Source organism: Actinomycetota bacterium (assembly GCA_030684515.1).
GTDB lineage: Bacteria > Actinomycetota > Actinomycetes > S36-B12 > S36-B12 > UBA11398.
Genome location: JAUXVJ010000031.1, coordinates 115,344 through 171,671 on the forward strand (window position 1 = coordinate 115,344; position 56,328 = coordinate 171,671).

At 60.7% G+C, this 56,328-nt stretch carries 58 protein-coding genes and 1 tRNA gene (1 of these 59 cut by a window edge); 36 read left to right on the forward strand and 23 right to left on the reverse strand.

Translation table 11 applies throughout. The annotated features are described in order from the left end of the window. Positions 1 to 219, forward strand: the 3' end of a protein-coding gene (gene gabT / locus Q8M73_12970; protein MDP2289460.1) for a 4-aminobutyrate--2-oxoglutarate transaminase. The gene continues 1,122 nt to the left of window position 1, outside the view; 219 of the gene's 1,341 nt are visible here — the last part of the coding sequence; its start codon lies beyond the left edge, outside the window; the stop codon is at positions 217 to 219. On the opposite strand, the gene Q8M73_12975 is transcribed toward gabT, so the two are convergent. Beyond that, entirely contained in the window at positions 216 to 1,223 is a 1,008-nt protein-coding gene (locus tag Q8M73_12975) for an FUSC family protein (protein ID MDP2289461.1), read from the reverse strand. The two genes, gabT and Q8M73_12975, sit on opposite strands and share 4 nt — an antisense overlap. Before the next feature lie 85 nt (positions 1,224 to 1,308). Here Q8M73_12975 and Q8M73_12980 point away from each other — a divergent pair, with 85 nt between their 5' ends. Together Q8M73_12980 and leuS are read left to right on the forward strand one after the other, a co-directional pair. Further along, the gene (locus Q8M73_12980) at positions 1,309 to 1,818 is read left to right on the forward strand and encodes an SRPBCC domain-containing protein (protein ID MDP2289462.1); all 510 of its coding nucleotides are present in this window, start codon (positions 1,309 to 1,311) and stop codon (positions 1,816 to 1,818) included. Positions 1,819 to 1,862: 44 nt separating this feature from the next. Further along, complete coding sequence (gene leuS / locus Q8M73_12985) at positions 1,863 to 4,361, forward strand: leucine--tRNA ligase (protein MDP2289463.1); 2,499 nt, start codon at positions 1,863 to 1,865, stop codon at positions 4,359 to 4,361. Positions 4,362 to 4,408: 47 nt separating this feature from the next. Here the strand turns inward: leuS and Q8M73_12990 are convergent, their stop codons facing one another. Genes Q8M73_12990 through Q8M73_13000 form a run of 3 tightly spaced genes read right to left on the reverse strand, consistent with a single transcriptional unit; the run spans position 4,409 to position 6,311 of the window. Further along, positions 4,409 to 5,497: an HtaA domain-containing protein gene (locus Q8M73_12990; GenBank protein ID MDP2289464.1), complete on the reverse strand. Its 1,089-nt coding sequence runs from the start codon at positions 5,495 to 5,497 to the stop codon at positions 4,409 to 4,411. Next, positions 5,494 to 5,808, reverse strand: a complete 315-nt coding sequence (locus Q8M73_12995; protein MDP2289465.1) for a DUF2470 domain-containing protein — start codon at positions 5,806 to 5,808, stop codon at positions 5,494 to 5,496. The genes Q8M73_12990 and Q8M73_12995 overlap by 4 nt, the downstream gene beginning before the upstream one ends. Then, entirely contained in the window at positions 5,805 to 6,311 is a 507-nt protein-coding gene (locus Q8M73_13000) for a hypothetical protein (protein ID MDP2289466.1), read from the reverse strand. Before Q8M73_13000 ends, Q8M73_12995 begins: the two co-directional genes overlap by 4 nt. 110 nt (positions 6,312 to 6,421) lie before the next feature. Between Q8M73_13000 and Q8M73_13005 the strand changes: the two genes are divergently transcribed. The 4 genes from Q8M73_13005 to Q8M73_13020 are packed head-to-tail and all read left to right on the forward strand — an operon-like array spanning position 6,422 to position 9,859. After that, positions 6,422 to 7,045, forward strand: a complete 624-nt coding sequence (locus Q8M73_13005; GenBank protein MDP2289467.1) for a biliverdin-producing heme oxygenase — start codon at positions 6,422 to 6,424, stop codon at positions 7,043 to 7,045. Beyond that, on the forward strand, positions 7,042 to 8,034 hold the full coding sequence (locus Q8M73_13010; GenBank protein ID MDP2289468.1) for an ABC transporter substrate-binding protein: 993 nt from the start codon (positions 7,042 to 7,044) through the stop codon (positions 8,032 to 8,034). The genes Q8M73_13005 and Q8M73_13010 overlap by 4 nt, the downstream gene beginning before the upstream one ends. Continuing rightward, entirely contained in the window at positions 8,031 to 9,086 is a 1,056-nt protein-coding gene (locus Q8M73_13015; protein MDP2289469.1) for an iron ABC transporter permease, read from the forward strand. The genes Q8M73_13010 and Q8M73_13015 overlap by 4 nt, the downstream gene beginning before the upstream one ends. Beyond that, complete coding sequence (locus Q8M73_13020) at positions 9,083 to 9,859, forward strand: heme ABC transporter ATP-binding protein (protein MDP2289470.1); 777 nt, start codon at positions 9,083 to 9,085, stop codon at positions 9,857 to 9,859. The genes Q8M73_13015 and Q8M73_13020 overlap by 4 nt, the downstream gene beginning before the upstream one ends. Here Q8M73_13020 and Q8M73_13025 read toward each other — a convergent pair whose 3' ends face one another. Next, entirely contained in the window at positions 9,860 to 10,930 is a 1,071-nt protein-coding gene (locus Q8M73_13025; protein MDP2289471.1) for a CoA transferase, read from the reverse strand. Positions 10,931 to 11,075: 145 nt separating this feature from the next. Between Q8M73_13025 and Q8M73_13030 the strand changes: the two genes are divergently transcribed. After that, positions 11,076 to 11,765, forward strand: a complete 690-nt coding sequence (locus Q8M73_13030) for a ComEA family DNA-binding protein (GenBank protein ID MDP2289472.1) — start codon at positions 11,076 to 11,078, stop codon at positions 11,763 to 11,765. After that, positions 11,762 to 14,119, forward strand: coding sequence for a DNA internalization-related competence protein ComEC/Rec2 (locus Q8M73_13035; GenBank protein MDP2289473.1), 2,358 nt, complete (start codon positions 11,762 to 11,764; stop codon positions 14,117 to 14,119). The genes Q8M73_13030 and Q8M73_13035 overlap by 4 nt, the downstream gene beginning before the upstream one ends. Positions 14,120 to 14,129: 10 nt before the next feature. On the opposite strand, the gene Q8M73_13040 is transcribed toward Q8M73_13035, so the two are convergent. Both Q8M73_13040 and Q8M73_13045 read right to left on the reverse strand, forming a co-directional pair. Then, on the reverse strand, positions 14,130 to 15,332 hold the full coding sequence (locus tag Q8M73_13040; GenBank protein ID MDP2289474.1) for an acetate kinase: 1,203 nt from the start codon (positions 15,330 to 15,332) through the stop codon (positions 14,130 to 14,132). Then, complete coding sequence (locus Q8M73_13045; GenBank protein MDP2289475.1) at positions 15,325 to 17,742, reverse strand: phosphoketolase family protein; 2,418 nt, start codon at positions 17,740 to 17,742, stop codon at positions 15,325 to 15,327. Before Q8M73_13045 ends, Q8M73_13040 begins: the two co-directional genes overlap by 8 nt. A 196-nt stretch (positions 17,743 to 17,938) precedes the next feature. Between Q8M73_13045 and Q8M73_13050 the strand changes: the two genes are divergently transcribed. After that, complete coding sequence (locus Q8M73_13050; protein MDP2289476.1) at positions 17,939 to 18,940, forward strand: DNA polymerase III subunit delta; 1,002 nt, start codon at positions 17,939 to 17,941, stop codon at positions 18,938 to 18,940. Positions 18,941 to 19,017: 77 nt separating this feature from the next. Next, positions 19,018 to 19,773, forward strand: a complete 756-nt coding sequence (locus Q8M73_13055; GenBank protein ID MDP2289477.1) for an SDR family NAD(P)-dependent oxidoreductase — start codon at positions 19,018 to 19,020, stop codon at positions 19,771 to 19,773. A gap of 53 nt (positions 19,774 to 19,826) precedes the next feature. Here Q8M73_13055 and rpsT read toward each other — a convergent pair whose 3' ends face one another. Further along, a complete protein-coding gene (rpsT, locus tag Q8M73_13060; GenBank protein ID MDP2289478.1) occupies positions 19,827 to 20,084 on the reverse strand; it encodes a 30S ribosomal protein S20 in 258 nt (85 codons plus the stop codon). 137 nt (positions 20,085 to 20,221) lie between these two features. Here rpsT and lepA point away from each other — a divergent pair, with 137 nt between their 5' ends. Continuing rightward, positions 20,222 to 22,054 carry a translation elongation factor 4 gene (gene lepA, locus Q8M73_13065; GenBank protein ID MDP2289479.1) on the forward strand — a complete coding sequence of 611 codons (1,833 nt, stop codon included), beginning with the start codon at positions 20,222 to 20,224 and terminating at the stop codon, positions 22,052 to 22,054. A gap of 2 nt (positions 22,055 to 22,056) precedes the next feature. Further along, positions 22,057 to 23,199 carry a radical SAM family heme chaperone HemW gene (hemW, locus tag Q8M73_13070; protein ID MDP2289480.1) on the forward strand — a complete coding sequence of 381 codons (1,143 nt, stop codon included), beginning with the start codon at positions 22,057 to 22,059 and terminating at the stop codon, positions 23,197 to 23,199. On the opposite strand, the gene Q8M73_13075 is transcribed toward hemW, so the two are convergent. From Q8M73_13075 to Q8M73_13085, 3 genes are all read right to left on the reverse strand, one after another. Further along, the gene (locus tag Q8M73_13075) at positions 23,196 to 24,602 is read right to left on the reverse strand and encodes an FAD-dependent oxidoreductase (protein ID MDP2289481.1); all 1,407 of its coding nucleotides are present in this window, start codon (positions 24,600 to 24,602) and stop codon (positions 23,196 to 23,198) included. The two genes, hemW and Q8M73_13075, sit on opposite strands and share 4 nt — an antisense overlap. 113 nt (positions 24,603 to 24,715) lie before the next feature. Then, entirely contained in the window at positions 24,716 to 25,531 is an 816-nt protein-coding gene (locus Q8M73_13080; protein ID MDP2289482.1) for a hypothetical protein, read from the reverse strand. A gap of 47 nt (positions 25,532 to 25,578) precedes the next feature. After that, a complete protein-coding gene (locus Q8M73_13085; GenBank protein ID MDP2289483.1) occupies positions 25,579 to 26,310 on the reverse strand; it encodes an acetolactate decarboxylase in 732 nt (243 codons plus the stop codon). A gap of 114 nt (positions 26,311 to 26,424) precedes the next feature. Here Q8M73_13085 and hrcA point away from each other — a divergent pair, with 114 nt between their 5' ends. The 11 genes from hrcA (at position 26,425) to Q8M73_13140 (ending at position 35,270) form a co-directional block, all read left to right on the forward strand. Next, entirely contained in the window at positions 26,425 to 27,441 is a 1,017-nt protein-coding gene (hrcA, locus tag Q8M73_13090) for a heat-inducible transcriptional repressor HrcA (protein ID MDP2289484.1), read from the forward strand. Between the two features lie 7 nt (positions 27,442 to 27,448). Beyond that, positions 27,449 to 28,585, forward strand: a complete 1,137-nt coding sequence (gene dnaJ, locus Q8M73_13095; protein ID MDP2289485.1) for a molecular chaperone DnaJ — start codon at positions 27,449 to 27,451, stop codon at positions 28,583 to 28,585. Positions 28,586 to 28,587: 2 nt separating this feature from the next. Then, positions 28,588 to 29,343 (forward strand): 16S rRNA (uracil(1498)-N(3))-methyltransferase, encoded by a 756-nt coding sequence (locus tag Q8M73_13100; GenBank protein MDP2289486.1) that lies wholly within the window; start codon positions 28,588 to 28,590, stop codon positions 29,341 to 29,343. Between the two features lie 3 nt (positions 29,344 to 29,346). Continuing rightward, complete coding sequence (locus tag Q8M73_13105; protein MDP2289487.1) at positions 29,347 to 29,688, forward strand: HIT domain-containing protein; 342 nt, start codon at positions 29,347 to 29,349, stop codon at positions 29,686 to 29,688. A 4-nt stretch (positions 29,689 to 29,692) separates the two neighbouring features. Beyond that, on the forward strand, positions 29,693 to 30,673 hold the full coding sequence (locus Q8M73_13110) for a PhoH family protein (GenBank protein ID MDP2289488.1): 981 nt from the start codon (positions 29,693 to 29,695) through the stop codon (positions 30,671 to 30,673). Beyond that, entirely contained in the window at positions 30,670 to 31,137 is a 468-nt protein-coding gene (gene ybeY / locus Q8M73_13115; GenBank protein MDP2289489.1) for an rRNA maturation RNase YbeY, read from the forward strand. Before Q8M73_13110 ends, ybeY begins: the two co-directional genes overlap by 4 nt. Further along, the gene (locus tag Q8M73_13120) at positions 31,130 to 32,437 is read left to right on the forward strand and encodes a hemolysin family protein (GenBank protein ID MDP2289490.1); all 1,308 of its coding nucleotides are present in this window, start codon (positions 31,130 to 31,132) and stop codon (positions 32,435 to 32,437) included. Before ybeY ends, Q8M73_13120 begins: the two co-directional genes overlap by 8 nt. Then, on the forward strand, positions 32,430 to 32,759 hold the full coding sequence (locus Q8M73_13125) for a cytidine deaminase (protein MDP2289491.1): 330 nt from the start codon (positions 32,430 to 32,432) through the stop codon (positions 32,757 to 32,759). Before Q8M73_13120 ends, Q8M73_13125 begins: the two co-directional genes overlap by 8 nt. Beyond that, positions 32,759 to 33,673 (forward strand): GTPase Era, encoded by a 915-nt coding sequence (gene era, locus Q8M73_13130; protein ID MDP2289492.1) that lies wholly within the window; start codon positions 32,759 to 32,761, stop codon positions 33,671 to 33,673. Before Q8M73_13125 ends, era begins: the two co-directional genes overlap by 1 nt. A 65-nt stretch (positions 33,674 to 33,738) precedes the next feature. Continuing rightward, a complete protein-coding gene (gene recO / locus Q8M73_13135; protein ID MDP2289493.1) occupies positions 33,739 to 34,488 on the forward strand; it encodes a DNA repair protein RecO in 750 nt (249 codons plus the stop codon). Continuing rightward, on the forward strand, positions 34,485 to 35,270 hold the full coding sequence (locus Q8M73_13140) for an isoprenyl transferase (GenBank protein MDP2289494.1): 786 nt from the start codon (positions 34,485 to 34,487) through the stop codon (positions 35,268 to 35,270). Before recO ends, Q8M73_13140 begins: the two co-directional genes overlap by 4 nt. Here Q8M73_13140 and Q8M73_13145 read toward each other — a convergent pair. From Q8M73_13145 to Q8M73_13165, 5 genes are read right to left on the reverse strand one after another with little or no spacing between them, the layout of a single operon-like run. Further along, positions 35,255 to 35,644 (reverse strand): transcriptional repressor, encoded by a 390-nt coding sequence (locus Q8M73_13145; GenBank protein ID MDP2289495.1) that lies wholly within the window; start codon positions 35,642 to 35,644, stop codon positions 35,255 to 35,257. The genes Q8M73_13140 and Q8M73_13145 overlap by 16 nt on opposite strands. Before the next feature lies 1 nt (position 35,645). Next, positions 35,646 to 36,479, reverse strand: coding sequence for a metal ABC transporter ATP-binding protein (locus Q8M73_13150; protein ID MDP2289496.1), 834 nt, complete (start codon positions 36,477 to 36,479; stop codon positions 35,646 to 35,648). Further along, positions 36,472 to 37,326, reverse strand: coding sequence for a metal ABC transporter permease (locus Q8M73_13155; GenBank protein ID MDP2289497.1), 855 nt, complete (start codon positions 37,324 to 37,326; stop codon positions 36,472 to 36,474). Before Q8M73_13155 ends, Q8M73_13150 begins: the two co-directional genes overlap by 8 nt. A 1-nt stretch (position 37,327) precedes the next feature. Next, the gene (locus Q8M73_13160; protein MDP2289498.1) at positions 37,328 to 38,245 is read right to left on the reverse strand and encodes a metal ABC transporter substrate-binding protein; all 918 of its coding nucleotides are present in this window, start codon (positions 38,243 to 38,245) and stop codon (positions 37,328 to 37,330) included. A 45-nt stretch (positions 38,246 to 38,290) separates the two neighbouring features. Next, the gene (locus tag Q8M73_13165; protein ID MDP2289499.1) at positions 38,291 to 38,632 is read right to left on the reverse strand and encodes a hypothetical protein; all 342 of its coding nucleotides are present in this window, start codon (positions 38,630 to 38,632) and stop codon (positions 38,291 to 38,293) included. A gap of 30 nt (positions 38,633 to 38,662) precedes the next feature. On the opposite strand from Q8M73_13165, the gene Q8M73_13170 reads away from it, so the two are divergent. From Q8M73_13170 to Q8M73_13180, 3 genes are all read left to right on the forward strand, one after another. Beyond that, positions 38,663 to 39,085: an antibiotic biosynthesis monooxygenase gene (locus Q8M73_13170; protein MDP2289500.1), complete on the forward strand. Its 423-nt coding sequence runs from the start codon at positions 38,663 to 38,665 to the stop codon at positions 39,083 to 39,085. Beyond that, entirely contained in the window at positions 39,082 to 39,531 is a 450-nt protein-coding gene (locus Q8M73_13175; GenBank protein ID MDP2289501.1) for a phosphoribosyltransferase family protein, read from the forward strand. The genes Q8M73_13170 and Q8M73_13175 overlap by 4 nt, the downstream gene beginning before the upstream one ends. Before the next feature lie 67 nt (positions 39,532 to 39,598). Next, positions 39,599 to 40,981, forward strand: a complete 1,383-nt coding sequence (locus Q8M73_13180; protein MDP2289502.1) for a glycine--tRNA ligase — start codon at positions 39,599 to 39,601, stop codon at positions 40,979 to 40,981. 6 nt (positions 40,982 to 40,987) lie between these two features. Here the strand turns inward: Q8M73_13180 and Q8M73_13185 are convergent, their stop codons facing one another. Beyond that, entirely contained in the window at positions 40,988 to 42,613 is a 1,626-nt protein-coding gene (locus Q8M73_13185; GenBank protein ID MDP2289503.1) for an MFS transporter, read from the reverse strand. A gap of 65 nt (positions 42,614 to 42,678) precedes the next feature. Beyond that, complete coding sequence (locus Q8M73_13190; GenBank protein ID MDP2289504.1) at positions 42,679 to 43,638, reverse strand: alpha/beta fold hydrolase; 960 nt, start codon at positions 43,636 to 43,638, stop codon at positions 42,679 to 42,681. A 71-nt stretch (positions 43,639 to 43,709) separates the two neighbouring features. Between Q8M73_13190 and dusB the strand changes: the two genes are divergently transcribed. Together dusB and ppdK are read left to right on the forward strand one after the other, a co-directional pair. Further along, positions 43,710 to 44,828: a tRNA dihydrouridine synthase DusB gene (gene dusB, locus Q8M73_13195; protein MDP2289505.1), complete on the forward strand. Its 1,119-nt coding sequence runs from the start codon at positions 43,710 to 43,712 to the stop codon at positions 44,826 to 44,828. 73 nt (positions 44,829 to 44,901) lie between these two features. Further along, entirely contained in the window at positions 44,902 to 47,643 is a 2,742-nt protein-coding gene (gene ppdK / locus Q8M73_13200; protein MDP2289506.1) for a pyruvate, phosphate dikinase, read from the forward strand. On the opposite strand, the gene Q8M73_13205 is transcribed toward ppdK, so the two are convergent. Next, positions 47,640 to 48,296, reverse strand: coding sequence for a YdcF family protein (locus Q8M73_13205; protein MDP2289507.1), 657 nt, complete (start codon positions 48,294 to 48,296; stop codon positions 47,640 to 47,642). The genes ppdK and Q8M73_13205 overlap by 4 nt on opposite strands. 63 nt (positions 48,297 to 48,359) lie before the next feature. Here Q8M73_13205 and Q8M73_13210 point away from each other — a divergent pair, with 63 nt between their 5' ends. The 4 genes from Q8M73_13210 to Q8M73_13225 all read left to right on the forward strand — a co-directional run bounded on the left by Q8M73_13210 (position 48,360) and on the right by Q8M73_13225 (position 52,128). Further along, positions 48,360 to 49,589 carry a deoxyguanosinetriphosphate triphosphohydrolase gene (locus tag Q8M73_13210; protein ID MDP2289508.1) on the forward strand — a complete coding sequence of 410 codons (1,230 nt, stop codon included), beginning with the start codon at positions 48,360 to 48,362 and terminating at the stop codon, positions 49,587 to 49,589. 32 nt (positions 49,590 to 49,621) lie between these two features. Continuing rightward, positions 49,622 to 51,499, forward strand: a complete 1,878-nt coding sequence (gene dnaG, locus Q8M73_13215; GenBank protein MDP2289509.1) for a DNA primase — start codon at positions 49,622 to 49,624, stop codon at positions 51,497 to 51,499. Continuing rightward, positions 51,496 to 51,999 (forward strand): hypothetical protein, encoded by a 504-nt coding sequence (locus Q8M73_13220; GenBank protein ID MDP2289510.1) that lies wholly within the window; start codon positions 51,496 to 51,498, stop codon positions 51,997 to 51,999. The genes dnaG and Q8M73_13220 overlap by 4 nt, the downstream gene beginning before the upstream one ends. Before the next feature lie 53 nt (positions 52,000 to 52,052). Beyond that, positions 52,053 to 52,128 (forward strand) — tRNA-Asn (locus Q8M73_13225). Positions 52,129 to 52,183: 55 nt separating this feature from the next. On the opposite strand, the gene Q8M73_13230 is transcribed toward Q8M73_13225, so the two are convergent. Together Q8M73_13230 and Q8M73_13235 are read right to left on the reverse strand one after the other, a co-directional pair. Further along, the gene (locus Q8M73_13230; GenBank protein ID MDP2289511.1) at positions 52,184 to 52,489 is read right to left on the reverse strand and encodes an ion transporter; all 306 of its coding nucleotides are present in this window, start codon (positions 52,487 to 52,489) and stop codon (positions 52,184 to 52,186) included. After that, a complete protein-coding gene (locus tag Q8M73_13235; protein MDP2289512.1) occupies positions 52,483 to 53,022 on the reverse strand; it encodes an ion transporter in 540 nt (179 codons plus the stop codon). Before Q8M73_13235 ends, Q8M73_13230 begins: the two co-directional genes overlap by 7 nt. Positions 53,023 to 53,104: 82 nt before the next feature. On the opposite strand from Q8M73_13235, the gene Q8M73_13240 reads away from it, so the two are divergent. Then, the gene (locus Q8M73_13240) at positions 53,105 to 54,091 is read left to right on the forward strand and encodes an NAD(P)-dependent alcohol dehydrogenase (protein ID MDP2289513.1); all 987 of its coding nucleotides are present in this window, start codon (positions 53,105 to 53,107) and stop codon (positions 54,089 to 54,091) included. A 10-nt stretch (positions 54,092 to 54,101) separates the two neighbouring features. Here Q8M73_13240 and Q8M73_13245 read toward each other — a convergent pair whose 3' ends face one another. After that, positions 54,102 to 54,554: a hypothetical protein gene (locus Q8M73_13245; protein ID MDP2289514.1), complete on the reverse strand. Its 453-nt coding sequence runs from the start codon at positions 54,552 to 54,554 to the stop codon at positions 54,102 to 54,104. A 210-nt stretch (positions 54,555 to 54,764) separates the two neighbouring features. On the opposite strand from Q8M73_13245, the gene Q8M73_13250 reads away from it, so the two are divergent. Then, on the forward strand, positions 54,765 to 55,652 hold the full coding sequence (locus Q8M73_13250; GenBank protein ID MDP2289515.1) for an enoyl-CoA hydratase-related protein: 888 nt from the start codon (positions 54,765 to 54,767) through the stop codon (positions 55,650 to 55,652). Between the two features lie 9 nt (positions 55,653 to 55,661). After that, positions 55,662 to 56,009, forward strand: a complete 348-nt coding sequence (locus tag Q8M73_13255) for a zinc ribbon domain-containing protein YjdM (protein MDP2289516.1) — start codon at positions 55,662 to 55,664, stop codon at positions 56,007 to 56,009. Here Q8M73_13255 and Q8M73_13260 read toward each other — a convergent pair. Further along, a complete protein-coding gene (locus tag Q8M73_13260; GenBank protein MDP2289517.1) occupies positions 56,006 to 56,290 on the reverse strand; it encodes a DUF167 domain-containing protein in 285 nt (94 codons plus the stop codon). The genes Q8M73_13255 and Q8M73_13260 overlap by 4 nt on opposite strands. Positions 56,291 to 56,328: the final 38 nt, after the last annotated feature.

The window sequence follows — 56,328 nt, forward strand, 5'->3', positions numbered from 1 at the left end:
GGGGCAATGCAGGCGATCGAACTTGTCTACCCCGGTTCAAAGCAACCGAATGCTGAAGCGGTGACGTCGATCATTCAGTACTGCCAGAGTCAGGGCGTGCTGCTGTTGACTGCGGGCACACTCAACAACGTGATTCGCTTCCTGCCACCTCTCGTGATCACCGATGCCTTGCTGCGTGATGCGTTGAGCGTGCTGGAAGAAGCCTTCGCACGTCTTTAGGTCTTTGCATCCTTCAACGGCCACAGGAACAGCGAAGCCCAAGCCATGATGCCTGCCAAGACGGTGGCGGCCATGCGCAACTCCAGGGTTTCACCGCTGGGCTGACCGCTCAGAATGAGCAGCGGGACGATCAGAGAGGTCACGCCGACGACGGCTATCGCGTAGTTGGCATTCATGTATGCCACGCACAGAGCAGCCGCCAGCATGCAGATGACTGAGATCCACTGCCCGTGCACATGCAGAATCTCAATCAGGAATGCCAAGAGCAACAGGCCAACGAGCGTGCCAACGATGCGCTGCGCGATGCGAGTGGTTGTGCCGTCGTGATCGGGTCTGGTCATCCAGGCAACTGTCATGGGCAGCCAGTACTGATCGGGCAGCGATCCGATGTTCGAGAGCATCGTGGCGATGGTGACCGTGACTGACAGTCGCAGTGCATGGCGCGTGAAGCGGTCGTTCCAGACCAGATGCGGTCTGATCTGCGGCCACAGTGATGGCACCTTCTGAACGGTGATGCCCAGTTCGCGCGGATGACTGGCGACACCGACGATGATGGTCACGCACGCCTGGATGATTCCGCCAAGCCCAATGGCGAGTGCATTCTGGATCGCCCCATGTGGCGAGTCGGGAATCCCGAGAAAGACTGTGAATTGGACGAGCGCGAGCAGCCCACCTATCGCGGCACGCGGCCCAGCGGTTCCGCTGTAGCCGGCGATCAGCGCAACGATGGCGGTCGCGATGATCCCGAGCCACAGTGTCTCCGAGAGCATTCCCGCGACGCCGACACTGACCATCAGCCACAGGGTCGTCCACAGCATCGTGCGCCAACGCCGCCCGAATTCCTCTCCTGCCTCGGACAGTCCAGAAGCCAAAGCACCAAAAGCCAGGGGCAGGGCCAGAAATGGATTGTCGACGTGGATGCTGAATGCCACGAGCGCCCCGATGACCAGTCCGACGCGAATAGCGGCAGGGCGGCTGATCTTTGAAATATCAGTCCCGGGCATGTGCAGCACGCGAGAATTGTGTCGTGACTGTGCGCCCGGCAGTTCTCCGGACATGAATTGGAAGCAGCCAGTGGAAGGTGTGCAGATGCAAAGGGCAAATTTCCTGACGATCGATGGTCGTCCGGCTGTGCAGTTTGAATTGGACCTTGATTACTCCGCGCAGCGAGTCTGGGAAGCAGTGACCGATACGCAACAACTGCAGCAGTGGTTTCCCTCGACTCTGACCTTTGACCCGTTCGTGGGCGGAGTCGTCGACTTCAGCGGGGACCCAGAGATCAAGGATCTCAAGGGGATTGTCCTGAAGCTCGAAGCCCAGCGAGCCCTTGGCTTCACGTGGGGCGACAACGAATTGCGGTTCTCGGTAGAGATGCTGACCCTCTCGCGAACTCGCTTTCGACTGTCGAATCTGCTGGGCTCACGCAAAGAAGCTGCTCGCAATGCCGCTGGATGGCAGGTGTGCCTAGGCCAACTGGAGGTCCTGCTGAGTCAGGGCCACGCTGACGGTCCGCATGGCGATGCCGGAGCGCACTGGCAACAGATCTATGAGGCCTATGTTGCAGCTGGGTTCCCGCATGGGGTCCAGATTCCTGAATGAGGAGTTCTGAGGGCCCGCAAGGCCCGCAGTAGGCTTGCGCTCCCATGAATGAGCAGACCCCCGTGCCGAATTCCGCAACAGATCAAGCCTCTGAACCGGCTGGGTATGACTTCGAAACGATCCAGGAGCGGTGGCTGCCTGTCTGGGATGAGCTCGCGCCGTTCCGGTCAGGTCTCGCCGATGATCCGCGACCAAAGAAGTACGTGCTCGACATGTTTCCGTACCCATCCGGTGACCTCCATATGGGACATGCCGAGGCCTACGCGCTTGGCGATGTAGTTGCCCGCTACTGGGTGCAAAAGGGATTCAACGTCATGCACCCAATCGGCTGGGATGCCTTTGGGCTGCCTGCAGAAAATGCGGCGATCAAGCGCGGCTCGGATCCGGTGGACTGGACCTACGAGAACATCGAGCAGCAGAAAGTCTCGATGCGTCGATACGCCTGCTCCTTTGACTGGGATCGGGTGTTCAACACCTGCGATCCTGAGTACTACCACTGGAACCAGTGGTTCTTCCTGCAGATGTTTGAACGTGGCCTGGCCTACCGCAAGGACAGCGCCGTCAACTGGTGCCCGAACGACCAGACTGTGCTGGCCAATGAGCAGGTCGTCGGTGGGCTGTGCGAGCGTTGCGATGCGGTTGTCACGAAGAAGAAGCTGACGCAGTGGTACCTGCGCATTACTGACTACGCCGATCGCCTGCTTGATGACATGAGTCAGCTGGAAGCCGGTTGGCCCGAGAAAGTGCTGCTGATGCAGCGCAACTGGATCGGGAAGTCCACAGGTGCTGAAGTGGCCTTCGAAATCGAGGGTCGCGACGAGCCCGTCACGGTGTACACCACACGACCCGACACCTTGTTTGGCGCAACCTTCTTCGTGGTCGCGGCCGACTCTGATCTGGCAGCCGAGCTTGCGGCCGGAACCACAGCTGAACCGGCCTTTGCCACATACCTCGACGAGGTCAAGCAGAGCAGCGAGATGGATCGTCTTGACTCAAGTCGCGCAAAGACCGGCGTGTTTCTCGAGCGCTATGCAATAAACCCGGTCAACGGTGAGCGCATCCCGATCTGGGCTTCGGACTACGTGCTCGCTGACTACGGCACCGGCGCGATCATGGCCGTCCCTGCGCATGATCAACGAGACCTTGATTTCGCGAGAACCTTCAAGTTGCCTGTGCGCATGGTGGTGGATGCTGGTGAGGATCCTGCGGTCACCGGCCTTGCAACCGCAGACGATGGCCTGCATGTGAACTCTGGTCCGCTGGACGGGCTGGGCAAGCAGGAGGCGATCGACGCCATCATTGCCATCCTCGCCGAACGAGGCACTGGCAAGGAAGCGGTGAACTACCGCTTGCGTGACTGGCTGATCTCCCGTCAGCGCTACTGGGGCACGCCCATCCCGATCATTCACTGCCCGAGCTGTGGAGAAGTTCCGGTTCCACTGGATCAACTGCCGGTGAAACTGCCGTCCGCCGAGGGTCTTGATCTGAAGCCCAAGGGCACATCCCCACTTGGTGCTGCTACCGAGTGGTCGCATGTGCCGTGCCCCAAGTGTGGCGGGGAGGCGGTGCGCGACACCGACACGATGGACACCTTCTTTGATTCGTCCTGGTACTTCCTGCGCTATGTGAACCCGCACAACAACGCTGCGATGTTCGACCCCGAAGAGGTGCGCAAGTGGTTGCCGGTGGATCAATATGTCGGTGGCGTCACGCACGCAATCCTGCATCTGCTCTACAGCCGTTTCTTCACCAAGGTGCTGCACGATATGGAGCTGCTGGACTTCACTGAGCCCTTCACCCGCTTGCTGAATCAGGGCATGGTCGTCATGGACGGCTCAGCGATGAGCAAGAGCCGCGGCAATCTGGTCAAGCTCTCAGATGAGCTGAACGATCATGGTGTCGACGCGATCCGCCTCACGATGGTCTTTGCAGGTCCGCCTGAAGACGATGTCGACTGGGCCGATGTGTCCCCGGGTGGTTCCAAGAGATTCCTCGCGCGCGCTTGGCGTCTGTCCAGAGATGTCACAAGTGCGCCAGGAGTCGATGTGACCACGGGCGACCTTGCGCTGCGCAAGGCCACACACAAGGCAATCCACGATGCCGAGCACGCAGTCGAAAGCTTCCGCTTCAACGTTGCCATTGCGCGAGCGATGGAACTGGTGAACGTCACTCGCAAGGCAATCGACAGTGGTCCAGGTGCTGCTGACCCAGCAGTGCGTGAAGCCACTGAGGCCGTGGCCGTTATCTTGTCGCTCGTTGCGCCGTACACAGCTGAAGACATGTGGATGCGACTTGGCCATGAACCGGCCGTTGCTCTTGCCGGTTGGCCTGCAGTCGAACCGGCATTGCTTGTTGAGGATTCGGTCATCTGCGTCGTGCAGATCGCCGGCAAGGTGCGCGAACGTCTTGAGGTGTCGCCAGAGATCACCGAAGATGCCTTGCGTGAACTCGCCCTGGCTTCTGTTGCTGAGATCCTGCAGGGGCAAGAACTGCGCGCAGTCATCGTGCGTGCACCCAAGCTCGTCAATATCGTCCCCGCATAGGCAGAAGGGGCCACGTCTGCCGGCGTGACCCCTTCAACTTCCTTGCGCTACTTGGCGAACTTCACCTGCGTGAATGCATCCCAATTGGTAATCGCGTGAGTGTGCGCAGCCCATGAGTTCACGCCCACGACCTGCTTTGCGCCATTGACCACAGTGCCGGACTCTGTCTTGTACAGGCCTGTGACCTTCAGCGATGAGACGAAGCGACCCAGCGCGTCTGGCCCGGATGACACGTAATTGCTCGCGCCGTATCCACCGATGGCCTTGTAGCCGTTAGGCGTTGTGGCGGCATTGGGTCCGAAGGCAAGGTACAGACCCTGAACGGCCGGGTTCGCCTTGCTCGGATCAAATCCGACACCAACGACGTTCAACGTCGTCACGGTCTTGGCATTCTTCACAGCCATTGGTCGCACGATGAGTGTTGGCTTCCACACTCGCTCGTACTGCACAGTGACCGGGCTCGGGGCCTTGGTCAGGTTGGAACCGGTCGTGCCGGTGGCCCAGAAGAATCCCTTGAGCGCATCGGGCACCACGCTCATGAATGACGGGGCGAACTGCTTGCCGTCCACAGGCGCGGGCACGGCGGGCACGCCTACGCCATCCCATGGGGGAGTCACGATGAAGCTGGTCGATGGCGTGACCTTGGGCAAGCTCACCACGATGACGTCGTTGGCAGTCGTGGGAGTTGCGGTCGGTGAAGTCTTGAAGCTGGCATCTGCCGCCAACGATCCGGAACCTTGTGCATCAACGGTGATGACGGGATCCGTCAACGTCACTGAGAAGCCGCCTTGGTTGGTATTGCCGATCGTTGCACTGCCTGTGTAGGCGATGGAAAGAGCGCCGGTCAATTGATCGATAGTGCCGGTGCCGCCCGTGAACTTGAAGCCATCAGCGGCCTTGGTGACATTGCCCGACACCGATTGTGCTTGGGTCAGACTGCCGCAGGCAGTGAATGCGCAGTCGCTGATCTTCCAAGTAAGGGAGGCATTCGATACTGCAGCACTGTTGGCGGTTGCGGTCTTGGCGTCAACTGCCTGCGCCGCGGGCACGCTCAATGCAGCGAGCGGTGTCACTAGCGCGGTCGCCAGAAGTGCAGCGCCCATGGTTCGCTTGCTGTGTGTGATGGTGCTCTTCAATGTGCTTCTCCTTGGTTGATGTGTTCGCCGGTCGACGGATGTGCGAGGTCGTGATAGAGCTCAACGACTTGAAGGCGGATGTCCGCTCGGGCAGCGAGTGGTCGAATCCACGCGATGCGCAGTGAGACGTTGATGTCGTCACCTGTCACTGCTGAGATGCGCAGAGAATGCGCATCCAGTCCTGAGCAGTGGGCGGAGACGATGTTGTCGGCAACGGCCTGCGCCATCGCGAGAGTCTCGGCGGCATGGTCCTGATTCATGTGAGCGCAGACGGCCGCAACGACGTCGTCAGTGATCCAACCGTCGCTCATCCGAAAGTCACCGGGATGAAGACATCTTGAGATCGGTCTTGGCTGCGACGGTGGTCTGCGCGAGCAGCGATGCCGCACCTCGTGACTCGGCAGTCAATTTCACCGATCATCGAGGTGACAGTGATCGGCACGGCGAAAGTGCCGCCCTTGCCGAATGGTGTGGTCATGCTCTTTCCATATGAGGGTGGATTCGAGGAGATCCAGACCGCGCTCGACACGGATTCACTGCCCGGCGCTCCGCCGCAGGGGGTGGGGGCGAGGCCTGGCTTTGGTGCGACGCAGAAGGCGACGTAGATGCCTTTGCTCGTATCGAATCCGCTGCCGCGAACCTTGACCGCCTGACCGGATTTCACCTTCGTCGTGGCACTGACGGTCATTGACGGGCTCTTCCTGGGAGCCGCGGTGGCCGCGAGTGCAGGGAGGCTCGCGCTGGCGACCAAGGTCGCAGCCAGGAGCGTGGTCGTGACAACTGCGGCTGTTCGGGGGTGGCTACCGGCGCTCATTGCATCCCTTCTAAGGTAAGGCTTGCCTAATAAGTGATCATAAGGCTAGCCTCACCTAACCATCGCTTGTCAAGTCCTGACTTTCGAGCACCCAGCCAAGGAGAAGACGCATGACTCCCATTTCGACCCTCATTCGCGAGCAGTCACGTGAGGTCCACGAGGAGGCCGAAAGCAGTTCACTGATGACGGCAATTGCCACCGGTCAGGTCAGTATTGGCGAATATGCAGCGCTGCTTGGCCAGCTGCGCTGGGTATATGAAGCCCTTGATGCAGGTGCCGAACTTCGCCGTGAGATGCCCGAGTTCAGCACCGTGTTCGATGCTCGACTTGATCGTCGCGAGTCGATCGCACGTGACTTGTTGGCGCTCGGCGTGCAGGAGGATCCCCCAACTGCAGCCACCAGGGCGTATGCGAATCGAATAGCAGAAGTCGCGCAGTCATGGCCCCTTGGTCTGCTCGCACACCACTACACGCGCTACATGGGTGATCTCTCTGGCGGTCGCATCCTGGGTTCGGCACTGCGCGCGAATCTGGCTCTCACGCCAGAACAAGGCTTGGCCTTCTACGAATTCGACATCGACTCGATTCCGGCGTTCAAGAAGAGTTATCGATCTGCCATGGACGCTCTGCCGTTGACCTCTCAGCAAAAGGATGCGTTCGTGCAGGAGGTGATGCGGGCTTTCTCGTTCAACTCGGCGATGTTTGCCAGCATCGAATTCCGGCCCACGACATGAGAGCTCCCCGACAGTTGGTGATAGGCCTCGGTGCAGTGCTTCTGCTCGCTGGATGCACTGGTGCCAATGCTGCGATGCAGGCGCCGAGTCCTGGTCAGCCCATCGTCGCGACCGCCGGACCCATCCCCTACCTGGAAGTCGACACCAGCTCCGTGCTGCCTGTCACCGTCACAGATGCCACCGGCGCCAGGGTCACCGTCACAGATCTATCTCGCATTGTCTCGCTCAGCGGGGGAGTCACCGAACTTCTGTTCGCCATGGGTCTTCACGGCAACGTTGTCGGGCGCGATGTGACGTCGGACTTTGCCGGTACTGAAAATATCCCGCTTGTCTCTCAAGGACATGATGTGAGTGCGGAAGGTGTGCTCGCTTTGAATCCAACTCTCATCCTGGCCGACACTCAGTCAGGTCCGCCAGAAGCCATTGCCGCGCTGCGTGCAGTTGGCGTGCCGGTTGTCATCCTTCCTGAAGTCTGGTCAATCGCCGAGGCGATCCCGCGCGCCCAGTTGCTGACCACCGCTCTTGGCATGCCCAGTGCACTTCCTGTGCTCTCCCAAGCGCTCGGGGGCAGGACGTCCACTCTCGATCAGCCACTGACGGTTGCCTTCCTGTACCTGCGTGGTACGGCAGCTGTGTATCTGATGGGTGGCAAAGGCAGTGGTGCTGATTCACTCATCCAGGCCATCGGTGGCGTCGATGCCGGCACCAAGGCCGGCTTCGCAGCCTTCACGCCACTCACCCCCGAGGCACTTGTTGCCAGTGCACCAGATGTGATCCTGGTGATGGAGAAGGGCTTGACTTCGGTCGGCGGGATTGACGGGCTGCTCAAGTTGCCTGGAGTCGCGCAGACACCGGCCGGCAGGAACACACGAGTGGTGTCTGTTCCTGATGGTGAACTGCTGAGCTTTGGGCCGCGCACCACAGGGATGCTCGACGGAATCGTTGCCCAGCTCAACGCAATGGTGGCGGCATCACCGGCAGCATCATGACAACGACCGCGATTGCTGAACCGCAGATCCAGGTTCACCACAAAAGTCGCTGGGTGATTCCAATGCTTGCCGTTGCATTGGGGCTGGCAATTGTCACGTCGGGCCTGCTTGGGGCACTCCCGATTCCGCTGGCTGAATTCCTGCCTTCGCTGTTCGGCAAAGGAACCTCGACTTCGGGCCAGTTGCAGCATGAAGTCCTGTGGCAGATCAGATTGCCGCGGGTGGCCTTGGCCATCCTGATTGGTGCCTGCTTGGCGACCGCGGGGGTGATCATGCAGGGGGTGTTCGCCAATCCACTTGCCGAGCCTGGCCTGGTCGGTGTCTCCTCGGGTGCGGCAGTCGGTGCGGTGGCGGCGATTGTTCTTGGCGCAACGGCAATTGGCTTCTGGGTGCTGCCACTTGCGGCCTTTGTTGGCGGCTTGCTCGTTACCGCCGCTGTGTACTTTCTGGCGCGCTTCCAAGGGCGATCCGAGGTGCTGACCTTGTTGCTCACCGGTATTGCGGTGAACGCTATGGCCGGAGCGATCATCGGTCTGCTGATGAGTGTTTCGGACGATGCACAATTGCGCAGCATCACCTTCTGGAATCTTGGCAGTCTTTCGGCAGCCACCTGGACCGCAGTGCTGACGGTGTTGCCGGTCGCCGTCTTGGGCGCGTTGGCGATTCCCATTCTTGCTCGACCTTTGGATCTCCTGTCGCTTGGTGAGCGCAACGCTCAATTCCTTGGACTCAACGTCAATCGGAATCGGCAATTGGCCATCATCGTCACCGCTCTGCTGACTGCTGCCGCTGTTGCAGTGGCCGGCATCATCGCCTTTGTCGGGCTGGTGATTCCGCATGCAATGCGACTCGTGGTCGGCCCAAGTCACATGCGCTTGCTGATTTCATCCGCGTTGGCCGGCTCCTTGCTGATCGTGGTGGCAGATCTGATCTCGCGCACGGTCGCGGCGCCGCGCGAGATCCCACTCGGCGTGATCACCGGGCTGATCGGAGCGCCCGCGTTCTTCTACCTGCTGCGGCGTGAACATGGGCGCCGAGGTGCATGGGCATGACACCGCTGCTGGAAGTTCGCGATCTGGTCGTCAAACGGGGTCCACGCACAGTGATCAGCGAAGTGAGTCTCAGTGTTGCTGCACGAGAGGTGGTGGTCGTCATCGGTCCAAATGGGGCTGGCAAGTCATCACTCATCTCGGCCATCACTGGTGATCTGGAACCGACTGCCGGGTGCGTGTGCCTTGGCGACACCAGCATCCTGGAGCTGACTCTGCGCGAGCAGGCGCGACTGCGGGCAGTGCTCACCCAGCAATCAGCAGTGGCCTTCGGATTCACCGTGCGTGAAGTCGTGTCGATGGCACGCGAGCCCTGGCGCAATGCCGTCAGTCAGTCAGATGATGCCCGAGTCATCAGCGAGGCTTTGCACTCATCCGATGTCACGCATCTGGCTGTTCGCCCAGTTCAGGCGCTCTCGGGGGGTGAGCAGGCGCGGGTGGCCATTGCGCGCACGATGGCACAGACCACGCCCTTGCTGATCTTGGATGAGCCGACTGCAGCCTTGGATGTGAAGCACCAGCTCATGGTGATGCGAGGTCTTCGCGTGCACGCGGACGCGGGTGGCGGCGCACTCGTGGTGCTGCACGATCTCACCCTCGCAAGTCAGATCGCTGATCGCATTGTCATCCTCAAGGACGGGACGCTGGTTGCCGTTGGAGCCCCCAGTGAAGTGCTGACGACTGAGACTTTGGCCTGTGTGTACGAGGCCGATTTCCTCGTTCACGAGATTCCGGGGCGGGCCCTTGCCGTGATCCCTCGAATGGAACTGAGGTGATCAGGAGAATGGATTCTCGCCCAGCTCGGGCGGCGATCCTGGCGCCAGTGCAGGGTGCACCCGATATCTGATGGGGTGTCCTAGCGTCAGGTAGCCATCGGGGCCGATGGTGAGCGTGCCCCGCTCACGGAAATGCGGATGCTCAAGCATCTGCTGCCGAGTCAGCACAGGGGCGATGGGCACAGAAGCTCGACGAAGTTGATCCAGAAGTTCCAGGCAATTGTGTTGGGCAATGGTTTCAGCGATATTCGCAGCCAAGGTCTGGCTTTGGGCGCTGCGCTCAGCCATGGTCAAGCCGATGTGATCATCAAGGCCGAGCTCGCGACACAGCGCGTCCCAGAAATGGTCTTCGCTGTAGATGCCAAGAACAATCCACTGATCATCTGCCGTGCGGAAGGTTCCCATCCCGGGGCTGCCACCTTGTCCGTCGTGCGCTTGCAGGCCCGGACGTCGCGCATCCACGGCGCCTAGGGGCGCGACCCACGAGGCCATCAGATCTGTCATGGAGACATCAATGTGCTCTCCAACGCCTGTGCGCCGCGCGCAAAGAACAGCCGCGAGGATGGCGAATGCGGCTGCCATCCCGGAGCCTTGATCGCCGACGAGCACTCCCGGGGCAATCGGCGATTGGCCCGTCCGCACAGTCATCGCACCCGCGTACGCCTGATAGTTCTGCTCGTGGCCTGTTTCGGCGGCGAGCGGCCCGCTTTGACCAAAGCCAGAGATCGAGCACAGCACAATGGCGGGATTCACAGCCTGGAGTTGCTCGAAGCTCACCCCTAAGCGCGCCGCGACACCCGGTCGGTAGCCCTCAAGCACGACTTCGGCGCTGGCTACCAACTCCATCAGTCGCGCACGGTCCTCGTCCTTTTTCAGATTCAGCACCACGCTTGCCTTGCGGCCGTTGAAATTGATGTGGCGATCCAGTACCGCTCTTTCGCGTTCACCCCCTGGCGGCTCGATCTTGGTCACCTCAGCGCCCAGGTCCGCCATCAGCTGTGTCGCATAGTGACCGGGCTGCCAAAGCGAAAGATCCAGGACGCGCAAGCCTTCCAAAAGCTGATCGGTCACTGCTCCTCCTTGAGGTTGGGGCCAAGGTATCTCGTCCATCACTGAACACTGCCGCGCTATGCACCATCACTGCATTCGCCTGACTTCGTCCACATCGAGCCTGGTGCAGTGGTCCGCATTCGCCAGCGCTTCCTAGTTTTCCGTTGTGCCTTCCGTTCCACCTGCCATCCATGAGCGTCTTGAGCGACTTGCTCAGCAATGGCAGCCAGCGCGCACCTCCGAAGCCCCACTGCAACTCCCGTCCAGCTCGGCCGAGGATCCACGCCTGCCAGGCTTGGATCGGCGTTCTTGGCGCGTTCTGCTGCTGCTTGCCTCAATGGCATTTCTGCTTGTCGGCTGGATGTGGTGGCAGGGCAGGACGCAGTCCGTCGCGCCGATCGCTGATCACGTGGTCTCCAAGTCCACGGCAATAGCCACGGCAGCGCCGGGCGACTCCGCGCTGCTTGTGCATGTGATTGGCGCGGTCCGCAAGCCGGGTGTGGTGCGCCTGTCGACGGGCAGTCGGGTAGCTGATGCATTGAAGGCGGCGGGTGGAACGGTCTCGCCCAAGGCCGAAAGTTCAGTCAACCTGGCTCGGCTGGTCGTGGATGGTGAGCAGATTCAAGTGAACGCCTCTGGCGCGCTGGCCAGCGGATCCACGGCTGGCAAGGTCAGTCTGAATTCGGGAACCCTTCAACAGTTCGAAGCGCTGCCGGGAGTTGGCCCGGTGCTGGCCCAACGCATTCTGGACTACCGCACTGAGTACGGCCCCTTCCGGACTGTGGATCAACTCGACGAGGTGTCGGGTATCGGCACAGCTCTCCTGGGGCAACTGCGTGCACACGTGCAGATGTGAGTGTGTCGCGACTTCTGATTCCGGCCGTCTGCCTCTGGCTCTCAGCACTTGCGTGTGAGCTCCTCGTAACTTCACGCGAATTTGATGGTGAGCAGTTCGCGCGCTTGTCCTTGGCACTTGCACTGCTCACTCTCACCTTGGCCGCATTCGCAGGATGGCGCTTTCGCACCTGGAGGTCGTCACGCATCCTTGCTGTGGTGGTAGGCGCGGCTATCGGCGTGTTGGCCGCCGCAATCCACCTCCTCCCGATGCTCGCCGATCCGCTCAAGACTCTGGCCGTGGAGAACAGCCCTGTTGTCGTGACAGGGATCGTCGAAAGCCAAGGGCGTCTGCTTGTTTCGGAGCGTTCACGGATTTGGCAACTCGAGCCGGAGTACTCATTCCAACTCGCGTCTTCGACGTTGAGCGCGGGTGGACGCTCATGGCAGGTCGAGCTGCCAATGCAGGTCATCAGTCGTCAGTTGCCACCATCGATCGGCTCGCACGTGCGTCTGCGAGGGGTGATTGCACCGGGAGAGTTGCCGGCATTCGCCGGATTCATTCGGGCACAGGGTCAGATTGACGTTGTCAGTGGTCCGGGTTTGGTTGACCACGTTGCCAACACACTGCGTTCGGGTCTGCTCTCGTCAGTCAGCAGTCGTCCCGCTGATGCCGCGTCGCTCGTGGCAGGACTGGCCATTGGAGACCAATCGCTGCAAACTCCCGAACTCGGGCAGGCGATGCGAACAGCAGGCCTGTCACATCTCACAGCAGTCTCGGGCGGGAATGTCGCGGTGATCATCGCGCTGGTCATGGCCTTGGCGCGATGGTGTCGATTGCGACTGAGCCTTCAAGTGCTGTCCTGCCTTGTTGCGTTGGCTTGGTTCGTGGTGCTGGTGCGTCCCCAGCCAAGTGTGCTGCGGGCCTCGGTGATGGGCGCCGTTGTGCTTGTTGGACTGCTCACAGGTGGACAGCGCCGCGGCACAGGAGTGTTGGCGAGCTGCATAGCACTGCTCATTGTGATCGCGCCGGAACTGGCAGTCTCGTGGGCTTTCGCACTCTCAGTTGCCGCCACCGGCGGATTAATCCTGTGGTCGCCGCTGATGCTGCGGTGGCTCCAGGCCCGCCTGCCCTCTTGGCCGCCGCCACTGCTTGAGGGACTTGCAGTCACGCTGACGGCACAGCTTGCAACCGTGCCGATCATCATTGCGATGGGGAGCACTGTTGGCCTCGCAGGAATCCCCGCAAACCTGCTCGCCATGCCGGTAGTGCCCATCATCACGGTGCTCGGACTGGTGACTGCGGCTCTGGGCGCTCTCGTGCCACCGCTGGCGGTGCTCATCGGATTGATCGCCTCATGGTTCGCATCGTGGATCGCCAGCGTCGCCTTCGCTATGGCTGCGCTGCCGTTTGCAACAGTCCCGTGGCCATCGGGCTTGCTCGGTGCTGCGCTCGCAATCGGCCTTCTCGGAGCAGCTGGGCTCGCGCGATCGTTCATGCGCCGGCAGTTTCCGCGCGGCAGTCCACGGAGCTTGCGTTTTGGACTCATCGCTGTGGGCCTTGCGCTCGCCTTGCTCGTTCCTTGGCTGGTATCTCCACGCGGTTGGCCAATGGACCATTGGGTCTTTGTCGCGTGTGATGTCGGCCAAGGCGATGCGCTCGTGGTTCGCACGGGCCAGCACTCGGCAATGTTGATTGACACCGGACTCGATGGTCGCGATGTCGATCGCTGCCTGCAGCGATTGGGCGTCACCACCTTGGATGTCGTTCTGCTGACGCACTTTCATGCCGATCACGTGGGCGGGCTCAGTGGTGCGGTGCGTAGCAGGGCAGTTGGAGCCGCGTTCGCGACGCCTACCAAGGATCCACGAGACCAGGCTCGGTTGGTCGCGCGCGAACTGGCCGATCGCGGGGTCACCCTGAAGGACGTGCACCCCGGCGACACTCACCAAGTCGGGTCGGTGTCGTGGCAGGTGCTGTGGCCCAGCAGAGTCATCAGTGCAGGCTCGATCCCGAACAACGCAAGCGTGGTTGTGCTCGTCGTTGTGGATGGCCTTCGCATACTGCTTCCCGGCGATATCGAGCCAGAAGCGCAATCCGCCTTGATGGCGCAGCACCCCGGCATGGCTGCCGATATCGCCAAACTCCCGCATCACGGCAGCCGCTTCCAGCATCCGGATTTCGCCGAGTGGACCGGGGCCAGGTTGGCCGTGGTCAGTGCCGGGCTGGGCAATGACTACGGCCACCCGGCTGCCTCTGCTATCGAGCAATGGCAGAAATCAGGAGCAGAGGTGTGGCGGACAGATCTGCAAGGCTCGATCGCGGTGTCCAAGGATGCCGAGGGCAATTTGGGTGTTGTGGCCTTCAAACGCTAGGTGTCGATGCTCAATCGACGAGGGCCGAGGCATCTCTGGCGATGAGGAGCTCCTCGTCGGTGGGTACCACCAGCACGGATGTGGATCCAGGGATGCTGATCCGTCCGCTGCCGTTGATGCCGTGGTTCATGTTTGCCAAAGCATCCTCTGCAACACCCATGACCTTGAGGTGATGCATGATCTTGCTGCGGACGATTGGCGAGTGCTCACCTATTCCGCCAGTGAACACGACTGCGTCCACGCGATCCAGCGCAGCCGCCATCGCGCACACCGACTTCGCTGCTCGATAGGCGAATACATCCAACGCGAGCAAGGCATCAGCAGAACCAGTTTCCGCAGCTTCCACGACTTGTCGCATGTCCTGGCTGATTCCTGATAGACCTAACAGACCGCTGGCATTGGTGAGTTCAGAAGTGACGCCGTCGAGGTCCAAGCCAAGGCGATGACCGATAAACGCCAGTGACCCGGGGTCGATATCTCCGCTTCTCGTCCCCATCACCAGACCTTCTAAGGGCGTCATGCCCATGCTTGTATCGACTGATATGCCTTCTCGAATTGCGCAGGCACTGCAGCCATTGCCAAGGTGGACAGTCACCACGTGCAGTTCCTGCAAATCCCGCCCGAGCAACAGCGCGGCCCTGGTCGCGACATAGCTGTGGCTGATGCCGTGAAAACCGAACTTGCGCAGGCCATGGTCATGGAACCAAGCACGCGGTACTGCATAGCGGTATGCCCGCGGAGGGAGAGTGCGGTGGAAAGCTGTGTCGAACACTGCAACGTCGGAGATACCGGGCAATTGCGCTCGCGTGGCATGGATACCTGCAAGGGCTCCCGCGATGTGGAGGGGAGCAAGGTCGGCAACTTCGGCGATTCCCGCCAGCACCGCATCGTCGATTCGGACCGACTCGGTGAAGCGGCCGCCTCCATGCACAATGCGATGACCGATCACGCTGATTGTGCCCCGCTCGGACTCGGACATCGCGTGGATCATGGCTTCAATGACTTGCATGTGCCCGGCTTGGCTGGGCACACTCACGCTGGCTGACTCCTTGTCGCGCTTCAGTTGGATGGACACCTCTGGAGCACCCACACGGGCCGCAAGCCCCTCAACGGTTCTCGTGCCCGTCACAGGGTCGAGCAAGGCGAATTTGACCGAGGAGCTGCCGCTGTTGAATGCAAGGACAAGCGGATCCGCCGTAGACAATTCAGCCACCTGTTGCTCGGTGTGCCAGTGACCAGTCCTCGATATCCGGCATGTCCTGAAGATGCTCCACGACATACTGCGAGTGCTCGGCGAGCTTCTGTTCGCACCAAGCCTTCAGATCGCTACTACCGGACGGTGTCCTTCGAGCGTTGTTAAGCGCGTCCATGACGAGGTGGTATCGCGAGACGCGATTGCGCACGACCATGTCAAATGGTGTGGTGGTGGTGCCTTCCTCAATGAATCCGCGCACCCGGAAGCGGTCTGCGTCGGGGCGTCCGTGGACAAGTTGGTGGATCGCACCGGGATAGCCGTGGAACGCGAAAATGACATTCACGTCGTCTGTGAACAGCTCCTCGAACAGCGTCTCATCCATCCCATGCGGATGGTCCCGCACTCGGGTGAGCGTCATGAGGTCCACGACATTGACCACGCGTGTTCGCAGGTGTGGGATGTGCTCGCGGAGAATGTCGGCGGCAGCAATCGTCTCCATCGTCACGACATCGCCAGCGCAAGCCAGAACGATGTCGGGATCGTCAAAGCCATCGTCTGTACCAGCCCAATCCCACACGCCGGCTCCGCGCGTGCAGTGTTCGATGGCCTCGTCCATGGTGAGCCATTGCAACTGCGGTTGCTTGTCGATCACGACCAGATTGACGTAGTCACGAGAACGCATGCAGTGATCAGCAACTGAGAGCAAAGTGTTGGCATCCGGAGGTAGATAGATGCGGCCGATGTTGCCGCGTGACGTCAGGACGTTCTGGATTAGGCCAGGGCCTTGGTGGCTGAAGCCGTTGTGGTCGTTTCGCCACGCTGTCGATGTCAAGAGGATGTTCAGACTGGGAACCGGTGCTCGCCAAGGGAGGTGTTGAGCCTCCTGCAGCCACTTGCTGTGCTGAATCGTTTGTGAGGCGGACACCATTGCGAAGGCTTCGTAGGTTGCAAACCATCCGTGACGACCTGTCAGGGTGTACCCCTCAAGCCAGCCATGGCAGTTGTGCTCAGATAGGACTTCCATGACCCGGCCGTTGCGCGAAAGCGCGACATCCTCTGGGATGACGCGCTCGGCAAAGGCGCGGTCGCTCGCCTCAAAGACGGCGCCCAGCCGGTTGCTGTTGGTCTCGTCAGGGCAGAAGAGCCGAAACCTGTCGCTGTTGCCGCGGTAGATATCCCGCATGAGTTCGCCCAACTTGCGCGTGGACTCCGCCCGGATCGTCGCAGGGTTGGGCACATCTATCGCGTAGTCGCGGAAGTCCGGCATCTCCAGATCGCGCGTGAGTATGCCTCCGTTTGCATGCGGGCTCGCACTCATGCGCAGGTCGCCATCGGGGTTGGCTCGCAGCACGAGCTCGGAGGGTGCTCCGTGTTCGTCGAACAGCTCCTCAGGCCGGTAGGACCTCATCCATGACTCGAGAATCTCCAGATGCTCCGGATTGTTCTTGACTCCCGACAGCGGCACCTGATGAGCGCGCCAAGTGCCGAGCATCTGGATACCGTCGACCTTGTCCGGCCCCGTCCAGCCCTTTGGGCTGCGAAGGATGATCATTGGCCAGCGTGGCCGAGTCCAGTCCCAGTCGCCGCCTCGGGCCGAAGCCTGGATGGATCGGATACTTGACCACGCCTGAGCAAGGGCGGCAGCGAAGCGGTTGTGCATGCCTGGCAGATCTGAGCCTTCGACCTCGATGACCTCGTAGCCGTGCCCTTGCATCAGGGATCGCACCTCGGCAGGGTCCTTGCGAGCAAGCACAGTCGGCCCGGCTATTTTCGCGCCATTCATGTGCAGGATTGGCAGCACCGCCCCGTCTCGCTCCGGGTTGAGGAATGAGATCCCCTTCCAAGAGCCCTCCAGTGGGCCTGTCTCTGCTTCCCCGTCACCGACCACGGCCAATGTGATGAGATCAGGGTTGTCCATGACCGAGCCGAAGGCATGAACAAGGACGTACCCCAGTTCGCCACCCTCATGGATTGAACCTGGAGTGGTTACGGAGACGTGACTGGGGATGCCGCCCGGAGCTGAGAATTGACGGAAGAGCCGGCGCATCCCCTCGATGTCTTGACTGACCTCGGGGAATCGCTCTGTGTAGCTGCCCTCCAAGTAGCTGGCGGCGACAAGTGCTGGCCCTCCATGCCCGGGACCGGTCAGGTAGATCATCTCCTGGGCCGTGGCCTTAATCAGTCGAGAAGCGTGCGCATATATGAATGAAAGGCCAGGGCTTGTTCCCCAGTGTCCAAGGAGGCGAGGCTTGATGTCCTCGTCGCTCAAGGATTCGCTGAGCAAGGGGTTTGCCAACAAGTAGATCTGACCGACAGTCAGGTAGTTGTTGGCGCGCCACCACGCGTCGAGTGAGTCGAGTTCCTCCTGCGTGGGTTCTGCCAGGCGCTGTACGAGCCTTTGATCAGGATAAAGCGCCTGACTTGTCATGTTGCCTCCTGAATTGTGATGGGCAATAGATCGGAGACTACTGGCGCCTGGACCGCTGTCTGCTTGACGAATTCGATATTGACCTGCTGACAACTCAATGTTCACCCATTGGTTCACGTGCGAATGTGATTCGCAGTGGACTGCTCTCATACCGGAGAGGGGTTGGGGTGTACCCGCATGGGATGCTGGCAACATCATGGCCAAGAGCGTCGTCCAACGGATCACCATCGCCTACGGCAACGAACCCTTGCTCGTTGACCGAGTGGTGCGCGACACCCTTGCGCAGTTGCGAGCGGTCGAAGGCGATTTGCAGGTGAGCACGATCGCGGCAAACGGCGAGGATGCGGCCAGCATGCTTCGCGAAGCCTCGTCGCCCAATCTCTTCGGCGACAGCACTGCCGTGGTGGTTACTGGCGTCGATCAGGCCACTGATGATGTCGATGCTGCTCTGCGCGAGTTTGCGCGTTCGACTCCAGATCACGCTTGGTTGGTGCTCACGCATCCTGGCGGAGTCAAGGGCAAGAACCTGCTCGACGAATTGAAGAAGGCCGGCGCCGAGCAGCTTGTCTGCGCTCAGCTCAAGGGCCGCGAACTGCGTGGATATCTCGCCAAGGATGTGGCGTCGTACAAGCGGGTGATGACCGACGACGCGATGAGCGCCCTCATTGATGCAGTCGGACAGGATCTTCGGCTGCTCATTGGAGCGATCTCGCAACTCGTTGCCGACATTGAAGCCGATCCGATCGGCCGCGACGAAGTCAGCGAGTATTTCGCCGGCATCACCGGCGTCACCGGCTTCGCGGTGTCCGATGCAGTGTGGGAGCGACGGCCCGCCGACGCCCTGCGTTCATTGCGTTGGGCCATGCGTGACTCGGGTGACCTGTCAGTTCCGATGGTGATGGCAATGGCGGCTGGCTTGCGCTCGATCGTGCGCGTTGCTGCGGCTGGCCCAGGCGCATCTGACGTGGAGGCCGCGCGCGAGGCTGGTGTGCCGCCGTGGAAGGTCAAAGCCCTTCGCCATCAATGGTCGGCATGGAGCGGAGATCAACGAAGACTGGCTGCTGCTGCCGTTGCGCTCAGCGATGCCGATGGCGCAGCAAAGGGCGGAGTCGGAGAGGGCACCAGCCTTGACCCTGAGCAGAAGATGCTGGCACTTGAGCGATTGGTCCTGCTCACGTCCTCGCGCGATCCTTCCTGACAATCTGCTCCCATTGACGGGTCGTGGCCTCTAGGGTCACGATGCGGGCGGTCGCGACAGTAGTGACAGGAGTTGGAATGTTTGACCTCACTGGGCGCACTGCTTTCATCACCGGAGCCGGACAGGGTCTGGGTGCGCAAATCGCTCGCACGCTCTCAAGCCAAGGCGCCGCCGTGATTCTCAATGACCTGTTTGCCGAACGCGCGGATGCCGTTGCCGAAGAACTGAGGGCGGCAGGAGGCAGGGCAACGACGGCAATCGCAGATATCTCTGACTTGGAAGCCCTGCGCGCGGCCAAGGATGATGCTGAGTCAGCGATCGGCAGCGGCGTCGACATTCTGGTGAACAACGCTGGCATCCCCGCGGGCGGAATGACCTTGGAGAGGTTCCTGGATACCGATCCGGCAACTTGGCATCGTCAGGTGGATCTCAACGGCTATGGCACCTTCAACACCTGCTACGTGATGCTCCCGGGCATGATCGAGCGGGGCTGGGGACGTGTCATCACTATCGTCTCCGAAGGCGGTCGCATCGGTGATCCTGGAGTCGCGGTGTACGGCGCTGCGAAGGCAATGGGCATGGCCTTCATGAAGTCCTTGGCCAATGAGTACAGCCGGTTCGGCGTCAACTGCAATTCGATTTCACTGGGCACTTTTGGAGCACCTGGAGCATTCAGTGAAGAGGCGCAGGCCAAGATGGCCCGCAATTACGCCACCAAGCGCCTTGGCACCTGGACCGACATCGCTCCGGCGGTGTTGTGGCTGGCCTCAGAGGAGGCCGGCTGGGTCACGGGTCAGACCATCCCGGTCAATGGCGGTTACGCCACCAGCTGAGTTGTGGACATGCGAAAGCCCCCATCCACGGATGGGGGCTTTCGAGGTTCTGGTTAGAGCGAGGCGACGCGAGTGGCGATAGCCGACTTGCGGTTTGCTGCCTGGTTGGCGTGGATGACGCCCTTGCTTGCTGCCTTGTCCAGTGCACGTGAGGCATCGCGAGCGAGCTCGGCTGCCTCAGGGCTGCCAGCGTCTGCTGCCTTCTGGAACTTGCGAATGGATGTCTTCAGGCCACTCTTGACAGCCTTGTTGCGCTGACGATCCAGTTCGTTGGTCCGGATGCGCTTGATCTGCGACTTGATGTTCGCCACTGGTGACCCTTTACTCAATCGTGATGGGGAACCCCGAGCCCGCAGGTGGCGGTCATCAGGGGATGAAGCAAACCCGTAGGCTACCGGCATGGTGGCGAAAGCGCCAAATGCCCCATTCATGAGCCCGAAGGACCCACGTGCCAGGACCGCAGCCCGGATCAACAGACCCGACGGTCATCCGGAATTTCTGCATTATTGCCCATATTGACCACGGCAAATCCACTCTCGCTGACCGGATGCTGCAGGTCACGGGAGTCGTCGATGACCGCTCAATGCGCGCCCAGTATCTGGATCGCATGGATATTGAGCGCGAGCGCGGGATCACCATCAAGTCCCAGGCCGTTCGCCTGCCCTACCAGGCCGACGATGGGGTCGAATACGTCCTGAACATGATCGATACGCCCGGCCACGTCGATTTCACCTACGAGGTCTCCCGCTCGCTGGCTGCCTGCGAAGGCGCGATTCTGCTCGTTGACGCTGCACAGGGCATCGAGGCGCAGACCCTGGCGAACCTCTACCTGGCGCTGGAGAACGATCTGGTGATCGTCCCAGTGCTCAACAAGATCGACTTGCCAGCCGCGCAGCCTGAGAAGTACGCAGCCGAGCTGGCCCGCATCATCGGATGCGATCCTGATGAGATCCTGCTGACCTCGGCCAAGTCCGGCCTCGGTGTTCGCGAGGTGCTGGAACGCGTCGTTGAGACGATCCCGGGCCCGACCGGCGACGCTGACGCCCCTGCTCGAGCCATCATCTTCGACTCGGTCTACGACACCTATCGCGGCGTGGTCACCTACGTCCGCGTGGTCGATGGCCGCATTGGCACCCGCGACAAGGTCTCGATGATGTCCACTGGGGCTGTGCATGAACTGCTCGAGGTTGGGGTCATCAGTCCTGAGCCAGTGGTGTCCAAGGGTCTGGGCGTAGGCGAGGTCGGCTACCTGATCACTGGCGTCAAGGACGTGCGCCAGTCGCGGGTGGGTGACACCGTCACCACAGCGCAGAAGGGCGCCACTGAATCACTTGGCGGCTACCGCGATCCCAAGCCGATGGTCTACTCCGGCCTCTACCCAATCGACGGCTCGGACTACCCGCTGCTGCGCGATGCGCTGGACAAGCTGAAGCTCAACGATGCTGCCCTGATCTACGAGCCTGAGACTTCACTGGCACTTGGCTTCGGCTTCCGCTGCGGCTTCCTTGGCCTGTTGCACATGGAGATCGTCCGCGAGCGCTTGGAGCGCGAGGCGAATCTCGACCTCATCTCCACCGCACCCAACGTCATCTACCGACTCGTTCGCGATGACGGCACGGAGTTCGTCGTCACCAACCCCAGTGAATTTCCAGAGCAGAAGATCGCGCACATCTACGAGCCGATCGTGAAGGCCACCGTCATTCTGCCCAGCGAGTTCGTGGGCACAGTGATGGAGTTGTGCCAGCAGCGTCGCGGGATGATGCTCGGGATGGACTACCTGTCCGAAGATCGGGTGGAATTGCGCTACACCCTGCCGATGGCCGAGATCGTCTTCGACTTCTTTGACGCCTTGAAATCCAAGACCAAGGGCTATGCCTCACTTGATTACGAACTGACTGGCGAGCAGGACGCCGATCTGGTCAAGGTCGATATTCTCCTGCACGGTGAGGCTGTTGATGCCTTCAGTTCGATCGTGCACCGCGACAAGGCAATGAGCTACGGCACGATGATGACCTCCAAGTTGAAGGACCTCATCCCGCGCCAGCAGTTCGAGGTGCCGATTCAGGCCGCCATCGGCTCTCGAGTCATCACCCGCGAAACCATTCGTGCGATCCGCAAGGACGTCCTTGCCAAGTGCTACGGCGGTGACATCAGCCGCAAGCGCAAACTTCTGGAGAAGCAGAAGGAAGGCAAGAAGCGGATGAAGATGGTCGGCCGCGTTGAAGTGCCGCAGGAGGCCTTCATCGCTGCTCTCTCGACCGGCGACGAATCGAAAAAATAGCGATGGTCGCTCAAGGGAGCACTCTGGCGCTTTACGTCCACGTGCCCTTCTGCTCTAGTCGGTGCGGATATTGCGATTTCAACACCTACACCGCCACCGAACTTGGCAATGAGGTGCGACGCGACAGTTTCCATGAGGTACTCGCCGCTGAGGTGCGGATCGCTGCCGAACAGTTGGCGTCCTCCCAGCAGGTCAGCACGGTCTTCGTCGGCGGTGGCACGCCGACCCTGCTCGGCTCGCAAGGCTTGAATCATGTGCTGCAGGAGATCAAGACCTGCTTCGGACTTGTGGACGGCGCTGAGGTCACGACCGAGGCGAATCCGGATTCCGTGGATCAACGCATGCTTGAAGAACTGCGGGCGGGCGGTTTCACGCGAATGTCCTTCGGCATGCAGAGTTCTGCGCCGCGGGTGCTGCAGGTACTCGAACGCACGCATACGCCTGGCGCCAGCGTGCAAGCAGCAAAGTGGGCTGTGGACGTCGGCTTCGAGCACGTCAATCTGGATCTCATCTACGGCACGCCGGGGGAGTCCGATGACGATCTCAAGTCGTCCGTCGATGCGGCAGTATCGGCAGGTATCGATCACCTCTCGGCCTACGCGCTGATTGTTGAAGACGGCACTGCGCTGAGTCGCCGTATTGCTCGCGGTGATCTTCCCGCGCCTGATGATGATGTCTGCGCTGATCGGTATGAACTGATTGATCAACGTATGGCCGCTGCAGGTATGCCCTGGTATGAAGTGTCGAACTGGGCCAAGCCAGGAGGGCAATGCCTGCACAACCTGGCCTATTGGCGCAGTCAGCACTGGTGGGGAGTGGGACCAGGGGCCCACAGTCACATTGACGGCAAGCGCTGGTGGAACGTCAAGCACCCGGCACCATACGCAGAGCGGGTTCGTGCGCACCAAGCACCGATCGCCGATTCCGAGCAACTCTCCGCTGAGGATCTTCGTACTGAACAGGTGATGCTCGGCATTCGGCTCGCTGAAGGCATGTCTGCACACACGTTCGATGGGTCACTGCTTGATCGACTTGTCGCGCGCGAGCTCATCGATCAGTCTGCGCGTGAAGCAGGTCGCGTGCAGCTGACCTTGGCCGGACGCTTGCTTGCCGATGCTGTTGTCCGAGAACTACTGCCGAGTTAGGGCTTGAGCGCGAAGGCCGCTGCACTCTCACCAGCGATTCGGCCGAAGACCAAGCAGGTTGCCGTTGGCGTTGCGTCCATCGCACTGCCGTAACCAGCAATTCCACTCGCGCACTCGCCGCCAGCAAACAGTCCAGGGATCGGCAGGTTGTGCTGGTCAAGGACTGCGGCGCGCGCGTTGACTCGTGGGCCAGCCCCGGTGAAGCCGACTGACGCCAAGCGCATTTCGGTGGCGTAGAAGGGCCCGGTCTCGATTGGCCGCATCTGTGTCGGATCCTTCAACTGCACTGAGTCGTAGCCGTCACGGGCGTCTTGGTTGTACTGCGTCAATGTTCCGCGCAGCGATGCCGGCTCGACGCCGATCTTTGCTGCGAGTTCATCGATGGTGTCGGCCTTCACGATGCTGCCGCGCTCAACTTCGGCATCGACAACGTCCTGGACGTAGTCTGGATGCAGCCGACGCTTCTTTTCTCCCGGTGCCAGGATGTCGCCAGAAGGCGTGTATGCGCTCTTGCCAGCCTCGTCAAAGATGAGATGGACGGGTCCCTGCGCATGACGCACTGCGCCCTGCATGGCTGCCACGCCCGCGCACTCGTCCACGAAGCGCCGGCCGTTGGCATCCACAAGCACCACGTGTCCTGGCAGCGAAGGGAGGGAGACCTGCACGTAACCCGGGCGAAGAGTGACCTCCCACAGGTCCTTACCGGCGATCTGTGCGCCGACGGCCAAGGCCAATGGGATCGCATCTCCTTGTGCGAATCTGGCGAGTTCCTCGCCGCCGACAGGCAGCACCCAGTCGCCGGCCAGCGCTGCAACCGATGGCAGCCACTCGGCGACGAGCTCCTTGTTGCCGCCGAAGCCACCGGTGGCCAGGACAACCGACTTGGATCGGAGTTGCTCGCCGGCGGCCTCAACGCCAACAACGCGCCCGTCTTCAGTCAGCAGCCGATCGACTCGCGTATTGAGGATGAACTCCACGCCCTGCTCGCGTGCCAGGCGCAGCAGTACTTCGATGATCTTCCAGCCACCGCCAGATCGATGGATACGGCTTACCTCATTGGTCTCACTTGGCAGGATGCCTTTGACGACCAGCCCGTTGTCGGCCAGCCATTCAATTTCCTTGCCGATGCCGAAAGTCAGGGCATGGGCATTGGCGGCGTCAATCTGGTACTCGTGCAAGCGCATGTACTGCTTGAACAGCGCCTCCGGTGAGTCTTGGACCCCTGCCTCCTGCTGGAAGCGCGTGCCCGCGCCCATGAGGTGGGCGAAGGAGTACTGACTGCGGCCGCCGATCTCTGGCTGGGCTTCGACGACGACGACCGAGGCCCCACTGGCACTGGCAGCTACTGCTGCTCGCAGGCCGGTGAAGCCACTTCCAAGCACGATGACATCAAAGTCGGACATTGCGAAGACTCCAGGGTGGCGGGGCAGCGTTTGGGCCATTCAGCGTATCGAGATGCGCGCAAGGCTGATAGATCCTGAATCGGAACCTTCACCAGTGTGAAGTGATGGTGCGACTACGAGAGCCAGGCAGTTGAGCTGGCCCGTTCCAGGAGTGGGCTCTTCTCGATATTGACCAGATCCCTTCGCCCAGTTCTCAGGTAGTCGTCGCGGCCAGGATCAAGGGTCAGCCTCTCCCAATCGACGTCGTCCCAATCGTTGCCCGTCATGAGGTCTTGAGGATCGCCTTTGACATGACCGGTGCCGTCTTCGTGCGGCGCCCGCTCATCGACTGCTCCAAGGGCGTGCACCATCTCGTGGGCCAATGTGTACGAGCCGTAATCGGGGAAGCGGTCCTGAACGGATGGGTAGATCTCGCAGTTGTCCATCGGGAAGCTGATGTAGGGACCATTGCGCCCGTCCCAGTACCAAGCGCAAGCGTCGTAGTCCTGTTCACCTTCGATGAAGAAGATCGGCAGCACTCGGGGCTTCACCACGCCGCGCGAGACATACGAGGGCATCGCGTCGTATGCGATGTCCTCTCGATCGTTCATTGCTGATGTCGGCAGGATCGATGCAATGGTGAGCACCGATGGGCGTCCGTCGGCACCACGGACAAACCGGGGCGAGAGGCCGCCGCCAATCTCAGACTCAAGCCAGGTGTCTGCCTGCATGGCGATGTGTTGGATTGCCGCTGCTCGGCCCGCGACGGCAAGGCTGTCCGAAGGATGGACATAGAAGAGCTGGAACTGCGTCACCTGCCGCGGCTTGAGCGTCGGTGCTGACTTGGGGCTTGCCTGCGCAGCAGAAACCGTCGCCAGGCAGCAGGCGAGCAGGAGTCCGGAGACGATGACCAAGAGTCGGCGCGCACCAACCGAAGTCGTGCTGAGCACTGAGATCCTCACTTCACTGGGGGATTGGCGGTTGGCTGACCACGATGTTAGGAGACGCGGAATCCGGCGGCCCGCTGCACTGACAGCTGGACATCATTGCCCGCCACGCACGAGAGCACATGTCCACCGGCAGTCCTGTCTGCTGTGAGGCCATGCAGGTGCAGCCCTGGTGCTCCGATGCCGGCAAAGTCCGGTCCCGTGCGAAAGCCGACGAGCACAGCCCGGCGTGCTCCGAGTGGAAAGACGGTCTGCTTGGCGACGACGTCGGCGAGCGGCAGGTATGGAGTGGTCTGAGCCGGCACGCTGCGCGTGACCAGATCCGTGAAAGTGCCGCGCACCCGCACAGCAATCACTCCTTTGTCAGTCTGGGCGAGAGTGTTCACTGCGCCCAGGATGTTGTTGCAGGTGGTTCCGGGCGCAACAGGGCCAGACCAGTCGGGTGCGAAAGTGATCGCCTCGAAGAACGGCGTGGTAGCTGAGTCTGTGACGGGTCGGGGAGTTCCATCCGTGCCGACTCGATAGGCGATACCGCCCACCATGACCAGCTCGCCATCGAGGTGATCAAAGGTGCCGATCCCGAGAGTCTGCCCATTGATGAACGACTGCACCGGAACGATCCCCGTGTAGTTCGGCGAGATGAGGGAGTCGTAGGTGCCGACCTGATCCACCCACGTCGCCACGTACGCCTGGGAAGGACTGCTCAGCAAGGCGGCAGCCAGGACAGACGTGAGTGCGGCAACGAGTACCGCGAGAACTCGGCGATGCTGGCGGGCACTCATCTGTGCTTGCTCCTTGGGTAGTGAACGGTCGGCTCATGCGCCATCGTCCTCGTGCTCTCAGCGCGCGTACACTTGGCACTCAAGAAATGCGAGTGCTAGTCCACGGAGGTGAGCATGCTGGAGGACCGCCGCTTGGCTGTCTTGCGTGCCATTGTCGAGGACTATGTCTCCACCCACGAGCCCGTGGGGTCCAAGGCGCTCGTTGAGCGCCACAGTCTGGGTGTTTCGCCGGCAACGATCCGCAATGACATGGCAGCCCTTGAAGAAGAGGGATACATCGCCCAGCCGCACACCAGCGCAGGACGCATCCCCACCGATCTTGGCTATCGACTGTTTGTCGATCGTCTCTCAGCGGTGAAGCCGCTGTCCGCTGGGGAGCGCCGAGCGATCGAACAGTTCCTGGCCGGCGCGGTGGATCTCGACGATGTCATGGTCCGCACTGTGCGATTGCTCGCGCAGGTGACCCGCCAGGTTGCCCTGGTGCAGTACCCATCGCTGACCCGCAGTTCCGTTCGACATGTCGAGCTCATCTCCATCAGCACGACTCGTCTGCTGTTGATCTTGATCGCTGACACCGGTCGCATCGAGCAACGCACAATAGAGATCAATGAGCCGATCAGTGAGCAGCTGATCGGCGAACTTCGCGCGCGACTGCTCACCGTCGTGATGGGTCAGCCATTCTCTTCCCTGGCCACCTTGCTTGAGCAGTTCACTGAGAACTGTGAGCCGGCATTGCGTCCGGCCGCCGCTTCGATCACGGCTACGTTGCTCGATGCAGCGATGGAGACCGTCGATGAGCGCATCGTGCTCGGCGGCACCGCTCACCTGGCGCGCTATGGCGAGGCCTTTCCCATTGACATTCAGCCCGTGCTGGAAGCCTTGGAAGAGCAAGTCGTATTGATGCGATTGATGGGCGAGGCGACGACGACAGGAGTCACCGTTCGTATCGGGCAGGAGACTGATGTTGAAGGCCTGCAGTCCACTTCTCTTGTCACCACTCGCTACGGTCGTCACGGTCTGGGACTTGCCTCACTTGGCGTCGTTGGCCCTACCCATATGGACTATGCCGGGGCAATTCGTTCCGTCAATGCTGTAGCGCAATACGTCACCCGAATCCTTGAGGAGCAGTGAGTCTGCAGTGAGTACCGATTTTTACGCACTGCTTGGAGTGGAACGCACCGCAAGCCCTGAAGAGATCAAGAAGTCTTACCGCAAGCTCGCGCGCGAACTTCACCCAGACGTAAACCCTGATCCACAGGCACAGGACAAGTTCAAGAATGTGACTGCGGCCTACGAGGTGCTGAGCGATCCCGAGAAGCGTCAGATGTATGACGCAGGTGGCGATCCGCGACAAGGCGGCTTCGGCGGTGGTGGATTCCAAGGTGGCTTTGATTTCGGCGACATCATGGATGCCTTCTTCGGCGGTGGTGGTGGCAGTCAGCGTGGCCCGCGCACGCGTGCTCGTCGTGGCCAGGATGCGCTCATCCGACTGCAGATTGATCTGAGCACAGCCGTGTTCGGTGACACCCGCGACATCACTGTGGACACTGCCAGTCGCTGTGGAACGTGTAACAGCACAGGTCTCGACGGTGACAGTCAGCCCGAGGTGTGTGTGATGTGCAAGGGCCGGGGTGAGTTGCAGCAGATGCAGCGATCATTCCTGGGTCAGGTCATGACTTCGCGTCCGTGTCCGCAGTGTCAAGGCTTTGGCACCACGATCCCGCATCCCTGTCATGAGTGCTCAGGTGATGGTCGAGTTCGCACTCGGCGCACGATGACCATCCAGATTCCACCCGGCGTCGATACAGGCACGCGCATTCAGCTCACTGGCGAGGGCGAGGTCGGACCAAATGGTGGCCAGGCTGGGGATCTCTACGTCGAGATCGTGCAGGCAGCCCACCCGGTCTTTGAGCGTCATGGCGACGAGTTGCATTGTCGCGTTGCGGTGCCGATGACGTCTGCAGCGCTTGGCACAAGCATCAGCCTTGACACCCTCGATGGCGAGGAACTGCTCGATGTGCGGCCTGGCACCCAATCCGGTGAAGAGCTGATTCTTCGCGGCAAGGGCGCCGCCCGGCTCCGCGGCGGTCAACGAGGCGATCTGCACGTGCACCTGGACGTGCGCGTGCCAACTGAACTGGATGCTGCGCAACGAGAGCTACTGCAGCAACTCGCGCAACTGCGCCAAGAGGAGCTCGTTCGCGTCACGCATCCATCGGCAGAAGAACACACTGGATTGTTCTCTCGACTCAAGGATGCGTTCACCCAGAAGTGACAATGCAGTTATTGCTGTGTGAGGCCGTCAGTTCGGCTGAGGTCGGTGCGGTCGTGCAACTGTCGGCTCATGAAGCGCGCCATGCCACCGCAGCGCTTCGGATGAACACGGGTGACCAAGTCCTGGTCTCTGACGGCCTAGGCCGCAAGGCGATGGGCCGGCTTGAAGTGCGCAATTCTGCGGCTTCGGTCCTCATCGAGAGCATCAGTGACGTACCCGCGCCAGATCCTTCGATCACGGTCGTGCAGGCCCTGGCCAAGGGCGAGCATGGTGAACTCGCGATCGATCTGATGACTCAAGTTGGGGTTGATCGCATCATCCCTTGGGCAGCGCAGCGCTCGATTGTGCAGCTGAAGGGCGAGCGAGCAGACAAGGCGTTGATCAAGTGGCAACAGGCCGCACGTGCCGCGGCCAAGCAGTCGCGAAGACCCTGGCTGCCGGTGGTCTCCGAAGTGCAGAGCACCAAGCAGGTCATTTCGCAGATGGCGGACTTCGACGCCGTCCTTTTGCTCCACGAGGCGGCGAGCACTGCCTTGGCGGCAACTGAACTCCCTGCTTCAGGGCAGATCTGTCTGATCGTGGGGCCAGAAGGCGGGATCAGTCCGCAGGAAGAGGAACTGCTGGCTGCCGCGGGTGCCTTGCCGGTGCTCCTGGGCCCTGAGGTGCTCAGAGCCTCATTGGCCGGAGCGATCGCGGTGAGCCTTCTGGCTTCCCGGCTCCGCTGGGCAGCGTCGCCTGACTCAGGCGTGGGAAGATGAACCATGTCTGAGTGCCTGTTCTGCCGCATCATCGCCGGGGAACTCCCCTGCGAAGTTGTGATGCGCAACGACGATGTCATCGCAATCCGTGACATTGCACCGCAGGCCCCCACGCATGTGCTTGTGATCCCGATTCGTCACTTCACCAATCTGCAGGAGCTATCCGCGCAAGCACCTGAGCTCCTTCCAGCGTTGGTGGATGCAGCAGCCGCGGTTGCGGCCGAGGCGGGGTTGAGCGATGCCTATCGCCTGGTATTCAACACCGGTGAGGCAGTGGGCCAGTCAGTTCTTCATGTGCACGCACACGTGCTAGGCGGAAGGGAATTCACATGGCCACCGGGGTAGCTGCATGAGCACTTTGCCTACTGTTCCGCATGCCGAAGCGCGCATCACTGTCCCTGCAGCGCAGCCCATGGTCGCGCTGCTGGGCGTGAACGATGCGCACATTCGCCTGATCGAGGCGGCCTTCCCGGCTGTTGTGATCTTGGTGCGCGGCAACGAGATTCAGTTGACAGGCGTGCCTGAAGAAGTCGGCGTCGCCGAGACACTCATTGGTGAAATGCTCGCGGTGTTGCGCACCGGACAAGGGCTGACTCAGGAGTCCGTTGACCGAAGCATCTCGCTCCTGCGCAGTGGCACGCGTCCAACCGAGGTGCTCACCGCCAACATTCTGAGCAATCGTGGTCGCACGATTCGAGCAAAGACGCTGAACCAGAAGCGATACGTGGATGCAATCGACAACAACACCATCGTGTTCGGCATTGGGCCGGCCGGTACCGGCAAGACCTACCTCGCTGTGGCCAAGGGAGTGCAAGCGCTGCAGGCCAAGAAGGTCTCGCGCATCATCCTGACGCGTCCGGCAGTTGAAGCCGGTGAGCGTCTTGGATTTCTGCCGGGCACGCTCTCAGAGAAGATCGATCCCTACCTGCGTCCGCTGTATGACGCCTTGCACGACATGATCGATCCGGAGTCGATTCCGCGATTGATGACCAGCGGAACAATCGAGGTGGCGCCGCTTGCCTATATGCGTGGCCGAACTCTCAATGACGCGTTCATCATCCTTGACGAGGCGCAGAACACTTCTGCCGAGCAGATGAAGATGTTTCTGACCAGGCTTGGCTTTGGGTCAACCATGGTCATCACCGGTGACGTCACTCAGGTGGATCTCCCAGGCGGCACCACCAGCGGATTGCGCAACGTTGGCGACATCCTGGAGGACATCGATGATGTCGCCTTCTGTCGCCTGACTTCTGGCGACGTCGTTCGGCACAAGCTCGTCGGAAGAATTGTTGAGGCATATGCGCGCTACGACGCGCAACGCGAAGCATGAATCTGAGCTGTGAGAACGAGACGAATTACCAGATTGATCTGGACGCATTGAAGGCTGAAGCTGAATTCCTCTTCAGGGCTCTGCAGTTGCATCCGGAAACTGAATTGTCGATCACCCTTGTCAGCACCGCCGACATGGAAGAACTGCATCTGGAATGGATGCACGAGCCAGGTGCCACCGACATTTTGTCCTTCCCCATGGATGAGCTGCGACCATCAGATGATCCGCAGCCCGGAATCCTGGGTGACATCGTGATCTGTCCCGAGTTCGTCGAGGCCGATACCGACCGAGCGGGCATGTCCTTGCCGCAGCGACTGGAGTTTCTGATGATCCATGGGATGCTCCATCTCATCGGTTACGACCATGCGACAGAGGATGAGTACGACGCGATGTTCGCTTTTCAAGATCAACTGCTGGAGCAATGGCAGACAGCGCAAAGTTCAGTAGGAGCAGATCGTGACTAGCGCCTGGCTGCTTGCCCTTGCAATATTGCTCGTGGTGCTTGCCGGATTGCTCGTCAGTGCTGAGACGGCTATCGGCCGAGTATCGCGCTCGCGCATCGAGGAGCTGCGGCGCGAGAAGCCGAAGTCTGCTGATCGCCTCCTGATTGTGCTTGAGGATCGGGCGCGATACGTCAACGTCCTGCTGTTCCTGTCCACGGTCGCGACCGTAGGTGCCACAGTGATTGTCGGCTACGTCTGCGTGGACACCTTGGCCATTGGCCACGACTGGTCCGATAGCGGCGCTTTGCTGCTGGCAGTTGGCGTGATGGTCGTCATCTCCTACGTCGCTCTCGGGGTGGCTCCGCGGACCCTGGGTCGTCAGCACGCCGATCGCATCGCCATGTCCAGTGCCGGGCTGGTGCGCACGATGGCCTCAGTCCTGGGACCGATCACGAGCCTGCTCATCGTGCTCGGCAATGCGCTCACCCCGGGCAAGGGCTACCGCGAGGGCCCCTTCGCCTCACAGGCCGAACTTCGCGAGCTCGTTGACATGGCTGAAGCCGACAGCGTGATCGAAGACGACGAACGCCAGATGATCCACTCAGTCTTTGAGCTCGGCGATACGCGTGCACGTGAAGTGATGGTCCCGCGCACCGAGATGATCGTGGTCGAGCGGCAGAAGTCACTTCGACAGGCGCTGTCCCTCGGCTTGCGCTCTGGATTCAGCCGCATTCCGGTCATCGGCGAAGGTGCAGATGACATCGTCGGCGTCGTCTATCTGAAAGACCTCGTGCGACGGGTCTTTGACGATGGTCAAGCCGGAGAGGCTGAACTCGTGGAATCCTTGATGCGCAAGACCTTCTTTGTGCCAGACAGCAAGCCGGTCGATGAGTTGCTTCGGGATATGCAGGCCGCGCGCGTGCACTTGGCCATCGTGGTCGATGAGTACGGGGGCACTGCGGGGCTGGTCACTATCGAGGATGTACTCGAGGAGATCGTGGGTGAGATTGCCGATGAGTACGACACAGAAATGCCGGAAGTTGCCGAACTTGCTGATGGTGGCTATCGCGTGAGTTCACGCATGCATGTCGAAGACGTAGCTGAGCTCCTGGGCATCAAGATTGATGCCGATGAAGAAGGTGTCGACACTGTTCTCGGCCTGCTCGCCAAGCGCTTGGGTCGGGTGCCCATTCCTGGCGCTGCGATCATCGAAGACGGCTACGTGCTCACTGCTGAAAGCAGTGGTGGACGTCGCAATCGCATCAACGCCATTCGCGTTGAGCGCATATTTGCTGAGGATGAAGTGAAGTCCGATGGATGAGCTGAACTCCGAGGACGCCAAGCTCATTACCTTGGCGCGCGGCGCACGTGGCCGCATCGGCGCAAGCCAAGGCGCCGCCGTGCGTGATGAAATGGGTCGGACCTACGCAGGTGCAACGGTCGTATTGCCGAGCCTGAATCTCACCAGTCTTGAAGTTGCAGTCGCGCAAGCGGTCGCAGCAGGTGCAAGGGGCTTGGAGTGTGCGGTGGTGCTGGGCGGCGAAGAAATCGATCACGCATGTGTGAGCGAACTTGGCGGCGCTGGCGTACCGATTCTTCTGTGTGCTGCTGACGGTTCTTTGCAGTCGCGGCTGGAGTCGTGATGGCCTTTCGCAGCGGTTTCGTCTCCATCGTCGGACGACCGAATGCGGGCAAGTCCACGCTCACCAATCGACTGGTCGGTCAGAAGATTGCTATCACCTCGTCGCGTCCCCAGACCACGCGTCGTCTTATTCGCGGCATTCTCACGAGTGAGGATGCGCAGCTCATTCTCGTGGACACCCCAGGCCTACATCGTCCGCGCACTCTGCTGGGTGAGCGACTGAACGATCAGGTGCGTGAAACCTGGACAACTGTCGATGCCATCGGCCTGTGCCTGCCAGCAGACCAGCTCATCGGCCCCGGCGATCGCTACATTGCCAAGGAGATTGTCGATCTTGGTCGGATTCCGATCATTGTGATCATCACCAAGTCAGACAAGGTCTCGCGCGAGGACTTGGCCGCGCGGCTGCTGGATGCCCAGCTGCTTGCTGAGCAACTCGGAACTCAGTGGGCCACGATCGTGCCGGTCTCGTCCAATAACGGCGAGAACATCGATGCGCTCGTTGCAGAATTCATCACCCTGATGCCCGAGGGTCCATTGCTCTATGTCGATGGCGAGGTCACCGATGAGCCGCTGGAAATCGCCGTTGCTGAACTCATTCGCGAGGCAGCACTTGAAGGTGTTGTCGATGAGCTCCCGCATTCGATCGCAGTGACCATTGAAGAGATGGGGCTGCGCCCGGGTCGCTCGGCGGATCGCCCGCTCACCGATATCCATGCCAATCTCTTCGTCGAGCGTGACAGCCAGAAGTCGATCATCATTGGCAAAGGCGGATCTCGTCTGAAGGCCGTGGGCACCAAAGCTCGTCACAACATTGAGCATCTGGTCGGAACTCCGGTGTATCTGGATATTCGAGTCAAGATCGCCAAGGATTGGCAGCGTGACCCCAAGCAGCTGCGACGCCTTGGCTTCTAGCGCAATTCAGGCCTCAGACAGGCGTGGCAGTCTGCGGGATCCCCGAGTGAAGATGACAATGTCCTGTGCCGCTTTATCGTGACGAAGCAATCGTGCTGCGCACCCATAAATTGGGTGAGGCCGATCGCATTGTCACGCTCCTGACTCGCCGACATGGTCGCGTGAGGGCAGTGGCACGCGGGGTGCGCAAGACCTCGAGCCGCATTGGCGCTCGGCTTGAGCCGTTCACGCATGTGGACGTGCAGCTTTACGAGGGAAAGAACCTCGACAATGTCACCCAGGTGGAAGCCATCGACTCCTATGGCGCTCAACTGTCCGGCGACTACGGCCGATGGACGACAGCAATGGCAATGGTGGAGACTGCAGAGCGACTCACACCAGTTGAACGCGAGCCGGCGATTCAGCAGTACGTGCTGCTGCTGAGCGGTTTGCGATCCCTTGTCAGTGAGGCGCATGACTCGCCATTGATCCTGGACTCGTATCTGCTGCGATCATTGTCGATTGCTGGGTGGTCACCGTCCTTCGATGAGTGCGCGCGTTGCGGCACTGCGGGCCCGCATCGAGCCTTCTCGGTGCAAGGTGGTGGCATGGTGTGTGGCGACTGTCGCCCGCCCGGATCAGCCACCCCGTCAATTGCTGCGATCGCCTTGCTCGCTGCATTGCTCAGTGGTGACTGGGAAGTCGCAGACGCCAGCGCTGTTCGCGAGCGTCGCGAGGCCAGCGGTCTTGTGGCAGCCTTCCTGCAATGGCATCTGGAGTGGGGCTTGCGATCCCTTCCCTTTGTTGACCGTGCCGATCGAAAGCTTGGGTCATGAAGAAGCAGCTTCGCCTTCCACCGCCACACCCCACCGGTGCGAAGCCACCGAAGATCCCCATAGATCTTGTGCCCCGACATGTCGCAGTCGTGATGGACGGCAACGGTCGTTGGGCCAAGGAGCGCGGCCTGCCAAGAACTGCGGGTCATGAGCAGGGTGAGGCAAGCCTGCTGGATTGCGTCCACGGGGCCTTGGAACTCGGCATTGGCGCAATCTCGGCCTATGCCTTCTCAACAGAGAACTGGAAGCGGTCACCCGAGGAAGTCCGTTTTCTGATGGGTTTCAACCGCGATGTCATCCGTCGGCGTCGTGATGAGATGAATGAGATGGGTGTCCGGGTGCGCTGGGCGGGCCGACGCCCAAGGCTCTGGCGCAGTGTGATCAATGAACTGGAGGGGGCCGAGCGCCTCACAGCCAAGAACACCAGACTCACGCTGACCATGTGCGTCAACTATGGCGGTCGGGCGGAGATCGCGGATGCCGCAGCCGCGATGGCCCGCGATGTGCAAGCAGGGCGATTGAAGCCGGAGCGCATCGACGAGCGGATGTTCCATCGCTATCTGGACGAACCCGATATGCCTGACGTTGATCTGTTCATTCGATCCTCAGGCGAGCAGCGCACCAGCAACTTCCTGCTGTGGCAGTCGGCCTATGCCGAGTTGGTCTTCGTTGACACTCTCTGGCCAGATTTCGATCGTCGTCATCTGTGGCATGCGTGCGAGGTTTACGCCTCGCGTGATCGCCGCTATGGCGGGGCTGTGCCGAATCAGCCTCCGCACTGAGTGCAGAGTCCAAAGAGTTCCAGGGTGTGGCTGACTTCGGTGAAGCCATGTTGGGCGGCCACGGCATCTGCCCAACGTTCGACAGCCGGGCCCTCAATCTCCACGGCGGCGCCGCATTGCCGGCAGACAAGGTGATGGTGGTGGGAGCCGCTGCACTGCCGATACACCGACTCGCCATCCTCACGCACGATGACATCGACCTCACCGGCATCAGCCATTGCGCGCAGCGTGCGGTACACCGTGGTGAGGCCAACGCTTTCGCCAATTGAGCGCAGGTGCTCATGCAGTTCCTGACTTGATCGAAAGTCATCCAGGTCCAGCAGTGCTGAAGCGACGGCGGCACGTTGGCGCGTGGTGCGTGGTCCGATGCTCATGTCAGTGCCCGTGCTGATGGTTGTGATCACCGTGGTCGTGATCGTGGTGATGATGGTCGGTACTGGGCTCAGCATCGTCACTTCGATGCAGACCGCCAAGGCCATAGGCGGTCAGCAGGTTGTCATTGGTCAGCACTGCTGCAGGCGGACCAGCAGCAATGACGCGACCGGCCATGAGCACGACAAAGTCTGAGGCGCGAGCTTCGTCGAGGTCATGCGTGGTGAGGATGACGGTGCATCCGCCGACAGGTTCCTGGTGAATGATCTCGTCGATGGTCTGTGCGGAGCCGATGTCCAAGCCCGTAAGCGGCTCATCGAGCAGGAGGAGGTCATGGTCCTGGGCGATGCCTTGCGCAACATAGACCCGTTGACGTTGGCCACCGGAGAGTTCGCTTAGGTGCCGCTTTGCCAGATCAGTGATGCGCAGTTTCTCCATGGCCTCGCTCACGCGTGCCTTGTCCAGCTTTGAGGGGCGGCGCATCAGCCCGAGGCCGGGGTAGCGGCCCATCATCACAGTCTCGGCCACGGTGATGGGGGTCCCGACTGGAACGGTGGTGTTCTGCAGTACGTAGCTGATGTGCTCGCGCTGGCTTTGTGGTTGCGCGTCCAGCACTCGCAGGCTGCCGGCAAGCGGGCTGAGCAGGCCGGCGATGGCATGCAGCAGAGTCGATTTTCCGCTGCCGTTCGGACCGATGACCGTGGTGACCTTGCCGGCGGGGATGAAGAAGGAGGATGCATGCACTGCGATGTGCGAGTTGTGGCCAAGCACGACATCTTCGGCGACCACAGCATCGACAGCTGAACTGTGGTCGTGGTGGCTGTGCAGGTCAGACATATTCGCCCTGCTCTACGGCTGTGCGCTTGGCCAAGACCATCCGCAGTCTGGTGATCGTGAGCACGAGGAAGAAGATGAGGATTGGCATCAAGGCCATCGTTGCCGATCCGGCAGTGCCGAGGTGATAGCTGAATGTCAGGCCCAGCCATACCGATACCAGAGCAATGCCAGCAGAGATCACCATCATGCGCGGAACTGTGCGGGCAAGAAGGGCGGCAGTCGCTGGAGGTCCCACCAGTAGACCAAACACGAGCAGGGTGCCGACCGACTGGAAACTGCCGATGACCGCAGCCGCAATGAGAATCAGCAGCGCCGCGTGGGTGGCCTTGGGTCGCATGCCAAGGAGCTCAGCCTTGTCGCGATTGAATGACAAGGCAAGCAGCGGGCGATACAGCGCAGTGGTCACCAGAACAATAGCGAGAGCAAGAAGCCCTTGTGCCCAAAGGTCGCTTGTGGTCACGCCCAAGGCATCACCGAACAAGATCGTGGTCAGACTTCCGGAGAACGTGCTGAGCCTGGAGATGATGACAACACCGAGGGCGAGCATGCCGACAAAGAGAAGACCGATGCCGGTGTCCTCGGTCAGTGCCGTCTGTCGATTGACGACTTCTATCAACAGCACCATCACCAGGGCGGCGACGGCCGCGCCGATCACCGGATTGATGTCGAGCACCACTGCAGCCGCGATACCAGGGACCACTCCATGCACGAAGGCGTCTCCAAAGAAGCTCATTCCGCGCAGCACCAGCCAGGTGCCAACGATGGATGACATCAAGCCCGCGAGTGCTCCGCCGATGAGTGCGCGTTGCTGGAATCCCAGTGAGAATGGCTCAATCCACCAGTCCATGTCAGCGCTTCAATGCCTCGGCGATGCGCTGAGCATCTGTTTGCATGTAGCCAAGATAGGTATCGGCTCCACTGCCAGGGGCCCCGAGAGTGTCGACGTAGAGCTCCACAACATCGACTGGGTAGCCCACCTCACCGGCAACCGCCTTGGCCAGTGATTTGGCGCTATCGGTGTTGGCAAAGATCGCCGTCACACCCTTGGCCTTGATGATCGCTGCCAGATCTGCGAGATCAGACGAGCTTGGTTCGGCCATCGTGGTTCCAGATGGAATGACCGCTCCAGCAATGGAGTAGCCGTAGGCCTCAGCCAAGTAGCCGAAGGCATCGTGATCTGTCACCAGCACTCGCTTGTTCGAAGGCACCGAATCAAGAGTCGCCTTCACCTGCGTCTCAGCTGCGCGGATCTTTTCGGCTTCCGCTCTCGCACAGGTCGCGTACTTCGCTCCGCCCTTGGCAGCCAGCTGGTCACCGATGAGTTCAACAGCATTTGCCATCCGTGACATGTCGAACCAGAAGTGCGGATCAGGAGTGGTGGAGCCGGCGAAATTGCGCGGTGAGATGTTCGGCGCCACTTCATAGACCGTCGCGCCATCGGTCTTTGCTGACTCCAAGGCATCGACCAGACCACCCTCGAGCCCAAGGCCATTGGCAATCACGATGTCGGCATTCACTAGCGATGCGACTTGCTGCGATGAAGGGGCAAAGTCATGTGGGTCAGCACCACTGGGAATCAAGGTGCTGACTTCGCCGCCCGCGCAGTTGGTGAGATCGCCGACGACGCTACCCAGGATGGTGGTGGTGGCGACGATGGAAAGGCCATCGGCTGGTGCTGGCTGCGAGGCATCGGTGCTGCTGCAGGCGCTCAGCCCCAGGACGCTCAGCAGGATCAGTGACGTGCATCGTCCAAGCGGGAAGCCCATGCTTCAATCTTATTGAAAATGATTGTCAATTTCAAACGAGCAGGTTCAGAAGCGGCCCATGAACTTCAAGATGGTGATGCCAAGGGCACCGCCGACCACCACGGTCCGCATGATCCGCGCCTGCGTTGGCAGCACTGGCCAGGCCAGAACAAGCAGCCAGAACAGGAATCCGGTGACGATCAGCAGCAGCACGCCACCGAGCCAGGCCAGATCGCCTGTCTGAATGAGCCCAAGGAACAGCAGCGCGCCCAAGCCGACGACCACCAGCCAACGGGGGAGTCGATTGAGCCTCACCAGGATCGGCAGACTGCGCTTCTCCACTGCATGACGGCCCGGTCCGCTGGGTCCGCGCACGCCTTCTGGCAGATCGCGTGGGGGCTTGGCCATGAATCCTCCGATACCCGCTACCTTCGAGCGGTGAGTGAATTGCAGACTGACTCTAGTGCGCCCATCTTGCTGATGATCAACCGCTTTCGGGTGCCCGCTGAGCTGAGTGCACGGTTCGCCGAAGACGCCCGGACAGCGCTGGCAACCTTCGCGGAGAGTGCTGGATTCATCGATGGGGCCATTGCGCAGGCAACCGATGAGACTGATCTTCGGCTGGTCACCACCCGTTGGCAGGACGTCGGTTCCTACCGTCGCGCACTGTCGCGATTCGAAGTAAAGATTTCGGCAGTGCCGCTGCTGTCGCAGGCCATCGACGAATCCTCGGCATTCGAAGCTGTGTACGTCATCAGTGACGGGGTTGCCACAGCTGTTGCCTCCGGACGTGCCGCTGATGCCGACGTCATCGGATTAGGCAGTGCATCAGCTGCGATTGTCCCTCCCGTACAGCTGTGACCCCATATTCGAGTTTCACCGAAGTCGGCCGCCTACTCGGCGTTGAAGTCTTGGCATTGGGCCCATTTCTGGACCCATGTGTCATAGGGCTCAATGCGCGCGGTCAGCTGGTCGGCAGTGCTGTCGCAATAGCTCTGGGCGTTCCACTTGACGCAGTAGCCATCCTGAAATCAGGTGGCAGCGTTACCACAACGCAACTGCCCGAGACTGTCAGTCGAACTGTTGTTGTCGTCGATGACGGAGTCGAATCTGGCACGGCCGCGCGTGCAGTCGGACGGGCCATTCGGGCATCGGGCGCCTCGAGCATCGTTCTTGCAGTGCCGGTATGCCCAGCGCAACAGCTGGGAGAGTTGGCAGGAATCTACGACCAAGTTGTCGTGCTGCACGTGTGCACAGACCAATTGCCATTGGCAGGGCACTATCTGGATTTCGACCTTCTCTCGTAGACTCCCTGCACCCGCCGACACCCAGCCGGATTGGAGCGCCGCAAGCGCTTCGGAAATGGAGCGCTCAATGGCCGCCGATCGTGTTGATGCAGTTGTCAATCTCTGCAAGCGCCGAGGATTCGCCTTTCAGTCCTCCGAGATCTATGGCGGTAGCCGGTCTGCATGGGACTACGGCCCCAACGGTGTTGAGCTCAAGGACAATGTCCGTCGCCAGTGGTGGCAGTACATGGTGCGCGGTCGTGAAGATGTCATCGGACTTGATTCTTCGATCATCCTTGCCCCGCAGGTGTGGGAGGCATCAGGTCACGTCAATGCCTTCGTGGACCCGCTGACTGAATGCAAGAAGTGCAACCGTCGCTGGCGTGCCGATCAGCTCCTTGAGCAGTACGAGGAGAAGCACGGACGCCCACCGGCAAATGGACTTGCTGACATCACGTGCACCAACTGTGGCAACAAGGGAGAGTTCACCGAACCCCGCGACTTCAACGGAATGCTGCGCACCACCGTTGGCCCAGTTGAAGATGCCGGCGCCGTCCACTACCTGCGTCCAGAGACAGCGCAGGGTATCTTCGTCAATTACCTCAATGTGATGAACGCAGCGCGCAAGAAGCCTCCCTTTGGCATCGGACAGACGGGCAAGAGCTTTCGCAACGAGATCACTCCTGGCAACTTCATCTTCCGCACGCGTGAGTTCGAGCAGATGGAGATGGAATTCTTCGTAAAGCCGGGAACCGACGAGGATTGGCACGAGTACTGGTTGAAGCAGCGCTGGGATTGGTATGTCGATCTCGGACTGGATCCAGAGAACATGCGCTTCTTTGAGCACCCCAAAGAGAAGCTCTCGCACTATTCCAAGCGCACTGTCGACATCGAGTACCGCTTCAGATTCGCCGGCTCTGAGTGGGCCGAGCTCGAGGGCATCGCCAACCGAACGGACTTTGACCTCACCACGCATGGTCAGCACTCCGGCACGGACTTGTCGTACTTTGACCAAGAGTCCGAAGAGCGTTGGATGCCGTATGTCATTGAGCCTGCGGCTGGACTGACCCGCGCAGTGCTCGCATTTCTCCTGGACTCATACGACGAAGATCAGGCGCCAAACTCCAAGGGCGGAGTTGACACCAGAACAGTGCTGCGGCTTGATCCTCGCCTGGCTCCAGTGAAGGTTGCTGTGCTGCCTTTGTCTCGCAACGCTGATCTCTCGCCGAAGGCCAAGGATCTGGCCGCTGAACTGCGCAAGCGCTGGAATGTGGAGTTTGACGATGCCGGCGCCATTGGACGCCGCTATCGCCGACAGGACGAGATCGGCACTCCCTTTTGCGTCACGGTCGACTTTGACACTCTTGAAGACCAAGCGGTCACCGTTCGCGAGCGCGACACCATGCAGCAGGAGCGCATCGGACTTGACGCCTTGCCTGCGTGGCTGGCAGTTCGACTGCCCTCCTACTAGCAGTCGTTACGTCGTTTTCGGGGCTTGGTAGCCCTCGGACTCGATGCGCGCCGCATTGCGCGGGAGAGTCAAACTGGTCAGGAATCCCATCAGGACCAAGACGCCTGCGACCAGGGCGACGTAGGTGATCGCATGCGCGAAGCCAGCCGAAGCACCCTCGATCAGCACCTGGCCGTTGGGCAGCGATGCCAAACCGGGGATGGCTTGACCGGCCGAACCGGCAACTGCATCTCCGATCACCTGGGCCTGCTCAGCGGGCACCCCTCGATCAGTCAGCTGCACGGCCACATTGCCCAGCCCCAGAATCAGCGTCGTGCCAATGATGGCCGTGCCAATCGCAGCGCCGACCTGTCGGGAAGTGGATTGGACCGCGCTCGCCTGACCTGAATCCGCCACGGGTACCTCGGCCAGGATCACGCCGGTCAACTGAGCCGTTGCGAAGCCGACGCCCATGCCATAGATGAACAGCCAAGGAGCCATCTCCCAGCCGGTAACAGTGGTGGACAGCACGAACGCCAGTCCGAAGATTCCGGCCGCCTCAAGCAGCATGCCCAGTTGCAGCACCCGCACGGGTCCGAAGCGCTGCGCAAGGGGCGCTCCGATTCCCGATGCGGCGAAGGAGCCAATGGCCAGGGCAGTGAGAATGACGCCGGTTTGCAGGGCGTCGTAGCCGAGCGTGGCCTGCATGAAGAGCGGGAGCGCGAATAGCAGGCCGAATTCGCCAAGACTGACAACAAGCGCAACCGCGTTGCCTAGGCCGAAACTTCTGATCCGGAACAGGCGCAGATCCAGGATGACGATCTTGCCCTGCGCGGCGCGCGTGGTCTCCACCCTCAACAGTGCCAGCAGTGCAAGCACACCGAGCGCTCCAATCACTGGCACGATTGAAATCGATGAGCTCGGCCAATCCCATGCACCGAGTTGGAACTGGTTGATCGGTTTGCCCCACCCGTAGCGCTGTCCCTCGATCAGTGCGAAGACAATTCCGGCCAGTCCCAAAGTGATGAGCAGGGTCCCTGGCACATCCATTCCCTTGCGTGCCTGCACATCCTTGGTTTCGGGCACGCTCAGAAAGACGCCAATCAGCACGGCGATGCCGATGGGCACGTTGATCAGGAAGGCCCAATGCCAGGAGGCGTAGGTCGTCAGCCACCCGCCGACCAAAGGACCAAGCGCGGCCATTCCGCCGATCGTGCCTCCCCAGACAGCGAACGCGATGGCGCGTGACTTGCCGACGAACACTGCGTTGATGATCGACAGCGAAGCCGGCAGGATCATTGCGGCGCCGATGCCTTGCAGAGCTCGTGCCGCGATGAGCGTCTGAGCTGTGCTCGATGCAGCAACCAGGACGCTGGCAACAATGAAGACGATGATGCCGATGGCAAAGAGCAGGCGGCGACCAAACCTGTCGCTGAACCTGCCGAACAGGATCAACAGCGAGGCGAAGGTCAGCGAATAGGCCGCGATGATCCATTCGGTGTCATTGGTCGAGAGCCCAAGATCGCGCACCATCGAGGGGATGGCGACGTTCACAATCGTCGCGTCGAGAATGATCATGGAGACGCCCAGGGCAAGGAAGCACAGGGCAACCCACCGTCGCTTGCCAGTGAGCACGATGCCGATGTCCGTCAAGCGATCCTCCAAGTGGGCTTGCGGGCAGTCTTTCCTACGTGCAGTTGCGGGATCAGCGTCATGCGCTAGGACAGCTGCTTTTTGAGAAAAGCGTTCACTTGGCGGATCGAGTCGTTCCATGGCCCGTACATGTAATGGCCAGCGCCCTTGTACTCAACGAGGCGAACATCCTTGCCGGCCTTCACCAATGCGTCACGCGTGGCTCTGGCCCAGGAGATGTCGCAACTCTCATCGGCAGTTCCATGAATCATCAGCACGGGTTCGGTGACCCGCGCAAAGTAGTTCCGAGAGGCAAGCGGAGCCCACTTCTCGGGACTGGTCGCTGGCTCGCCGTATCGAGCAAGAATCTGACGAGCATTCTTGGTGTCCGACCGACCCCACTTGTTGAAGTTGTCGGCCGGGTTGGAGCTCGTTGACGCATAGGTAATTGCTGCATCGAACACACCCGGGCGAATCACCAGAGCCTGGAAGGCAACGCCGCCACCCATTGAGCGACCAAGCAGGGCAACGCGGCTCTTGTCGATGTAAGGAAGTGTGGTGCCACGCACTGCCAGACCAGCGTTGATGACATCGGTTGCGTAGCCGATCCGCAGCGATTGCTCAGATTCGGGATCCTTGGCTGAGCCAGCGTGATTGCGGTAGTCGACATGCAAGGCGATATAGCCATTGCGAGCGAGCCAATCCTGCTCGCGTCGAAATCCCTGGCCAGTGACGTAGACGCTCGGTTCGATATGACCATGGGCGAGCACGACGACAGGGAACGGACCCTTGCCTCGGGGCCTGTTCATGACGCCGGTGATCTTCAGGCCATTGCTGCTGTAGGCGATCGCGTGTCGCGTGTATGCCGAGTTTGAGCTCAGATCACGCACGATGCGCAGCTTGCCTCCCTCGTACTGCGCGGCGATCGCAGCGGGAATCGATGGATCAAGTGGGGCGCCTTGGACTGGAGTCGAAGGCATGACGATCGCGACTGCGGCCACAAGCGATATGCCTGCGATGCCGATCCTTCTACGGATGCTGACCATCTGATAGACGGTAGCACCGCTGCACAAGTCCGAGGCCTGCCAGTAACTGGCAGAATCATCCGGTGATCTCGATGAGCAACCTCAGTGTGCCGGTTGTTCTTGCACCAATGGCCGGCATCACCAATCGAGCTTTTCGTCGACTGTGCCGCGAGGCCGGCGCCGGTCTCTACGTCTCGGAAATGGTCACTTCCAGAGCGCTCGTTGAACGCAATGCAGAGACGATCGACATGGTGACCTTTGACGCTGACGAGATCCCGCGATCGGTGCAGCTGTACGGCGTGGATCCCAAAGTCATGGCCCAGGCAGTGCGAATCCTGATCGATGAGGACCGTGCTGATCACATCGACATGAACTTCGGATGCCCTGTGCCCAAGGTCACGCGCAAGGGTGGAGGCAGTGCCCTGCCATGGAAGCGCGATCTGTTCCGCGCGATCGTTCGGGCAGCCGTGGTCGCCGCCGATGGTCGAGTGCCGGTGACAGTGAAGATGCGCAAGGGCATTGATGACGAACACCTGACGTACCTTCAAGCCGGCCGAGCGGCTGCCGAAGAAGGCGCAACGTGGGTTGCATTGCACGCGCGTACGGCTGAGCAGATGTATTCGGGAGTTGCCGATTGGGATGCGATATGGCGGCTGAAGGAACACCTCGCTCCACTGGGCACGCCCGTGTTGGGCAACGGCGATATCTGGACAGCACAGGATGCCCTGGACATGGTTGCGCGCACTGGCGCGGACGGCGTCGTCGTTGGACGCGGATGTCTTGGTCGCCCGTGGCTCTTCGGGCAGTTGGCTGCGGCATTCACTGGCACACCAATCCCATCTGATCCTGATCTTGAGCAGGTACTGCTCACCTTGCGCCGTCATGCGCAATTGCTGTGTCAGGACTACGGCGAATACAAAGGCATTCGCGATATCCGCAAGCACATGGCCTGGTACATGAAGGGCTTCAGCGTCCGTCAGCAGATTCGCCAAAGCCTGGGAACCGTCGAAAGCGTGGACGAGCTGGACTCCTTGCTGGCCCAGATAGATCCCGATCAACGATTCAATACGGAGGTGGGCGCAGGTCCGCGCGGTAGGACCTCAGGCGGCCGTCGTCCGACCTTGCCTGATGGCTGGCTGGATTCACCTGAACTCGATGGTCCCGCACGATTGATGCTGCAGGATGCCGAGCTGTCGGTCAGCGGCGGCTAGCTGCTATTGACCGCGCCACGCCAGTGACTCTCGCCTCTATTCAGGTCTGCCGCCCAAGTGGTCAACTGGGCACATGAGTCTGCTTATCGAAGCTGGTGTCCTGCCGCACTACGTCTTCTCCTTTGCCCAAGGTGATCGATCCCAGGCGGATCTCCTGGGAGGCAAAGGGGCCAATCTCGCGGAGATGACGCGATTGGGATTGCCCGTGCCGCCTGGCTTCACCATCACAACCGAGGCATGCCGGTCGTATCTGCTGCAAGGGCGGATGCCCGAAGGTCTGGCAGAGCAGATTCACGAATTTCTGGGCAGGCTCGAAGCGCAAGTGCATCAACGCCTCGGCGATGCCGCTGACCCGCTGCTGGTGTCAGTGCGCTCTGGCGGACGCTTCTCCATGCCGGGCATGATGGATACGGTGCTGAACATCGGCCTGAATGACGCCAGCGTGCTCGGCTTGGCCAAGCGAGCCAACGACGAGCGCTTCGCCTGGGATTCCTATCGCAGACTCATCCAGATGTTTGGCAAGACGGTGCTTGGCCTCGATGGTGACGGGTTTGAGCAGGCGCTGGACGATGCCAAGCGCCGCGCGCATGTCAGTTCAGACGTCGACCTGCCCGTCGAGGAGTTGATAGCACTCACCGCCACCTACAAGACCATGGTGCGCACCCTTGCCAATCGCGAGTTTCCACAGGATCCCTACGAGCAATTGACCATGGCAGTCCAGGCCGTGTTCGACTCCTGGAACACCGATCGAGCTCGGCTGTACCGCCGTCAGGAACGCATCCCGCATGACCTCGGCACAGCAGTCAATGTGCAGAGCATGGCTTTCGGCAATGCTGGCGAAGGTTCAGGCACCGGAGTTGCCTTCACGCGAGATCCCAGCACGGGCGCCCGTGGAATCTATGGCGACTACCTGCAGAACGCTCAAGGTGAAGACGTCGTCGCGGGTATCCGCAACACCTTGCAGCTTCAGCAACTCGAAGAGATCGACCCGAAGTGCTATCACGAACTGCTCGACATCATGCATCGACTGGAGCTCCATTATCGAGATCTCTGCGACATCGAATTCACTATCGAGCGCGGCAAGCTCTGGATGCTGCAAACACGCGTTGGCAAACGCACGGCGGGCGCCGCATTTCGCATTGCAACGCAACTCGTGGATGAGCATGTGATCACCTTGGACGAAGCGCTGCTGCGCGTGACGGGGCAGCAGCTCTCGCAACTAATGTTTCCCAGGTTCGCGGCGGATGTCAGCCATGAGCTCATTGCTCGCGGCACAAGCGCATCTCCGGGCGCAGCAGTGGGGCGTGCGGTATTCGACTCGCAGACTGCAGTCGCATGGGCTGAGTCCGGGGAGCAGGTGATTCTCGTACGGCGTGAGACCAATCCTGATGACCTGGCCGGCATGGTTGCAGCGGCGGGAATCCTCACGAGCAGGGGAGGAAAGACCTCCCACGCCGCCGTTGTCGCCCGCGGCATGGGCAAGACGGCTGTGTGCGGTGCTGAGGAATTGGAAGTGGAAACCGCGGCGAAGCGAATGACTACTCACGACGGGCGAGTGGTCGTTGAGGGCGACGCAATCTCCATTGATGGTGCCAGTGGTGAGGTCTTTCTCGGCGAAGTACCGGTCGTCAACAGCCCGATCGTGGAGTACTTCGAATATGGCTTGGCTCGGGCGCTGGAGACTGCGGACCAGGCCACCGCCGAGTTGATCCGCGCGGTAGATCGGCTGATCCTGTACGCGGATGTTCGTCGGCGCCTGCGGGTGCGCGCCAATGCCGATACACCGGCCGACGCCAAACGTGCTCGAGAGATGGGCGCCGAGGGGATCGGGCTGCTGCGCACTGAGCACATGTTCCTGGGAGAGCGACGGATGTTCGTGGAACGGCTCATCCTCGCGCAGACTCAAGAGGAGCACGATGAGTCACTGGCTGCGCTGCTGCCCCTGCAGCGCAAGGACTTCATTCGCATCCTGGAGGTCATGGACGGTCTCCCAGTGACCATCCGTCTCATTGATCCACCGCTGCATGAGTTTCTTCCGAACCTGACCGAGCTCACGGTGCGTGTGGCCCTGGCCGAGGCGCGCGGTGAGGAGAATGCTGTCGAGTTGCGGATGCTTCAGGCAGTCCGCCGCCTGCATGAGCAGAATCCGATGCTGGGATTGCGTGGCGTGCGATTGGGGTTGGTGCTGCCTGGGCTGTTTGCCCTGCAGGTGCGCGCCATTGCTGAGGCCGCCTGCTTCCGAAAGAAGCTTGGCGGCAATCCGATGGCCGAGATCATGATCCCTCTTGTGGGTTCCATCCAAGAGCTTGAGCTCGTGATTGACGAAGCTGCGGGTGTACTGAAGGACGTCGCAGATGCCAATGGGTGCACTCTTTCCTTCCCCATCGGCACGATGATCGAACTGCCTCGCGCGGCCGTGACTGCTGATCAGATTGCTGAAGGCGCAGAATTCTTCTCGTTCGGCACCAATGACCTCACGCAGACAACGTGGGGTTTCAGCCGCGATGACGTGGAGGCTGCGTTCTTCTCCACTTACCTGGAGAAGGGCGTCTTTGGCGTCTCGCCCTTTGAGTCCATTGACCGTGAGGGAGTCGGCGAACTCATTCGTATAGCGGTCGAGCGCGGTCGTCGGACCCGTCCCGGACTGCATTGCGGAGTCTGCGGTGAGCACGGAGGTGACCCGGAGTCGATCCACTTCTTCGACGAGGTGGGACTTGACTACGTGTCCTGCTCCCCATTCCGAGTGCCGGTCGCGAGGCTGGAATCAGGACGAGCAACTGTGCAGCGCACCGCCATCGGAAGCGATTCGCGCTAGGCGCCGGCTTTGACCAGTTGTGGCTGCGTCCAACGACTGATCAAGTAGTAGCGCATGAGAGCGGCCGTCTCGCGACCCACATAGTCACTGGTCATCGCGGAGCCGGGCCCCGATTCGGCGGGGGACAGGTGCGCATCGATACCGAAGCCTGATGCGATGGCCGACGCGCGTGCAGCATTTGGTGGATCGGTGACGATTGTCGCCGAGCTCCATCCGAGATCATTCATCACCGCAGCGATCATCTGAAGTGATCCGAGAGTGTCGATGGTTGTGGTGAAACTGACAATGTCCTGATCGGGGACGCTGCGTGCGCGCAGTAAAGCGCGTACCTGTTCCGAAGTTCGCGCTCGACCAGTGAGCATGATCACGGGCGCAACTCCCGATTGGTACAGCTCGGCGGCCTGGTCTGCTCGTGAAGAAAGGACGGCGGGATCATCACCCCAGACCCGGGTGGGATCCATCAGGATGATCGCCTGTGTTGGCGTGCGATCATCGAACTGCGCTGTGAACACAATCTGCATCACCGCGCCGATCGGCACGAGCAGGACGAGAGCAATGGCAATAGTGATGCCGGCGGTGATCCACCCGCGAGCGGTGCGCAGCGCCGGCGGCAGAGACCCTTGGCGTGAGCGTGTTACCGGGGGAGCACTCACGTAGCCAATGTTCACACTTGTACTGCTAATTGAGTGGACGGCGCACCGCTAAGGTCTTCGTTGATGAGTCTTCCGCCGGGCTACGACGAATCCGCGAGTGTGCGGTATGTCTCAGAACCCATTAAAGAATCAGTGCGCAGTCCCTTTGCGCGCGATCGCGCACGTGTTCTTCACTCGGCGGGATTGCGTCGCCTTGCTGCAAAGACCCAGGTCATGACGACCGGGATGAATGACTTCCCGCGCACCCGTTTGACGCACACCCTTGAAGTTGCGCAGATCGCGCGTGAACTAGGTGAAGCACTCGGCTGTGATCCAGATGTCGTTGAAGTCGCCGGCCTCGCGCACGATCTCGGGCACCCGCCATTTGGTCACAACGGTGAATCCGAACTCAATCGGCTCTCGGACAGCATCGGCGGCTTTGAAGGCAATGCCCAAACTCTGCGGATTGTGGCGCGCCTTGAGGCGAAGATCTTTGACGACGCAGGGCAAAGCGCCGGGCTCAATCTCACGCGCGCAACCTTGGATGCCTCATGCAAGTACCCGTGGGCACGACAGGAGGGCAATCCGAAGTTCGGCTACTACGTCGACGACGAGCCGATCTTTAGATGGCTTCGTGAAGGCGCCCCGGGGCAGGAGCACTGCATCGAAGAGCAAGTAATGAACTGGGCTGATGACGTGGCCTATTCCATTCACGATGTTGAGGATGCAATTCAGGCCGGCTTGGTTACTTTTGACGAGCTTCGTGACCCGACCAATATGCGAATTCTCGTCGACACGGCAAGCCGGCGACTTGGACCAAGCCGCGATCAGGCGGAATTGAGCGCGGCACTTGATCGCCTGCTTGGCCTTGAGTACTGGCCCTCGGAATTCGATGGATCTATGCGATCCCTTGCCGCGCTCAAGCGCGCTACCAGTTACCTGACTTCACGCTTTTGCGTGAGCACCCAGGTGGCCACTCGTATTCACTATGGCGATCAGCCGCTCACCAGATATGCAGCAAATCTTGTGGTGCCCGATGAAGTGCGTGACGAGGTCGAGGTGATGAAGGCCATTGCCGTTCACTTCGTCGTTGGTCGGCCAGGCATCGACGTGGAACGGGCAAAGCAGCGTGAGCTGCTGGCCGAGGTCGTGCACGCCCTTCGTTTGGACGAGGGGAGATCGCTGGAGAACTGGCTCAAGGAGACCTACGAGAACGCCCAGACCGATGGCGAGCGACTCCGGGTGATCATCGACCAAGTCGCCAGCCTGACTGACGTGAGCGTGGTGCGCTGGCACGAGCGCCTGATCCGATGAAGGCGGTCAGGCTACGCGCCTAGACTGCCCGCATGGCAGGCCGGATTCGCGATGAGGACATCGCTCTGGTCCGCGAGCGGGCTCGGATCGACGATGTGGTGCGCGAATACGTCACCTTGAAGTCCGCTGGTGGCGGTTCCTTGAAGGGCCTTTGCCCCTTTCACGATGAGCGCTCGCCAAGTTTCCACGTCACACCAAGCCGAGGCATGTGGTACTGCTTTGGCTGCGGCGAAGGTGGCGATGTCCTGGGCTTCCTCCAGAAGATCGACCATCTGAGTTTTGCTGAGTCAGTTGAGAAACTCGCTGACAAGACTGGTGTTGAACTCCGCTATGTCGACGGTGGCGCGGCCATCAACCGGCAGCAAGGTCAGCGCACGCGACTTGTCGAAGCTCACAAGCTGGCAGCGAAGTTCTACGTTGAGCAGCTGGCCACTCCAGACGCTCAGATTGCTCGAGATTTCCTGACCTCCCGCGGCTTTGATGCCGAGGCGGCCAAGTCCTTCGGTGTCGGTTACGCACCGAAATCCTGGGACGCATTGACGAACACCCTGCGCAAGCAGGGATTCACCGATGCTGAATTGCTCGCCGGCGGCCTGTTGAGTCAGGGCAATCGCGGGGCCTACGACAGATTCCGTGGTCGTTTGGTGTGGCCGATTCGTGAGCTCGGCGGCGATGTCATCGGCTTTGGCGCGCGCAAGCTGTATGACGATGACGACGGTCCCAAGTATCTGAATACGCCTGAGACGCCTATCTACAAGAAGAGTCAGGTTCTGTATGGCCTGGATATGGCGCGCAAAGAGGTCTCCAAGCAGCAGCAAGCCGTGATCGTCGAGGGCTACACCGATGTCATGGCCTGCCATCTCGCGGGCATCACCACTGCAGTAGCCACGTGTGGCACTGCATTCGGCTCCGAGCACATCAAAGTGCTGCGCCGCCTGCTGATGGATGACGATCAGATGCGCGGCGAAGTCGTGTTCACCTTCGATGGCGACGCGGCGGGTCAGAAGGCGGCACTGCGTGCCTTTGACGAAGATCAACGGTTCGTCGCGAACACCTTTGTCGCTGTTGAGCCATCAGGCATGGATCCATGCGATCTGCGTCTGGCCAAGGGCGATGAGGCCGTGGTCGCACTTGTCGATCACCGGGTTCCGCTCTTCCAGTTCGCGATCAAGTCGATCCTTGCTGCGCACGATCTGGATCGTGCTGAGGGTCGCATCGCCGCATTGCGTGAGGCAGCGCCCGTTGTCGCCAAGATCAAGGACGCTGCACTGCGCCCGGAGTACACGCGGCTGCTCGCCGGGTGGTTGGGCCTTGACGTGCCGGCGGTCACGGCCGCTGTCGGGCAACGACCGGCGCCCACGCAACGCCCGAGTTTCAATCAGGCTCCGGCCGAACAGTCGCGACCGGCGCCCACGCAGCAGATTCCTGCCGCAGATGGACCAGCCTTCACCATCGAACGTGAAGCCTTGAAGTGCGCGCTGCAGCTGCCCGCTGCGGTTGAAGAGTGGTACCCAGCGCTTGAGCCTTCAGCCTTCACCCACCCGCGGGCTCGCGAAGTCCACACGGCCGTTGTTCTGGCCGGGCTCCCCACCGCCCGGGTCGATGGGCTGGCATGGATTGACGCTGTGCTCGAAGCCGCGCCAGATGACGAAGTACGCCGCATGATCCGTGAGCTGTCTGTCGACCCACTTCCCGCTGACGCAGTGCACAGCGATCGCTATGCCACCAGCCTCATCGCCCGCCTGCTCGAACTCGATGCTGGTCGCCGAATCGTTGACGTTCGCGGGCGCCTGCAAAGAACTGAAGCAGACGAGCAAGGAGACCTGCATCAGCAATTGTTTGCAGAGTTGCTTGAACTTGAGACATACCGAAGGTCGCTGCAGGCCGCGGCTTTGGGTGAGCGCGCGTGAAGCTGTTCACCAGGGTCGCCAGGAGTCGGCTGCCGAAATCGGCTCGTCAGTCTGCTGGCGTACCCGTCAGTGAGCGAGTGATTGCCTGGGCTCCCGAGCAACGAGATCCGCACCAATTCGTCATTGCCACCAACACCGGGATCTATGCCAAGGGTTCATCCATACCGTGGGCCAGCATCATTCGTGCGCAGTGGAATGAGCCCTTTCTTGAGCTCATCACCGAGCAGCCTGGCGGCTCCAGCCAACGACTACGTATCCCACTGGATGAACCTGGCAACTTGCCGGCCGCGGTCTACACGCAGGTCACTGCCAATGTGATTGTCAGCGAGCGATTGACACTGGCCAATGGCTCGCAATGTCTTGCAGCAGCCAGGCGACAGGCTGGCGACGAGATCACTTGGACGGTGGTGTTCGACGAGGGCGTGGATCCCACGGATCCAGAAAATCGAGCCCAAGCCGATTTCGCACTCACTGAATTGCGTTCGGCTCTGGGTATTTGACCTGCGGAAAGCGAGGGCGTGCAGCCTTGCTATTCTCTGCGGGCCGCAATTAATCCCCCATAGCTCAATTGGCAGAGCATTCGACTGTTAATCGAAGGGTTTCTGGTTCGAGTCCAGATGGGGGAGCCACTGCAAGTGCGACGAACAGGTCGAACCACGATCTCCACGGCGAGCCTTGACCTTGTCACCTCGCGTGCTGGTCACGCTCCCGCTGCCTGATATCCGACTGGAGATCGGTGAGCGATGCCTGCAGTGCCTCGATGCGGGCGAGCAGCTCCGAGTCCTCCTGCGTCCGGTCGAGCTCGGCCTCGTGCTCGCGGGCCTTCTCCATCGACGCGATGACGATGCCGATCAGCAGGTTGAAGACCACGAAGGCGGCCACGAGCACATACGACACGAAGAACACCACCGCCCATGGCGTGACGGCGCGGGCCTCGTCGAGGTAGGTGGGGAAGTTCTCCAGCGTGAGCAGAATGAACAGCGTCAGCATGGCCCGCGTGATGGTGCCCCAGGTCTCGGGCAGCGCCGCCCGAACATCGTCCAGCCGATCATGCCGTAGAGGAACAGCAGCAGAATGGTGAGCACGATCATGCTCACCATCGACGGGATCGACTTCACGACGGTGAGCAGCAGGATGCGGGCATCGGGCAGGAAGCGCACAAGGCGCACGATGCGCAGGAGCCTGAGCAGTCGGAGCAGCTGGGCTTGCTCGCGCACAGCCGGGATGAGGACGCCCCCGATGATGATGAAGTCGAAGACGTTCCAGGGGCTCTTGAAGAAGTCCTGCGGGCGGCGTCCGTACGACGCCAGCCGGAGCGCGAGTTCGACCAGGAAGATGCCGTAGCAGATCTCGTTGAGCAGGACGAGCGTGGACTCGTAGGACTCCATGAGCGCCGGGAAGGTCTCCAGGCCCAGGATGATCGCGTTGATGATGATGACGCCGGAGATGGCGAGGTTGAAGCGATCGGAGTCGACGAGCGTGGCCAGGCGTCCGGGGCGCGCGGCCGGCGTCGTGTCGGTCATGCGCGCATCGTAGGGCTCGACATCTCTGCGTTTTTGGTTCGAGTCCAGATAGTGGAGCTCAGCACCTCACTAATGTGGCCGTATGCGAGTACAAGTGCTCACCGGCGGTGGCGTGCAAGGCCTAGAGATTCGAGATCTTCCCGACCCACAGCCCGGCCCGGGCCAGATTGCCGTGCAAGTCGGGGCAACCTCGCTCAACTTTCGCGACCTCCTGCTGAGCCGCTCCGCCAACGAGCGGATCCCGCTGTCTGACGGAGCTGGAACCGTCATCGCTGTGGGCGAAGGGGTGGAGTCGGTGGCCGTGGGCGACAAAGTCGCGGGCTGCTTCTTTCAAGGTTGGCTCGATGGCCGCATCGAAGCCAAGTACCACGAGGCTGCATTGGGTGGCTCGATCGATGGGATGCTCGCCGAAATAGTCGTCTTGCCGGCAGATGGCGTGGTTGTTGCCCCCCGTGACTGGAGTGACGAGCAAACCGCGACTCTGCCGTGCGCTGGCTTGACTGCTTGGAATGCGCTCGTTGAAGGTCAACAGATCCGTGCGGGATCAACCGTGCTGTTGCTGGGCACCGGCGGCGTCTCGGTCTTTGGTCTGCAATTCGCCAAGATGATGGGCGCTCGCGCGATCATCACTTCGAGCAGCGATGAGAAGCTTGAACGGATGCAAGCCCTCGGTGCCGACACGACAATCAATTACCGCGCCAACGAGGAATGGCAGAACGCGGTGCTTGGGGCGACGAACGGGCAAGGCGCAGACCTGGTAGTAGAGGTAGGTGGGGGAGCCACCTTGGAGCGTTCAATGGCCTGCACGCGATTTGGCGGCGAGATCGCGCTCATCGGCATGGTGTCAGGACAGGCCTCAGTGAATCCGTTCCCGCTCTTGTCTCGAAGTGTGAACTTGCGAGGGGTCTACGTCGGCAGCCGCCGAATGTTCTCCGAGATGGTCGCGGCTATTGACGCCAATGCCATGCAACCCGTGATCGACCAGGTGTTCGCATTTGACGAGGCACAGGCTGCCTACCGGCATTTGCGAGGGCAGGAGCACGTCGGCAAGGTCGTCATTGGCTTCTGATGAGTCGTTCCTACGAACGGACTTCACAGATATCTGCGTAGGCCGCTACTGAGCTATTGAAGGCTTCGGCTCCTGCCAACTCGTTGCCTTCCCCATGCATGTACCTCTGTTGGAGTGATGTCGCGCGCTCGAATGATTTGAATACCGCCCGGATGTTTGAACTTGGTAGGCCCTCTGGCCACGGAACAAATGCGTAGTTCGTCAGCGCCCGCTCGAATTGCATGCCACGGGCCACTCGCAGCAATGCTCGTTGCAGCAGCCCGCAAGCGGCAGCATCAGCTCGGCTCAGGCTCGGCGCGGAATCTTCTTGGTTTGGAACGGTCGAAATACCGGTGGGAGCCGCTTGCGAGATAGTTCCGGGTGGGATTTGCGCAACGAAGACAACCAAGCCCAAGGCGGCGGCCGCGCCAAGGATCAATCTGAGCGCAGAGGGGAAACTCCCGAGGCCCTTAACCAGACGCATCAGATCACCCCAATCAACACATGGCCGTGTCGGAGCAGTACCTCAAGATAACCGCGGATATGGCAAACCCCGAATTCCCCTCACAGAAGACCGAAGCTTTGGCGAATCCAAGCTCGCCCAAAAGGTCGGATTTGACCTCGGCACACCTCGTAAAGCGGCTAGGGTCCGCGAGGTACTCCGACTATTTGATGCGAGTGAAGGGTGAATCCCATGGAACGTCATGAACTTGAGGCGGTCATCTATGAGAAGGACGGGCCGATCGCTCGCATCATCTTGAACCGCCCGGAGAAGGCCAACGCCCAGAGTTCGGCAATGGTGTGGGATGTCGAGAACTCCCTGAACGACGCTGAGAACGACTACAACATCAAGGTCGTCATCATGAAGGCCAATGGCAGGGGATTCTCGGCCGGACACGATGTGCCCTCCAGTGGCGCTCCTGCCTACCCGGAGTTCGCCGAGGCGGCCGAGCACGGCCACCCGTGGGCCGGGCAGGCCAAGCTGTTCACTTGGCCAGTGCTGCACCTGTGGGAGTTCCGCAAGCCGACAATCTCGGCTGTCCAGGGCTACTGCATCGGCGGTGGCACCTACTTCGCACTGCTGAACGACATCGTCATCGCTTCGGAGGACTCCTACTTCCAGATGCCACTGCCCCAAGGCCTTGGCTTCCCAGGTGGCGAGACGCTGATCGAGCCCTGGGTCACCATGAACTTCCACCAGACCTACGAGTATCTCTATCTCTCGCAGACAATCGACGCTCATGAGGCCAAGCGCATGGGCATGGTCAATCGCGTTGTTCCCGCGGATGAGCTTGAGCAGACCGCTGAACTCATTGCTTGGCAGATCGCGCAGGCACCGCTGTCAGTGTTGATGGGCATCAAGGCCGGCGTGAAGCGCGCATGGGAGTCCATGGGCATGCGCGTGAATCTGCAGAACAGTCTGCAGATGATGGAGATCACTGGTCACGCTGGTGATGTTGCGGATTGGCGCAAGGAGAACGCCGAGAAGGGCTACGGACCAGCGCCTCGCAAGGTCGCCCAGCAGCGTGCCGAGATCGCACTGGCAGAAGCGCGCAAGAGGTACCCCGACATCAAGGGCTAGGTTCGCTGCATGGACCAGACGCCCCCATGCCCGCAGTGCAATTGTGAGTTCACCTACGAACTGAGCGGTCTGCTCGTGTGCCCGGAATGCGCCCATGAGTGGTCGTTGCAAGGCAGTGCAGATGACAGCGCTGCAGCGGTTGTCACTCGCGATGCTGTGGGCAATGTCCTGACCGACGGCGATTCGGTGACCATCATCAAGGACGTCAAAGTCAAAGGCAGTTCGTCGCCGCTCAAGGTCGGCACCAAGGTGCGCGACATCAGGTTGGTGCCAGGTGCGGGTGATCACGACATCGACGCAAAGGTCGATGGCTTCGGCCCGATGATGCTGAAGTCGAGTGTGGTCAAGAAGGCTTAGGCCGACAGGAGCTCCGCGATGCGTGCCATGAGGGCATCGCCATCGTCAGATCGGATTTCAACGATCTTGGTGCGATTGGTGTGTCCTGAGACCATCTGGACATCGCGCCGGTGGATTCCAAGGGCTGCCGCGAGGTTGTCGATCACTGCTGCGTTCGCCTGGCCGTCAACTGCTTGAGCGTGCACTGCGACGATGAGTGCTGGCGGCTCGCCATGCGAGCCTCCTACCCGCGAGCGCGATGATCTTGGCTTGACGCGCACGGTGATCCGGATGGAATCCATTTCAGTAATGCAATCACGAGCCCGATTACTGTTGCGCG

Coding starts and splice junctions, on each gene's coding strand:
- Q8M73_13245 (MDP2289514.1), bottom strand. CDS start 54,554: ATGCGTCTGGTTAAGGGCCTCGGGAGTTTCCCCTCTGCGCTCAGATTG.
- Q8M73_13125 (MDP2289491.1), top strand. CDS start 32,430: ATGGATGAGCTGAACTCCGAGGACGCCAAGCTCATTACCTTGGCGCGC.
- Q8M73_13145 (MDP2289495.1), bottom strand. CDS start 35,644: ATGAGCATCGGACCACGCACCACGCGCCAACGTGCCGCCGTCGCTTCA.
- Q8M73_13250 (MDP2289515.1), top strand. CDS start 54,765: ATGGAACGTCATGAACTTGAGGCGGTCATCTATGAGAAGGACGGGCCG.
- Q8M73_13000 (MDP2289466.1), bottom strand. CDS start 6,311: ATGAGCGCCGGTAGCCACCCCCGAACAGCCGCAGTTGTCACGACCACG.
- Q8M73_13075 (MDP2289481.1), bottom strand. CDS start 24,602: ATGTCCGACTTTGATGTCATCGTGCTTGGAAGTGGCTTCACCGGCCTG.
- Q8M73_12980 (MDP2289462.1), top strand. CDS start 1,309: ATGCAAAGGGCAAATTTCCTGACGATCGATGGTCGTCCGGCTGTGCAG.
- Q8M73_13230 (MDP2289511.1), bottom strand. CDS start 52,489: ATGCTGACGCTGTTCATTCTGCTCACGCTGGAGAACTTCCCCACCTAC.
- Q8M73_13140 (MDP2289494.1), top strand. CDS start 34,485: ATGAAGAAGCAGCTTCGCCTTCCACCGCCACACCCCACCGGTGCGAAG.
- Q8M73_13190 (MDP2289504.1), bottom strand. CDS start 43,638: ATGGTCAGCATCCGTAGAAGGATCGGCATCGCAGGCATATCGCTTGTG.
- Q8M73_13045 (MDP2289475.1), bottom strand. CDS start 17,742: ATGACAAGTCAGGCGCTTTATCCTGATCAAAGGCTCGTACAGCGCCTG.
- Q8M73_13050 (MDP2289476.1), top strand. CDS start 17,939: ATGGCCAAGAGCGTCGTCCAACGGATCACCATCGCCTACGGCAACGAA.
- dusB (MDP2289505.1), top strand. CDS start 43,710: ATGAGCAACCTCAGTGTGCCGGTTGTTCTTGCACCAATGGCCGGCATC.
- Q8M73_13085 (MDP2289483.1), bottom strand. CDS start 26,310: ATGAGTGCCCGCCAGCATCGCCGAGTTCTCGCGGTACTCGTTGCCGCA.
- Q8M73_13255 (MDP2289516.1), top strand. CDS start 55,662: ATGGACCAGACGCCCCCATGCCCGCAGTGCAATTGTGAGTTCACCTAC.
- Q8M73_13010 (MDP2289468.1), top strand. CDS start 7,042: ATGAGAGCTCCCCGACAGTTGGTGATAGGCCTCGGTGCAGTGCTTCTG.
- hrcA (MDP2289484.1), top strand. CDS start 26,425: ATGCTGGAGGACCGCCGCTTGGCTGTCTTGCGTGCCATTGTCGAGGAC.
- Q8M73_13240 (MDP2289513.1), top strand. CDS start 53,105: ATGCGAGTACAAGTGCTCACCGGCGGTGGCGTGCAAGGCCTAGAGATT.
- Q8M73_13005 (MDP2289467.1), top strand. CDS start 6,422: ATGACTCCCATTTCGACCCTCATTCGCGAGCAGTCACGTGAGGTCCAC.
- Q8M73_13210 (MDP2289508.1), top strand. CDS start 48,360: ATGAGTCTTCCGCCGGGCTACGACGAATCCGCGAGTGTGCGGTATGTC.
- Q8M73_13160 (MDP2289498.1), bottom strand. CDS start 38,245: ATGGGCTTCCCGCTTGGACGATGCACGTCACTGATCCTGCTGAGCGTC.
- Q8M73_13155 (MDP2289497.1), bottom strand. CDS start 37,326: ATGGACTGGTGGATTGAGCCATTCTCACTGGGATTCCAGCAACGCGCA.
- dnaG (MDP2289509.1), top strand. CDS start 49,622: ATGGCAGGCCGGATTCGCGATGAGGACATCGCTCTGGTCCGCGAGCGG.
- ppdK (MDP2289506.1), top strand. CDS start 44,902: ATGAGTCTGCTTATCGAAGCTGGTGTCCTGCCGCACTACGTCTTCTCC.
- Q8M73_13015 (MDP2289469.1), top strand. CDS start 8,031: ATGACAACGACCGCGATTGCTGAACCGCAGATCCAGGTTCACCACAAA.
- Q8M73_13020 (MDP2289470.1), top strand. CDS start 9,083: ATGACACCGCTGCTGGAAGTTCGCGATCTGGTCGTCAAACGGGGTCCA.
- leuS (MDP2289463.1), top strand. CDS start 1,863: ATGAATGAGCAGACCCCCGTGCCGAATTCCGCAACAGATCAAGCCTCT.
- Q8M73_12975 (MDP2289461.1), bottom strand. CDS start 1,223: ATGCCCGGGACTGATATTTCAAAGATCAGCCGCCCTGCCGCTATTCGC.
- Q8M73_13110 (MDP2289488.1), top strand. CDS start 29,693: ATGAGCACTTTGCCTACTGTTCCGCATGCCGAAGCGCGCATCACTGTC.
- Q8M73_13260 (MDP2289517.1), bottom strand. CDS start 56,290: ATGGATTCCATCCGGATCACCGTGCGCGTCAAGCCAAGATCATCGCGC.
- Q8M73_13055 (MDP2289477.1), top strand. CDS start 19,018: ATGTTTGACCTCACTGGGCGCACTGCTTTCATCACCGGAGCCGGACAG.
- era (MDP2289492.1), top strand. CDS start 32,759: ATGGCCTTTCGCAGCGGTTTCGTCTCCATCGTCGGACGACCGAATGCG.
- Q8M73_12995 (MDP2289465.1), bottom strand. CDS start 5,808: ATGAGCGACGGTTGGATCACTGACGACGTCGTTGCGGCCGTCTGCGCT.
- Q8M73_13100 (MDP2289486.1), top strand. CDS start 28,588: ATGCAGTTATTGCTGTGTGAGGCCGTCAGTTCGGCTGAGGTCGGTGCG.
- ybeY (MDP2289489.1), top strand. CDS start 30,670: ATGAATCTGAGCTGTGAGAACGAGACGAATTACCAGATTGATCTGGAC.
- Q8M73_13165 (MDP2289499.1), bottom strand. CDS start 38,632: ATGGCCAAGCCCCCACGCGATCTGCCAGAAGGCGTGCGCGGACCCAGC.
- Q8M73_13235 (MDP2289512.1), bottom strand. CDS start 53,022: ATGACCGACACGACGCCGGCCGCGCGCCCCGGACGCCTGGCCACGCTC.
- Q8M73_13105 (MDP2289487.1), top strand. CDS start 29,347: ATGTCTGAGTGCCTGTTCTGCCGCATCATCGCCGGGGAACTCCCCTGC.
- Q8M73_13150 (MDP2289496.1), bottom strand. CDS start 36,479: ATGTCTGACCTGCACAGCCACCACGACCACAGTTCAGCTGTCGATGCT.
- Q8M73_13180 (MDP2289502.1), top strand. CDS start 39,599: ATGGCCGCCGATCGTGTTGATGCAGTTGTCAATCTCTGCAAGCGCCGA.
- hemW (MDP2289480.1), top strand. CDS start 22,057: ATGGTCGCTCAAGGGAGCACTCTGGCGCTTTACGTCCACGTGCCCTTC.